The following is a 57,319-nucleotide window of genomic DNA, read 5'->3' as shown; positions in this document are numbered from 1 at the left end:
CTCGACCCCGGCGCGATGCAGCCCCCTAATTTCCAGCGTCGTCTCGTCGAGCTCGATCTCGGTTCCTGGATGAATCAGCCGCAGATAGGGAGCCACCTGCGTCTTGATCGGTCCCAGCCAATGTTCGCGCGCCTCGCGCTGGGCGGCGAGCAGCGTCGAATGCAGCAGCTTCGACGCCTCGGCCTCAACGTTGAGACGGCCCAGGCGTCGTTCGAGGACGGTGACCTCGCCCTCGATCCGGTCGATGTCCTCGCCAAGCGCCGTCAGCCCGTGGCCGCCGAGTTCACCTTCCAGCGCGGCCGCTTCCTCGCGCAGGGCCACGACCTGGCGGCGAATCTCGACCAGTGCCCGGCGCTTGGATTGAAGGGTCAAGGCGACAGTCTCGGGATCGACGCCCGCCAGTTCGCGCTGACGCTGATCGAGAACCACGGCCTTGGCGGTCCGCTCGACTTCCGCGGCGGCCAGGTCTTCGGCCAGCGCCGCCCGGCTCCGCTTCGCTTCGGCCTCCAGATGCTCGCGCCGCAGCCGCTCGGCCTCCGCATGGCGAAACCCCGCTTCGCCCTCAGCCGTCGCCAATTGGGCGGAAGATTCGGCCGCCCTGCGGCGCATACCGTCGAGTTCGGCATCCGCGGCCTCCAGCAGGGCCCTTGCGGTCCGGCGCGCGGCTCGACTGTCCGATGGGTCGGCCTTCGTCTCGTTTTCCTCGGTGGGCGCCCCCATCGTCGCGCTGCGCTCGGCGATCTCGCCTTCGCGAAGCTCGAGCGCGGCGGCAGCCTCGGACAGGCCTTCGGGCAGGATGGCACCGAGCCGTGCCTTCAAGGTGTCCGCCGCGATCCGCCTCTCCTCGGCGGCCTGAACGCGCCGGCGCGCCTCCTCCAGCGAGGCAACCCCGTGCCGGGAGAACAGCCCGGCGCATGCGGCCTCCGCCGTCGCGGCATCGCGGGCCACAGCCCCCGCGTCGGCGCCGGGCTCGATGACGATCCGGCCGAAGCCTTCCAGATCGAAAACGCTGCGGCCGGTGATATCGACTGATCCCTCCGTCGCCACCGCCTCGCCAGCCGCGTCCCGCACGGCCTGACCGGCCGACGGTTCAAACCGAAGCTTTGGCGCGGCGACAGAGAGTCTGATCGCAGCCTCGCGGCGCGATTGCTCCGCCGCCTCGATCGCCGCCAGCGCCTTTTGATCGAGGCCGGCCCCGCTCGCGGCGCGGCGCAACTCGGCCAACTCCTCCTCGATCCCGCGCGCGGCTTCGATGCGTTGGCGAGCCTTGGCCAGCTCGTCCTGCTTGCGGGACAGTTCGGCCCGAAGCTGAATCGCCTCGTCCGCCGCCTCCGCCTGATCGGCGGCGGCCTTGGCTTCGGCCCGCCGCGCTTCGAGCCGCGCGACCTCCGAGCGCTCCTCGACCGCCCGCGCGCGGAACGCATCGAGGGATGCGGCGATTGCCTCCGCCGCCTGCGTCGCGCGTCCTCTTGTCTCGATGAGTTTGTCGCGCTGGCGCAGGATTTCGGCGGCGCCGTCGCGCTTGGCAAGCGCGTGGCGAAGCTCCCGTTCGGCCTCGCCGCGTTCCCGGTCGAGACTCTCGGCGGCCCGGGACGCGGCCTCCGCCGCCTCGACCGCGGCTTCCGCCTTGGCGACCGCGTCGTCGCGCTCGTAGGACAGAAGCGTTTCGCGCCGGCGCCGCAGCCGGTCGAGCTTCTCGTCATAGTCGGCGCGAAGAGCCAGCTTCGCCTGGAGCTCCGTGCGCAGTGCCTCGCGCCGCTCTTCCGCCTGGCGGATCGGCGAGGCCGAGGCCACGCGCAACGTGTCGGTAAAGAAGCGATCCTGCAGCGCCTTTGTGGCGGCGACCAGCGACCGGCCGCGCTCACCGCCGAGGATCTGGCCGACCTCCCCCTCCAGCGAGGCGGTAACGGCGTCCTTGCCGACGCCGATATCGAGGCCGCCGGTCGAGCGCCCTTGCTCGACCCACAACAAGCCGAACGCACCCTGATGCTCGCTGAGCTTGGAATCGCCGCGGCCGGGATGGGAAAAACGGAACAGCTCGGCCAGCCGCTCTTCCACCGCGTCGCCGGACAGGCTTCCGCCCGGCCAGGACAGGTCGGCCGACGGACGCTGAACGAATGCCTTGCGGAGCGTATAGGCGGTGCCGTCGATATCGAATTCCACCGCGACTTCCGGCCGCGCCTGACGATTGTAGGGGGCCAGCATCTTCACGGCCTCACCGCCGGCGCGATGCTTCTGGAAGAAGGCCGCCCTGAGCGCGGTCAACAGCGTCGATTTGCCGGCTTCGTTGTCGCCGACCACGACGTTGAGCCCGGGCTCGAACCGCGGCAGATCGACCGAGCCGACACCGGCGAAATCCGTCAGTTGGAGCGATTTCAGGTACATCGGCTAATCGCTCCCCGAGAGGCGCCGATGTTCGACATAGGCCATCCGCAGCGCCAGCTGGGCCGCCGCGCGCTCGGGGTCTTGCGGATCGGCGGCCTTCGCCCGCAGCCGTTCGATCGCGACGCGCACGAATCCGCCAACGTCGATATGGTCGAGATCCTCCTCGTCCGGCTCGTCCAGAAGGCCTTCGTCCGACAAGCGCAGATCGAACAGGCGCGCCTGCCAGCCTGCGAGCGCTTCATCGAGCCGAACCCGCTCGCGCAGCGACAGGCTGCCGGACAGCGTCAGGTCGAGCAGCGTCTCGCCCGGACGCGTCAACGCCGCAAGCGCATCGTCGAGCGCGCCGATGCCGCCGTCCAGTCGCACATCCATCGACCGCCAATCGAAACGCGCGATGCGGACTCGCTCGATCCGCGGCGCGACGCCGGGCGCGTCGATCTCCACGATCGCGACGTGACCCGGCGCATTGGCGGGATAGCGGTCCGGCTCAGGGGTCCCGGAATAGACGGTGCGCGGCGCGATCTCGACGAAGCCATGCCAATCGCCGAGCGCGAGATAGTCGAGTTTCGCCCTGTCCGCGCGATCGTCGGCGATCGGATTGCCGGCTTCGGCCTTCTCCGGCAGCCGATTGAGCACCGCGCCATGGGCAAGGCCGGCGCGCACCGCAGACGAGGGCGTCGCGGCGTGATCGAACCATTCGGTGAGATCCGCCCCCTCGCGGCGGCGGGTCAGCGGCGCCGGGAAGATGACGAGCGCCCCGTCCTTCAGAACCACCGGTTCGGGGCGGTCCGCGACCACGATCGTCGCCCTGGTCGTTAGCCGGCGGAGGCGGGTCCAGACCGAAACGCTCAGCGCGGCGTCGTGATTGCCGGGCAGCATGATCCATGGGCCACCGAAACCGGCCATGGCGTCGAGCGTGCGGTTGAGGTCACGATCCGGCACGGTATTGTCGTCGAAGGCGTCGCCGGCTACGAGCACGGCGTCGCAACCGCGCTCCTCGGCCAGCGCGGCGATGCGGGCGACGGCGGCGAAACGCTCGGCGCGCAGTTCGCCCCGGCGGTCGGGCTCGAAATTGCCGAACGGCTTGCCGATCTGCCAGTCTGCGGTGTGAAGGATTCGGATCAAGGGCAGCGCCTTGGCTGATTCATCGATTGTCTCTGCTTAACCGCGCACCTGCCCTTGGCAAGAGGGGACGAAGCGCGCCTCGATTTTTCAGGCCCCCCGGGACGCCTGCCGGGCGGCGCGGGAATGCTCACGGCTCGCCGGAACGAGTCGGGCCTTCACGCCGTTCTGTCTCCCGTAGCGGCAGTCATCGTGTCCGGAGTTAAAAAAATGGCGCCACGTCCCATCTGGAAAGGGCAGATTCGCCTGTCGCTTGTCTCGATTCCCGTCGAAATGTTCTCGGCCACCCAGACCGGTGCGTCGATCAGCTTCCGCCAGATCCACCGGGAGAGCGGCAAGCGCATTCATTACGACAAGGTCGTCGAGGGGATCGGTCCGGTCGACAAGGACGAGATCGTCAAGGGCTACGAAATCAGCAAGGACGAATATGTTCTCCTGACCGACGAGGAGATCGAGGACGTCAAGCTGGAGACGAAAAAGACGCTGGAACTCGTCCAGTTCGTCGATACCTGCTCCATCCCGCCGCTGTATTTCGACAAACCCTATTACGTCGTGCCCCAGGACGAACTTGCCGAGGATGCGTTCCGGGTGGTGCGCGACGCGTTACGCCAGTCGCAGAAGACCGGCCTTGGCCAGCTCTCGCTACGTGGCAAGGAGTATCTCATTGCGCTGCGCCCGTGCGGCAACGGCCTCCTGCTCGAGACGCTGCACTATGAGGACGAGGTCCGCAAATCGGATTCGATCTTCTCCGACATCTCCGATGCGGAGACCGACGAAGACCTGCTCGACGTCGCCACCCAGCTCATCGCCAAGAAATCCGCGCCCTTCGACGCATCCGCTTTCAAGAACCACTACACCGACGCGCTGAAGAAACTGATCGCCGAGAAGCGCAAGAAGGGTGGCAAGGCGACGATCGCCATCGAGGAAGACGAACCGGCACCATCCGACCGAGGCAGCAACGTGGTCGACCTGATGGCGACGTTGAAGAAGAGCCTGGAAGGCGACGGCGGTTCCGCCGGGGTGAAGGCTGCGGCAGCGAGGGATCGGAAGCCACCCGCCAAAGCACGGGCGACAAAGTCGCCCGCCGCCGCCTCGGGCAAATCCGCGAAGTCCGCGAAACCGGCCACGAAGAGTCCGTCCAGCCGGCGCAAAAGCGCCTGAGGATCGGCGCGATGGCAGCAAAGGGCGACGAGCTCCTCGGCACCTACCGTGAGAAACGGGATTTCTCCAAGACCCGTGAACCCTCGGGATCGGCAAATCCGCCTCCCGGCGATGGCGCCTTGTTCTTCTGCGTCCAGAAGCACGCCGCGACCCGGCTTCATTACGACTTCCGCATCGAATGGGACGGCGTTCTGAAAAGCTGGGCGGTGACCAAGGGCCCCAGCCTCGATCCGGCCGCCAAGCGCCTGGCGGTCAGGACCGAGGACCACCCGATGGATTACGGGACCTTCGAGGGCACCATTCCGAAGGGCCAATATGGCGGCGGCACGGTCATGCTCTGGGACCGGGGTTCCTGGGAGCCGCTGGAAGACCCGGAAAAGGGTTTCGAGAAAGGCAGCCTGAAGATGCGCCTGTCCGGCGAGCGGATGCGGGGCAACTGGGCGCTGGTGCGCATGAAGCCACGCGAAAAGGAGACGCGCGAGAACTGGCTGCTGATCAAGGAAAAGGACGAGGCGGTGGACCGGCGTCGCAACCTCCTCAGCGCCGACACCAGCATCAAGACCGGCCGCACTATGGCGGCGATCGCCAAGGGCGACGAAAGCTGGGCCGAGACCCGGCGCCCCGGCGAGCCCGCAGCCAGGTCCAGCCGAACCGGCGCCAAGCAGGCGGCCGAGACGAAGACGGAAGCAAAGTCCTCCCCCTCCCTGCCGCTCCCGCGATTCCATGCGCCACAGCTGGCCACGCTGGTCGACGCCGCTCCCGACGGCGGCGACTGGCTGCACGAGATGAAATATGATGGCTACCGCGTCATCATCGCGGTCGGCAAAGGGCAGGTGCGGTGTTGGACCCGCAACGAAAAGGACTGGACCGACAAGTTCGGGCCGGTCGCCGAGGCCGCGAGGGAGCTCGATTGCGGCAATGCCCTGATCGACGGCGAGATCGTCGCCTTCGACGCCAAAGGCAAGACCGACTTCTCGACACTGCAGCGGCATCTCGGCGAGGGCGGCCCCCTCGCCTGTTTCTGCTTCGACGTGCTGCATCTGGACGGCAAGGATCTGACCAAACGGCCGCTGACCGAGCGCAAGATCGCGCTGAAGGCGCTCCTGGATCGCACGCCCTCCGATCTGCTTCTTTATAGCGAGCACATTTTGGGCAGCGGCCCGGCGGTGTTTGAGAAGATTTGCGGAGCGGGTCACGAGGGCATTATCGCCAAGCGCGCCGATGCACCCTACCGGTCCGGGCGTAGCAAGTCCTGGCTGAAGGTCAAATGCACAAGGCGACAGGAATTCGTCATTGGCGGCTGGTCACCGTCGGAAAAGAAGGGCCGCGCCTTCTCCTCGATCCTTGTTGGAGTCATGGAGGACGGACGCCTGCGCTATCGCGGCCGGGTCGGCTCCGGTTTCGATCAACAGACGCTGGAGGACCTCGCGGAGCGCTTCGACGACCTCTCCCGCCAGACCTCGCCCTTCGATGCGATTCCGAATGATGTCGAGCGCGGTGCCCATTTCGTCACCCTGAAGCTCGTTGCGGAGATCGATTTCGCCGAGTTCACCGCCGACGGCCATATCCGCCACGGCGTGTTCAAGGGGCTGCGCGAAGACAAGGCGGCCGAAGCCGTGACGGACGAGCGGCCGCAGCCGATGCAAGCCACGCGCCCAAAACGTGTGCCCGATGGCAACGCCTCCGCCTCGCGTCGCTCCGGCAGCGCGCCCACCACCGTCGCCGGTGTCAGGCTCACCAGCCCGGATCGCGTGGTTTACGACAGTCAGGGCGTCACCAAGCTCGATCTGGCGCATTACTATGAAGCAGTGGCCGCGCGCATGCTGGAGCATGCCGGCAACCGCCCGGTCTCACTGGTGCGCTGCCCGCAGGGGCGAAACAAGCACTGCTTCTTCCAGAAGCACGACACCGGTGGCTTCCCTGACGCCGTGAAGACGGTGGCCGTGCCGGAAAAAGACGGCGGCACCGCCGATTATCTGACCATGCCCGATTCTGCTGCCCTCGTCGGGGCGGTGCAGATGAGCACGCTGGAATTCCACATCTGGGGCGCACGCAACGATCGGTTGGAAAAGCCCGACCGGCTGGTCTTCGACCTCGATCCGGACGAAGGCCTGGGCTTTGCCGACGTGCAGACGGCGGCCGTCGATCTCCGCGACCGTCTCGCCGATCTCGGCCTCCAGAGCTTTGCCATGGTCACCGGCGGCAAGGGCGTGCATGTGGTCGTGCCGCTCGAACGGCGGCAGGGCTGGACGGAGTTGAAGGCCTTCGCCAAGGGCTTTGCCGCGAGGCAAGCCGACACCGAGCCGGAGCGTTTCGTCGCCACCATGTCCAAGGCCAAGCGGAAGGGCCGAATCTTCATCGACTGGCTGCGCAACGAGCGCGGCGCGACCGCCATCACTCCATACTCCACGCGCTCGCGCGCGAGCGCGTCCGTGGCAACGCCGGTCGGCTGGGACGAACTGGCGACGCTCGACGCAGCCAATGGCTTCGACATTGATGCGGTGCTGCAGCGGCTACAGGACGCCGACCCATGGGCGGATTACGGCTCCGTGCGTCAATCGATCACCAAGACGATGCTGTCGACCGTCGCCGGCTGACGGATCGTCAGAGCGCTTGATTCCGGCCCGCGCCTGACGCAATTTCGCCGCCGCAACCGAAGGAATTTGCTGATGCCCCTATATGCGCTCGACGGCGACCGACCCGAAACCTCGCCCCACAGCGAGGTCTTCGTCGCGCCCGGCGCCCATGTTATTGGGCGGGTGCGCCTCGGCAAGAACGCCAATATCTGGTTCGGCTCGGTGCTGCGCGGCGACAATGAATGGATGACGATCGGCGAGAACACCAACATCCAGGACAATTGCACCCTGCACAGCGACCCCGGTTTCCCGCTGACCATCGGCGCCGGCTGCACGATCGGCCACGGCGCCATCGTCCATGGCTGCACCATCGGCGAAAATTCGCTGATCGGCATGGGCGCGACGGTCCTCAACGGCGCCCGGATCGGCAAGAACTCGATCGTCGGCGCCAATGCACTGGTGACCGAGGGCAAGGAGTTTCCGGATAATTCGCTGATCGTCGGCGCACCGGCCAAGGTAGCGCGCACACTCGATGACGCGGCGGTCGCCGGGCTCAAGGCCGCGGCCGAGCACTATGTCGCCAACGCGCGACGCTTCGCCCAGGGGCTCGAGCGGATTGATCGGGAATGATACGGGGACGTCGTCGTCACGCCAGACGGATCGACAGGCGACCGCCGCGTTGAATCGAAATCACAGCGACTCCTCGTAGCCAATTGATTCCGCTTTGTGCGCTTAGCCCTTGATCCGGATCGCCATGACACTCTTCACCAGCCTCGCCCGGTCACTTCCCGCCACTATCCCCTTCGTCGGCCCGGAGGCGATCGAGCGCCGCACCGGGGTGCCGTTCAAGGCGCGGCTCGGCGCCAACGAAAGCGTCTTCGGCCCGTCGCCGAACGCCGTCGGGGCCATGGCCGAGGCGGCGCGCGGAAGCTGGGCCTATGGCGACCCGGAGAATTTCGAGCTGAAACAGGCGCTCGCCGACCATCTCGGCATCGGCTTCGACAATGTAACGGTCGGGGAAGGCATCGACGGGCTGCTCGGCTATCTGGTGCGGCTCACCTGCACGCCGGGCGACGTCGTGGTGACGTCACGCGGCGCCTATCCGACCTTCAACTATCACGCGGCCGGCTATGGGGCGTCCGTCGACTTCGTCCCCTACCGGTCGGACGATCATGAGGATATCGATGGTCTGATCGAGCGGGCCAGGGAACTGCGTCCGAAACTCGTCTATTTCGCCAACCCGGACAATCCGACCGGCTCCTGGCACGAGGCGAGGGCAGTCGAGCGCCTGATCGACGAAATTCCGGAGGAGGCGATTCTCGTTCTCGACGAGGCCTATAGCGATCTGGCGCCGGCGTCGGCGCTGCCGCCCATCACTCTGATGCGGCCCAATCTCCTGCGGTTTCGCACCTTCTCCAAAGCCTACGGCATGGCCGGCATGCGGATCGCCTATGCGATCGGAGAGGCCGACACCGTCGTTCAGTTCGACAAGGTGCGCAATCATTTCGGCGTGTCGCGCGTGGCGCAAGCCGGGGCATTGGCGGCGTTGAAGGATCAGGATTATCTGCGCGCGGCGGTGGCGAGGATCGTGGCGGCGAGGGATCGGCTGGCCGCTATCGCCCTGCGGGCCGGGCTGACGCCCCTGCCCTCGGCGGCGAATTTCGTCGCCATGGATTGCGGCGGCGATGGCGATTATGCCCGCGCGCTGCTCGAGGCGGTGATCCGCCGCGGCGTCTTCATTCGGATGCCGGGTGTGGCTCCGCTCGATCGGATGATCCGCGTCACGGTCGGACGGGACGAGGATCTCGCCCTGTTCGAGACCGCGCTTGCCGGCGCGATCGATGAAGTCGGCGCGCCCAAGGCCGGGTGACGTCGACGCTCAGTGAAGGGTCAGCCATTCGCGAGCGGCGCGTAGCGCCGCCGCGATCTCCGACTTCGACATCTGTCCGGCGATATCCTGGCGATGGAAGGCCGCATCCTCGGCGCCCTTGCGGTCGGCAAGATTGAAATACATGTGGGCGGCGATGAAATTCACCGCGCCATCGCGGCCCGAGGCCGCCCGCATACCAAGGTCGAGGAGGATGTCGGCGTCGACGAATGCGGCGCCGTTGACCGTCGGTTCGGAATAGTTCTGGAAGTCGATGCGAGCCATTGTCTTTGCGTCCCTGTCGCTATTGATCGGGCTGCTGTCCGATAGCGTCAGAATGACCGGCACGACTGAAAAGGCGATTAAAGTTCGAGCTTAATTAGACTTAAACATCGCCGACGGAAAAGCTTCCGTCATATTGCGTAACAGTATGAGACAAATAGGTTATTCCGAAAATCAACTCCAATCAGTCGGTTCTTGGCTTTACCGAACGCTAACCGCGTTTCCACAAGGGCCAGCGCCCGGCGCGGCGTTTCCGGCTCTTTGCCCCGCTCCGGGTCACTTGCGATTTTCCGCGATTCAATTACGCTTACGTCAAGGGAATATGGCGGACGGTAGCCTGTCGCCCGGTTGTTTCCGTGGGAGGAAGAAATGAGACGAGTATTCCTTGCGGCCGCGTGCTTCAGCCTTGCCATGGCCGGAGCGGCCCACGCCGATCCGATCGAGGGCAAATGGCGGATGCCGTCCGGCTATGACGCCAAGATCGCGCCCTGCGGCGGCGCCTTTTGCCTGACCTATACGAACGGCCCCTACAAGGGCAAAACCTTCGGCCAGATGCAGCCCAAGGGCGGCGGTCAATATGCCGGCTCGGTGACCGACTACACCAAGGGCGGCAAGCAATATTCCGGCAAGGGCAGCCTCTCCGGCAACACGCTGTCGATCTCGGGCTGTGTGCTCGGCGGCCTGTTCTGCCGATCGCAGAGCCTCAACCGTCTCTGACGGCGGCCGACTACTGGAAACTCTCACGATGCGCTCGGTCGCGTGATGCCGGCACTCCCGAGCCGGGCCACCGTGCTGCCCAAATCCGCCAATACTGTTCGCCTGGGGACGTCCCAGCGAACAGGAACAGAGCATGCGCCAGCTACTTCTCGCCGTCACGGCTATCGCGGCTATCACGTCGCCGACGCTGTCGGCCGAGCCGATCGTCGGCAAATGGCGCGCGCCGGAAGGCGGCATCGTCAGGGTGACGTCATGCGGCGACGCCTATTGCGCCAAGGTCATTACCGGCGAGCACAAGGGCAAGTCGGTCGGGCAGATGTCGGGGGCCGGCGTGGAATATATCGGCACCGTCACCGATCCGCGCGAGGACCGGACCTATAACGGCAGCGCGCGCGTGGAAGGTGGACAGCTGAAGCTGACCGGCTGCGCCTTGAAAATCTTCTGCAAGACGCAAATCTGGGTCCGCGTCTGAGACCGCCGGCGCGACTTTTCGTGAACCGACCCGCCGCAGTTTGCGGGCCGGCATCTCTGGCTGACCGCGACGAACGCGGCCCGCCTTTGTAGTCAGGCGCGGGCGCGCTGGCCGAACAGGACGCTCTGGGCGTTGCTGTCGGTGGCCAGGTTCATTTTCTCGCGCTCCTCTTTGCCGATGTCCAAACCCTTGGACACCGCCGGGCGCGATTTGACGACATCGAACCACCGCCGCAGATTCGGGAACTCCTCCAGATCCTGACCCTGGTTCTTGTACGGCACCACCCAACCGATCGCCGCCATGTCGGCGACAGAGTAGTCGGCGCCGCCGAGATAGTCGTTGTCCTTCAGGCGTCGGTTCATGACCCCGTAGAGCCGGTTCACCTCATTCGTATAACGGTCGATGCCATAGGCGATCTGCTCCGGCGCGTAATTGCGGAAGTGATGGGCTTGGCCCGCCATCGGGCCGAGGCCGCCGATCTGCCAGAACAGCCATTCTTCGACAGCGACCCGGGCCCGCTCCTCGGTCGGATAGAATTGGCCGAACTTGCGCCCGAGATATTGCAGGATTGCGCCTGACTCGAACACCGAGATCGGCGCGCCGCGCGGCCCCTCCGGATCGACGATCGCCGGCATCCGGTTGTTCGGGGAAATCGCCAGGAAGTCCGGTTTGAACTGGTCGCCCGCGCCGATATTGACGTATTCGATATCGTAAGGAACGCCGAGTTCCTCCAGCATGATGGAGATTTTCCAGCCGTTCGGCGTCGGCCAGTAATACAGCTTGATCGGATCGGTCTGCGTCGGCATCGCAAAAATTCCTGTCATCCCGGGTTGGCGTTACCCACCGACCTAGCGCCACGACGGCGAAGCGCAAAGCCGTATTTCGCCGGACGCTGCGTTCATCATCGGCATCCGGCCGGCGACACCGCTTCAGCTTCGGTTCAGGCAACCCGTGCAAACATGAGGAAAATCGTTTAGGACGACGCCATGATGACGCGATTGACAATCATCACCGCGCTGATCGCACTCTTTGGGGTGAGCTTCAGTTTTCTGGCCCAGAACTCCGTCAACCGCCCCGGCAGCGCCTTTGCCTCGGTTGCGGGAAGCGATTGCGGCTACCGGATCGGTATCGTCTGTCCGCTCGAACGCGATCCAACGACGACGCGGGCGAAATTTTAGGTCGCTCGTCTTCTCCGCGCCACGCCAGCCGGCTAAACCAAGGCATGACCAAGCCCTTTCCCTTGCCGGCCGATCCCAACTACCAGAGCCCCGAGCCAGCGCCGCCACGGCCCTTTAACGACGCGGAGGAGGCCGTGGCCGAACTCACCCGGCTTTACGACCGGTCGGTCGCCTTCCTGTCCGACACATTCGATGGCGTTCTGGAGAAGGGCCTCGGGGGCAAGCGCTACCGCGCCTACTACCCCGAGATCTCGCTGACGACGGCGACCCACGCCAAGGTCGATTCGCGCCTCGCCTTCGGGCACGTCGCGCGACCCGGCCGCTATGCCGCAACGATCACGCGACCCGACCTCTTCCACCACTATCTCATCGAGCAGATCGATCTCTTGATCCGCAATCACGGTCAGCCCGTCACGGTTAGCGATTCGACCACGCCGATCCCGCTGCATTTCGCCTTCGGGGAAGGATCCTACGTCGACGGAGGGTTGGCCGAGAAACTCGATCGCCCTTTGCGCGATATCTTCGACGTGCCCGACCTGGAGGCGACTGACGACCGGATCGTCAACGGCAATTTCGAGCCGCGCGACGGCGAAGCGCTGCCGCTCGCCCCATTTACTGCGCAACGGGTCGACTATTCGCTGCACCGGCTGTCGCATTACACCGCGACCCGACCGGAGCATTTTCAGAACTTCGTCCTGTTCACCAACTACCAGTTCTATGTCGACGAGTTCTGCATGCTGGCGCGCGAAATGATGGCGGAGGGCGGCGGCGGCTATACCGCCTTCGTCGAGCCTGGCAACGTCGTCACCCCGGCCGGCACGCGCGAGCCGGCCGAAGGCATGGCGCCGCTTCGGTTGCCGCAGATGCCCGCCTATCATCTGAAACGCGATGACGGCCACGGCATTACCATGGTCAATATCGGCGTCGGCCCCTCCAACGCCAAGACGATCACCGACCATATCGCGGTGCTGCGGCCGCATGCCTGGCTGATGCTCGGACACTGCGCGGGACTTCGCAACAGCCAGGAGCTCGGCGACTACGTACTTGCCCATGCCTATGTGCGTGAGGACCATGTTCTCGACGCCGACCTGCCGCTGTGGGTGCCGATCCCGGCGCTGGCCGAGGTGCAGGTGGCGCTGGAGCAAGCGGTTGAGGAAATCACCGGCCTGTCGGGCTACGAATTGAAGAAGATCATGCGGACCGGCACCGTCGCGACGATCGACAACCGCAATTGGGAATTGCGCGATCACAAGGAGCCGGTGGAACGCCTGTCGCAGTCTCGGGCCATCGCCCTCGACATGGAATCGGCGACGATCGCGGCGAACGGTTTTCGTTTCCGCGTTCCCTACGGCACCCTGCTCTGCGTCTCCGACAAGCCGCTGCATGGCGAGTTGAAATTGCCGGGGATGGCGACGGAATTCTACAAGCGGCAGGTCTCACAGCATTTGCGGATCGGCATGCGCGCCCTCGAGCTGATGTCGGAGGTGCCTTCCGAGCGGGTGCATTCGCGCAAGCTCCGCTCGTTCTTCGAGACCGCGTTCCAGTAGGCGCCTCATGTCGGCCGCTCGCCCCCGCCCCTCCGACCGGCGCCGCGTCAGCCGCGCCCTTGCCCAGGCGCTCGCGCTTGCCGCGGCTTTGGCGTTCGCCAGCGGCTATTTCGGCGACATCGTCCCGTTCTTCGATACGCTGGCCCATTTTCGCGCGCATCTCGCCGTGCTCTTGTTGCTCGCCGGGCTCGCGCTGCTTGTCATCCGACCTGTCACGGCGGGTCTGGCGGCGATCATTCTCGGCGCGTTCGGTCTTTTCTCGGTTTATCCGGCCATGCTGCCCGCCGCCTCATTGGCGTCGGCGCCCGGCGGCACGGCTCGCTACACGCTTTTGCAAATGAATCTGCGCTGGAGCGCCACCGATCGCACAGCGGCAATTCGGCTCATTGGGGAGCTTTCACCCGACGTCGTGACCCTGCAGGAGGCGCGGAAAGAGTGGCGGCCGCTGCTGCAATCCCTCTCCGCGCGATATCCCTACCGGTTCGATTGCACCGGCCCCCGCGCCTATTTCGACGTCGTCATCCTGTCGCGTCGGCCCTTCGCGAGCGACGATCCGGGGGATTGCGATCGTCCCGGGACATTCGCCAGCCGAACCGTCGATTTCAACGGACAAGCGCTCACCATTGCCACCCAACATTTGACCTGGCCCTGGCCGGGAAAGCAGTGGCGCCAGCTCGGGCAGCTTCAAGACCGTCTCCGGCGACTTCGCCGGCTCGGGACGCCCGTCCTCATTGCCGGCGACTTCAACGCCGCCCCCTGGAGCGCTGCGCTCAGGACCTACGCCGCCGCGAGCGGCACGGACATCGTGCCGAATGTCGGGCCAAGTTGGTTCTTCCAGCCCTTCACCAGACGGCTCGCGCCCTATGCGGGACTGCCGATCGACAATATTCTCGCTTCGCCCGGCATCGACATTCTCGACGTCGCGCGGCAACCGGCGACCGGCTCAGACCATCTCCCGCTGCTGGTGACCTTCGGTGTCGACAGCGCCCTGCCCGGCATTGTCGAACCGCAGCGATCGATAGTGGAACGACGCGCTCTGGATGATTGATCCGGCCTCGTCGACGTCGCATTTGCGCGGTATGCCCTCCCCTTTCATGCTAGCATTTTCCGCTTGCATTCCATCGCACCGAGCACGATATTGCTTGCATGAATAGCAAGCATCGCAGGACGCTGGTCGCCATCTTCGCGGAGCCCGTTTCCGGTTCCCTGGATTGGGCGTCCATCGAAGCGCTTCTCATGTCCGTCGGATGTGAGTTGGTTGAAGGTTCCGGGTCGCGCGTGCGGTTCAACTCCGACGGCGCCGTCGCAACATTTCATCGGCCGCACCCGCCAAGGAAGCCAAACGTTACCAGATACGAGCGGCCCGCGATTACCTCATCAAGATTGGAATCGAGCCATGAACACGATGTCCTACAAAGGCTACGCGGCCCGTGTCGAATACGACGATGCGGACGAGATTTTCTTCGGCCGCATCGCCGGGATCGATGACGGTGTGACGTTTCACGCCGACACCGTTCCAGAACTCAAGGCGGCTTTCCACGATGCCGTGGATGACTATGTCGAAACTTGCGCGAAAATCGGAAAGGCGCCGCAAAAGCCCTATTCGGGTCGCGTGATGTTCCGCATATCGCCGGAGATCCACGCCAAGGCGGCGCGTGCCGCGGAGCTTTCCGGCAAGAGCCTCAACCAGTGGGCGGAAGAGGTCTTGCGCAGAGCCTCGGAAATTGCCGCCTGATCGACCAGAAAAGTAGCCGCAGGATCGCGACCAGGTCAGGCTCGCCTCACATCACCTGATAGACCGGCCCCTCGCCGCCCTGGGGCGGAACCCAGTTGATGTTCTGGTTGGGATCCTTGATGTCGCAGGTCTTGCAGTGGACGCAGTTCTGGGCGTTGATCACGAACGTCTCGGCGCCGTTCTCCTCGACCCATTCATAGACGCCGGCCGGACAATAGCGCTGCGACGGGCCGGCATAGACCGCCCATTCGGACGAATGCTGCAGCGCCGGATCCTTCACCTGCAGGTGGACCGGCTGGTCCTCCTCGTGATTGGTGTTGGACAGATAGACCGACGAGACCTTGTCGAAGGTCAAGACGCCATCGGGTTTCGGGTATGCGATCTTTTCGTGCTTGTCCGCCGGCTCCAGGCAGGCGTAATCCGGCTTGCCGTGCTTTTGCGTGCCGAAGAAGGAAAATCCGAACAGCGAATTGGTCCACATATCGAGGCCGCCGAGCGCGATGCCGAGCATCGTGCCGTATTTCGACCAGAGCGGCTTGACGTTGCGGACCGGCTTCAGGTCGTCGCCGATCGGGGACGTGCGCCACTCGTCTTCATACGCAGCCAGCCGATCGTGCGAACGGCCGGCCTTGATCGCCTCGGCCGCCTTTTCCGCCGCCAGCATGCCGGATGTCATGGCGTTGTGGGCGCCCTTGATGCGCGGCACGTTGACGAAGCCGGCCGAGCAACCGATCAGCGCGCCACCTGGGAACACCAACTTCGGCACCGACTGCCACCCGCCCTCGGTAATCGCGCGGGCGCCATAGGCGATGCGCTTGCCGCCCTCGAGCAGCTTGGCCACGTCGGCGTGGGTCTTGAACCGCTGGAATTCGTCGAAAGGCGAGAGATACGGGTTCTTGTAGTTCAGGTGCATGACGAAGCCGACGTAAACCTGATTGTCGCCGAGATGGTAGAGGAACGATCCGCCGCCGGTGCCGCCGTCGAGCGGCCAGCCGAAGGAGTGCTGGACGAGGCCAGGCTTCGACTTCGACGGCTCGATCTCCCAGAGCTCTTTCAAGCCGATGCCGAACTTTTGCGGTTCGCGTCCCTCGTCGAGCCCATAGGCCTTGATCAGCTGCTTGGCGAGCGAGCCGCGGACGCCTTCGCCGATCATCACGTATTTGCCCATCAGCGCCATGCCGCGCTGGTAGCTTGGTCCGGGCTGACCCTCGCGTGTCACGCCCATGTCGCCGGTCGCGACGCCAATCACCGCGTTCGACTCGTCATAAAGAATCTCGGACGCGGCGAAGCCAGGATAGATCTCGACGCCGAGCGCCTCGGCCTTTTCCGCCATCCATTTGCAGACGAGGCCGAGCGAAACGACGAAATTGCCGTGATTGCCCATCAGCTTCGGCATCAGGAAGTTCGGCAGGCGGATCGAGCCTTGCGGGCCGTAGAAATAGAATCGGTCGTCGGTTACTTCGGTCTTGATCGGCGTCTCTTCCAGTCGCCATTCCGGCAACAGACGATCCAGCGCCGACGGGTCGAGAACGTTGCCGGACAGAATGTGAGCGCCAACTTCCGCGCCCTTTTCCAGGACCACCACCGTCAGTTCGGGATCGAGCTGCTTCAGGCGAATGGCAGCCGCCAATCCGGCCGGACCGGCTCCCACGATGACCACGTCGAAGTCCATCGATTCGCGTTCGGGCAGAGTTTCGGCTTCACTCATCGTCTCATCCCTTGTCCCGGTTCCCGCCGATCGCTGCGGCTGCATGGCCAGCGACCGCACCGATCGCCCTACACTAGCGCTCCCGCGTGTCCGGACGAGTTCTATCGTGATCGCCCTTGACGTCAATCCGGTGATGCGAAGCTCTATTGGGCTCCGTCCCGCTTGACCGCAGCGCGCGTGGCGGTGCTAGACAGCGGTGTCGATCGCGCGGGGGGCGGATTTGAATTTTCTCTATCTGAGTGTTGCGATCGTTTGCGAAATCATCGGAACGACCGCGCTGAAGTCTTCCTTTGGCTTCACCCGCCTCGTGCCGTCGCTGGTAACGGTCGGCGCCTATGTGCTGGCCTTCTATTTCCTGTCGCTGCCGCTTCGCACCCTGCCGGTTGGCATCGTCTATGCCATCTGGTCGGGCACCGGAATCGTGCTTCTGGCGCTCATCGACCTGTTCTGGTTCCGGCTGTCGATCGATTTCGCCGGCTTCGCCGGTGTGGCCCTGATCCTCGCGGGCGTCATCGTCATCAACGTGTTTTCGCAGACCGTCGGCCATTGAGAGCACGCGCGCAAGTTCCCGGGCAAGCCGTCGCGCCGCGTGCCCGAATGGGCTAGGAAGACGCCATGAGCGCCGAGATTCAATCGACCGACAACCACGCGGCCATCGCCCTGCTCGAATGGTATCGCGCGGCCGGGATCGACGTCGTTCTGGACGAGCGGCCGCGCGACCGTTTCGCCGAGACCCAAGTCGAGATCGAAGCGAGACGCGCGCGCAACGCAAGTCCACAGACCCGGCCCGAATCCGCCGGCCCCGCTCGCACGCCGGCGGCCATCGCGAAGCCCGTCGCGAGCCCGTCGGACAGCGCCGCGTTTCCAACCCCGCGGGTCGCCGTGCCGGACGATGTCGCCGTTGCCGACGCCCGGGAACGCGCGCGCTCGGCCGCCGACCTCGCCGAGCTGCAGGTCGCGCTCGAGGCCTTCGACGGCTGCAATCTGCGTATCACCGCGAAGTCGACCGTCTTCGGCGACGGCAGCGAGACCGCCGACGTGATGTTTGTCGGAGAGGCCCCCGGCCGGGAGGAGGACGCGGCGGGTGTCCCCTTCGTTGGCCGCTCGGGCCAGCTGCTCAATCGGATGCTGGCGGCGATCGGACTGGAGCGGGAAGCCGTCCGGGTGACCAATACCGTGCCTTGGCGCCCGCCCGGCAATCGGCCACCGACACCCGCCGAGACGCTGATCTGCCTGCCATTCGTGCAGCGCCATATCGAGTTGGTGCAACCGAAGATCCTCGTCTGCCTCGGTTCGCCCGCCTCCAAGGCGCTCCTTGGCTCGCAGGAGGGTATTCTGCGCATCCGTGGACAATGGACGCGCTATAGTTTCGGAGTCGAGGCCGACCAGGCCATCGACGCGACGGCGATGCTTCACCCCGCCTATCTGCTGCGCCAGCCCGCGCAAAAGCGACTGAGCTGGCGTGACTTGCTGACGCTGAAAACCCGGCTTGCGGAGGAACGCGGGGCGGGGTGAACGCCAGTTGGACAAATGTCGCAAATGGCACTCGCCAAATCACCTCCAGAAGCCTAGCTGTCCGGCCAAAGCGCGACGCCGTGCCGACACGCAAAGCCAAGGCCAATCCCATGCCCGTGCCCGTCCAGATCCTGCCGATCGTCTCGCTGCTTCTCTCGACCTTCTTTCTGATGGCGGGCGCGGGTTTGATGGGCATCCTCCTGCCGGTTCGCGGCTCGATCGAGGGCTGGTCGAGCTATCAAATCGGCGCTTTCGGCACCAGTTACGCCATCGCCTTCACGCTCGGCTGCTTCGTGATGCCGCTGATCGTGCGCCGGGCCGGGCATGTGCGGACCTTCTCGAGTCTCGCCGCGTTGCTGGCGATCTCGGTACTCTTATGCGCAATCTTCCTCGATCCAATCGCCTGGATCTTCTTTCGCGCCCTCGCCGGCTTTGCCTTGGCCGGCACCTACATGGTCGTCGAAAGCTGGCTTAACGAGCGCGTCACCAACGAGACCCGAGGGACGATCTTTTCGGTCTATATGATCGTCACCATGGCGGCGATGATGGGCGGTCAATACGTCATGCCATTGAGCCGACCCGAACTCGCCATTCCTTTCATGCTCTGCGCCATTTTGTTCGCACTGGCGGTGATCCCGACGGCCATGTCGCAGGCCCCCTCCCCGAAGCCACTGACCACCGTGAAAATCGATCTGCGTCTGATCTTCCGCAATTCGCCGGTGGCTTTCATCGGTGTGTTATTGGCTGGCGTTCTTTCCGGCGCATGGAACAATATGGCGCCGGTGTTCGGCCAGAAGGCCGGTCTTTCCACGACGGAGATCGCCACTCTCGTCGTCGCGGCGATGGCTGGCGGCATCGTGTTCCAGGTGCCGCTCGGACGTATCTCGGACATGGTCGACCGGCGTTATGTCATGTCCGCCGCCGGGCTGATCGGCGTCGCGGGTGCAACGGCGGGCGTGTACGTCGCAGACGCCGGGGCCATCGCGCTTTTCGTCGTCGCCTTCGTCCTCGGCGGCATCATCTACCCGACCTATTCGCTCGCCGTTGCCCACGCCAACGACTACGCCGCCGACGAGGACTTCGTGAAGATCTCCAGTGGCCTGCTCATCCTCTATGGGATCGGGACGATGATCGGACCGCTCTACGCCGCCTATCTCATGGAGACCTTCGGCCCGCGGGGCATCTTCCAGTCGATCGGAACGGCTGCGGCACTCTATGCCGCCTATGCGTTCTATCGCACTTTCCGGCGGGTCTCGCTGCCGGCCGACGAGCGGGCCGACTTCCAGACGACGCCGCTCGCCCGCACGCAGACTCCGACGAGCTTTGCGCTCGACCCGCGCGCCGAGGCGCCACAGGAATTCGACGAAGCCGAGCCCTTGCCCGTCAAATGAAAAGGGCGGCCCCTGCGAGCCGCCCCCATTCAACCTTGGCGAAATACGCGATTAGGCGATCTTGCCGCCGCCCTGCTTGGTGATAGCGATCAGCGACGGGCGCACCGGCATGTCGTCCTTGAAGTCGGGCCAGCGGGTCGAGGGATCCTCATAGTAGGACGGACGGCCAAAGCCCTCCCAGTCCTCGCCGCCATCCGCCGGATGCTGGACCGCAACGAAGGCGGTCTGCATGTCGGGCAACAGCAGCGGCCCGCACATTTCCGCGCCGATCGGCACCCGGAAGAACAGCTTCGACGTACCGCGCGCCTCGCCCTCGGTATCGACGGCGAACAAGCCGTCGGTGCGCCCGGTTTTCTTCGGCGACATGCCGTCGGTCGCGACCCACAACCGGCCCTCGCTGTCGATCGCGCAATTGTCCGGCATGCCGAACCAGCCGTTCTTGGTCGTCTCGGTGGAGAACGTCGCGCCAACCTCGGCGACGGACGGATCGCCGCATTTGAGAAGGATTTCCCATTTGCCCGTCGTCGCGGCGAAATCTCCCCCGTCCTCGGCGATCTCGATGATGTGGCCGAAGGCATTGTCGACCCGCGGATTGGCCGGATTCGGCTCCTCGCGCTTGGTGTTGTTGGTCAACATGACGTAGACGCGGCCATTGGAGCCATTGGGCTGGATGTCCTCCGGGCGATCCATCTTGGTCGCCTCGAGCAGATCGGCGGCCAAGCGGGTTTCGACGAGCACGTCCGCCTGGCTTTCGAAGCCGTTCTCGGCCGTGAGCGGTCCCTCGCCAAAGGTCAGCGGCAGCCAGGCCACCGTTCCGTCCTCGGCGAACTTTGCGACATAGAGCGTGCCCTCCGCCAGCAGATCCATGTTGGCAGCGCGATCGTCGGCGTTGTAGGTGCCCACGGTGACGAATTTGTAGACATAGTCGAAGCGCTCGTCGTCGCCGAGATAGAAGACGACGCGGCCGTCCCCGTTGACGATCGACTCCGCGCCCTCATGCTTGAACCGCCCCATCGCGGTCCGCTTCTTCGGCACCGAGTTCGGATCCTCCACGTCGACCTCGACGATCCAGCCGAAGCGGTTCGGCTCGTTCGGCTCCTTGGAAACGTCGAAGCGGTCGTGGAACTTGCCCCACGCATAGGTCGCGTCCGGCACGCCGTAGCGCTCGTAGTTCCTGGCCTCGCGGTGATCCGCGGCCAATTCGCCCATGAAATAACCGTGAAAGTTTTCCTCGGCCATCACGTAGGTGCCCCAGGGAGTGACACCGCCGGCGCAGTTGTTGAACGTGCCGAAAACCTTGCGGCCAGTCGGGTCGGCGTTGGTCTGCATGCGCGGATCGCCGGCCGCGGGGCCGGTGAGTTCCATCTCGGTTTCGGCGGTGACCCGGCGGTTGTTCGCGCCGTCCTTCACCACCTGCCACTTGCCGCCCTCCTTGCGGATTTCGACGACCGAGCCGCCATGCGCGGCCATTTCGACATTGACCTGGTTTTCGTCGGCTTCGGCTACGACGAGCTTGTCGCCGTCCACCGTAACGATCCCCGGGAACATGAGATGATCGTTGGTGTATTCGTGATTGACGACCAACAGGCCGTGCTCGGACGAGCCGTCGATCGGGACGTAGCCGACATAATCGTTGTTGTAGCCAAATTGCCGATTCTGGGCGTCCGGCGTCTGGGCCGTCGGATCGAACTCGGGCGAGTCAGGAAAGATCCCGTCGCCCCAGCGCAGCAGCACGTCGGCATCGTAGCCCTCGGCGACATGGTGGGTTTCGTCGACGCCAGCTTCGACTTCGGTGAAGTCGAAGCGCGATCCCGATGCGCTCTGCGCCTTCGCTTCGTCGGCGGCGACAAGCGCTAGGGGGCTCACCGTCGCGGCGATAGCCGTCGCGGCCAACGAGCCGCGCAGAAAGTCACGACGTGAGAAGCGCGCGGCAATGATCTCGCCCATCGTGCGATTGTCGGTCGGATTATGACCCTCGCCCGCCGCGTCCTCAAGCTGCGTGGTCCGGAAGACCGTGCCGTTTCCAACATGTTCGTTCATCGAATGACCCCTTTATTGAAAGGTTAAGAACAATCCATCTTGCAATGGTTCTGCTCTCACCTAAAGGGCCAATGTCACGATGCGATGACGGTGCGCTGTCGGCGCTCTCTCAACCGCTGGGCGGCGTCACCCGCCGGGCCTTCGAGCGCTCGATACCCAGTTGATGCTCCCGCCAGATGATGAAGATGCCGGCGGAAATGACGATGGCAGCGCCGGCGAGCGTCGTCGAACTCGCGGCCTCATCGAAGGCGAAATAGCCGATAGCGATGGCTAGCAGCATCGAAGTGTATTCGAACGGCGCGATGGTCGAGGTATCGGCGAAGCGGTAGGCCGAGGTCAGCAGCAACTGCCCCACGCCGCCGCACAGCCCCGCCAGGACCAACAGCACCGCCTGTTCCCATGTCGGCAGCACCCACCCGAAGAAGATCGAGAAAAGCGCGATGCCGGACGACGTCAGCGAGAAATAGACCACGATCGTCGCGGTCTTCTCCGTGCGGACGAGTCGGCGGATCTGGATCATCGCGACGGCCGCCACCGCAGCCGAAATCACGGCCGCGATAATGCCGATCGCCTCCGCACCGTCGACGGCGTCGCCGCCAAGGGTCAGCTTCGGCAACGTCACCACCACGATGCCGACCAGACCGATCAGTGCCGCGGTCCAGCGATAGAGGCGCACGACCTCCTTGAGGAAGACGGCGGCGAAGACGACCGTGAGCAGCGGCGCGCCATAGGTGATGGTGATCCACTCGGGATAGGGCAGTCGGGTCAGCGCGTAAAAACCGAGCCCCATCGAGGTGACGCCGATCAGCCCCCGGCCGATATGGGCGGGCAGATTGTCGGTCTTGAGCGCCGTCTTCAGATCGCCGAGCCAGGCGAGATAGAGCACCACCGGAACCAAGGCGAAGAACGAGCGGAAGAATACGATCTCGCCGGCCGGGATGCCATCGCCGCCCGCCTTGATCAAAGTCTGCATGGCGACGAACACCACGACCGACAGGCATTTCAGAAGAATGCCGCGCATCGGCGACTCGGCGGATGCCGGCCGACTGTCCATCCTCTCCCCTCTCCTGCCTCAATTTCGCTGTCGGCGCGGACGCACCCGGCCGGTCGTTGTGTCGCTTCCCTCTGCGGAGTCCTTAGCGAGCCGCCTGCAACGCCTCCCAAACCCGCAACGGCGTTGCCGGCATGTCGATATGGTCGACGCCGGCGGGCCGCAACGCATCGGCGACCGCGTTCATCACCGCGGGGGCGGCGCCGATAGTACCGGCCTCGCCTGCGCCCTTGATGCCGAGCGCGTTGGTCGTCGACGGGACGTTCCGGGTCTTGAAGGCAAAGAACGGCAGGTCCCAGGCACGCGGCATGGCATAGTCCATGAAACTTGCGGTGACGAGCTGACCGTCCTCGTCATAGACCGCGTTTTCGAGCAGGGCCTGGCCGATGCCTTGCGCGACACCGCCGTGGATCTGGCCGGCGAGCAGCATCGGATTCACCGTCACCCCGAAATCGTCGACGATCGTGTAGGCGAGGATTTCGATCGTCCCGGTCTCCGGATCGATTTCGACCTCGCAGATATGGGTGCCGTTCGGATAGGTCGCCTCGTCCTGCTTGAACTCCCCGACGGCCTTGCGGTCCTCGGCCGACGGGGCAGCCGCCGCGATGGCGGCGAAATCAATCGAACGGTCGGTGCCGACGATCCGGGCGGTTCCGCCGTCGAGCTCGATATCGCCGATCGATGCCTCCAATTCGTTCGCCGCCAGCTTCTTGATCTTGTCCGCCAGGGTCTGGCTCGCCCGCCGCACCGACACCGCGCCGAGCGGGATCGACCGCGAGCCGCCGGTTCCGCCGCCGGTCGGCGTGTCGTCGGTATCGCCCTGTTTCACGTCGATCAGATCGTAGTCGAGATTCAGCGCCTCGGCGACGAACTGGGCGTAGGCCGTGGCATGGCCCTGCCCGTTGGACTGCGTGCCGATCTTCAGTTCGATGCGCCCCGCCGGGGTCAATTCGGCATAGGCCGGCTCGGAGCCGGCGAAGGCGCAGGCTTCGACATAGGTGGCCATTCCGATGCCGCGAAGCTTGCCTTGTTCCTTGGCGCTCTCCCGGCGCGCTTCGAACTCCTGCCAGCCCGACTGCCGCATCGCCTCGGCGAGATGGCCCTGGAAGTCGCCGGTGTCGTACATGCGGCCGACCGCCGTCGTATAAGGAAGCTGGTCGGGGCGGATGAAGTTCTTCCGCCGGATTTCCTCACGGGCCAGCCCCATGTCGCGCGCGCATCGATCGACCAACCGTTCGATCAGATAGGACGCCTCCGGACGCCCGGCGCCGCGATAGGCATCGATGGGAACGGTGTTGGTGTAGACCAGGTGGCAATCGACATTGACCGCCTCGATATCATAGAGGCCTGGCGCCATCGACATGCCGAGATAGGGAATGAACGGCCCGTTCTGCGACAGATACGCCCCCATATTGGCGTAGAGGTCGATGTCGAGAGCGAGAAAGCGCCCGTCCTCGTCCATCGCCATGCGTGCCGTAACGACATTGTCGCGGCCATGCGCGTCGGAGACGAAATGCTCGCCGCGGTCACCGGTCCATTTGACCGGGCGGCCGAGGCGCTTGGCCGCCACCAGCACCAGAACGTGTTCGCGGTACAGAAACGCCTTGGTCCCGAAACCGCCGCCGACGTCCTTGGTCACGACCCGCACCTTCGACGGGTCGACCTTGAGCACTTTCTTGGCCAGCACCGACTGAATACCGTGAACGCCCTGGCTGCCGGTCGTCAAAATCCAGCGGTCCTCGTCCTGCGACCACTCTCCAAGGGCGGAGCGAAGTTCCATATAATTGCAGACGAGACGGTTTTGACGGAGCGTGATCTCAGTCACCCGGGGCGCGTTCGCGAACGCCTCCTCGGTCCGCTGCTTGTCCCCCATGTTGAGATGGCCGCCGATGTTCCCGTCACTGTCCGGCCATACCGGCGCCGCGCCGTTCGCCGTCGCCGTTTCGATATCGGCAACGACCGGCAGGGGCTCATAGTCGACGACGAGGAGCTCGACGGCGTCCGCCGCCTGGGTCGCCGATTCGGCGACTACGAAGGCCACCGCATCGCCGACATGCCGAACGACATCGCGGCAGAGCACCGGAATGTCGCGGGCCGAGACCTTGCTGCCGTCCGGCTGTTCCAGCAATGCCTGACAGGGCACATCGCCGAGTTCAGCGACGTCCGCATGGGTCAGCACCAGATGCACGCCCGGCGCGGAACGGACGGCTTCGACATCCGTGATCGTGAAATTCGCGTGAGCATGTGGCGAGCGCACCACCACGGCATGCAGGATGCCGGGCCGGGTTTCGTCGTCCGTGTAACATCCCCTCCCCCGGATGAAGGCGTCGTCCTCCTTCCGCAGGGCCGAAGCGCCAAGGCCGAATTTCGGGGTCATCACGTTCATGGGAACAAGCTCCTGGACGGGGATGCGCTGCCGTTGCGGTTCGGCGCGCGAGTAGGGACGAGGCCACAACCGGCGTTTCGAACGCCTCACTTATTGCGTCGAACCACTTCCGTCGAGGGTCGACACCATCCCGAATGCCGGCGCTCGGCCGACCGACGACGCCATCGGTCGGTTGGCAATTCGTCCGCTTGGGGTTACCTCCCGCTGCAATACGAAAGGAACCGCCCTATGCTTCGCACCGACGACGGTCAGACCATCAAGCTCGAAGACTACCGTGCAACGGACTTCGTCCTGCATTCGGTGGCGATGACGATACGGCTGTTCGAGCGTCGCGCCGATATCGACACGACGCTCGAGCTTGAACGGCGCGAGGGAGCCGACGCCGCCGCCCCGCTGGTCCTCGACGGCGACGAATTGACGCTGACGGGACTGGCACTGGATGGCACGCCGCTGGATGGCGACCGGTACGAGGCGTCTCCCGGGCGGCTGGAAATCACCGGTCTGCCGTCTGGCGGACGCTTTACGCTCGACGTCGCGACGTCGCTTGTGCCGGAAAACAATACGAAACTGATGGGGCTTTACCGGTCCAACGGCATCTGGTGCACCCAATGCGAGGCCGAGGGCTTCCGCCGCATCACCTACTTCCTCGATCGCCCGGACGTGCTGGCGCCTTACACGGTCAGAATCGAGGCGGACCGGGTGGTCGCTCCCATTTTGCTGTCGAACGGCAACCCGGCGGAGACGGGCACCCTTCCCGACAATCGGCATTTCGCCGTCTGGGACGATCCTTTCAACAAGCCGTCCTATCTTTTCGCCATAGTCGCCGGCGATCTCGACTCGATCCACGAGCGATTTACCACCGCGAGCGGCAAACCCGTCAGCCTCGGCATCTACACGGAAAAGGGCCGCGCCGCGCAGGCTGGCTACGCCATGGATGCGCTACGGCGGTCCATGATCTGGGACGAACGGCGCTTCGGCCGCGAATACGATTTGGACGTCTTCAACATCGTGGCGATCGCCGATTTCAACATGGGCGCGATGGAGAACAAGGGTCTCAACGTCTTCAATCACAAATATGTCCTGCTCGACCCCGAGACGGCGACGGACACCGATTATGCCGGCGTGGAAACGGTCATAGCGCACGAATATTTCCACAACTGGACCGGCAATCGGATCACCTGCCGCGACTGGTTCCAGCTCTGCCTGAAGGAAGGGCTGACAGTCTATCGGGACCAGGAATTCAGTGCCGACGAACGATCGGCCACGGTTCAGCGCATCAGCTCCGTGCGGCGGCTGAAGGCGCATCAGTTTCCCGAGGACCAGGGACCGCTGCAACATCCCGTCCGGCCGACGGAATATCGCGAGATCAACAACTTCTACACGGCGACGGTCTACGACAAGGGCGCCGAACTGGTCCGGATGATCGCGACGATCCTTGGCCGCGACGGTTTTCGAACGGGCATGGACCTTTACTTCGACCGCCACGACGGCGACGCCGCGACGATCGAGGACTTCATCGCCTGTTTCGAGGCCGCGACCGGCGAGGACCTGTCCCACCTTGCGCGATGGTATGGCCAGGCGGGAACGCCCACCCTCACCGTCACGGAGGATTACGACGCGGCGACCGAGCGTCTGACGGTCGGTTTCAAGCAGACGCTCCAGCAAGGCACCGCAGCCACCGGAACCGCGCCGGTGCATATTCCGATTCGCTTCGGCCTCGTCGGCTCCAACGGACAGGACAAGGATGCCGCACCGGTGTCCGGCGCGGCTTTGCGAGGCGATGTCATTCATCTGACCGAGGCTGAAGACAGCGTCGTCTTCGAAGATCTGAGCGAGCGCCCGTATCTGTCCGTGCTCCGGGACTTTTCGGCACCGGTGACGCTCGATCACGCCCAGAGCGAGGCCGACCGCCTTGCCCTCGCCCGTCTCGACCCGAACCTGTTCAACCGCTGGCGCATCCTCAACGATCTCGTCGGCGCGGCGCTGACCAAGGCGAGCCGGGGTCCATCCCAGGCGGCCCAGGCCCCGCTGGCACCCGAGATCATCGATGCCATCCTCGGCTCGGCCGGTGACGAAAGCCTGGAAGCGGCATTCCGCGCCCAGGCGCTTGCCCTGCCCGGCGAGGCCGAAATCGCCCGCATGCTTGCGGAGAATGTCGATCCCGACGCCGTTCACGCCGTCGTCGAGGTGGCCCGACGCGACGTGGGCAAGCGCGGCGCTTCGCTGTTCGCCCGTCTCCATGGCGACCGGCAAACCGGCACGGCTTTCTCCCCTGATGCCGTGAGCGTGGGAAGGCGGGCTCTCGCCAATGCCGCGCTCGGCTATCTCGCCACCGCGACCGGGGATTGCGGCCCGGCGGAAGACCAGTATGCGGCGGCCGGAAACATGACCGACCGCCTCGCCGCCCTGACAGTCCTGGTACATCGCTTTCCCGACACGCCGGCCTCCACGTCTGCGCTGAGCGATTTCTACGCCCGCTTCGAGCAGGATGGTCTCGTCATCGACAAATGGTTTGCGATCCAGGCGACGATCCCGAGCCCGAGGGCGGTCGAGATTGTCGCCGACCTCGCCTCGCATCCAGTGTTTTCCCTGAAGAACCCGAACCGCGTCCGGGCGCTTGTCGGTACGTTCGCGGCAGCGAACCAGCTGGCGTTCCACCGTCCCGATGGCGCCGGATACCGCTGGGTTGCCGGGCAACTGGTGGAGATCGACCGCCTGAACCCGCAGGTCGCGGCCCGGATCGCGACCACTTTCCGCTCCTGGCGAAGCCTGGAGCCCGCTCGCCGCGACAAGGCGAGTGCGACATTGCGGCAACTGCTTGAACTTAAAGACATCTCGACCGACCTGCGAGATATCTTGGGACGATCTTTGCGATAGGCGATCTGTTCATTGACTCCATAATCTTGTCGCAATTCAGCTCTGGACAAGGTGATTCGCCTCTGATCAATTGGCGGTGATTCGGATGTGCGGCATACTGAATCGTTGAGATGCGGTTACGAGGGGTTAAGCATGAGAGCGGACGCGTCAAACGCGCCGGCCGGGGGACTATTGTCCCGATTCGAGGCTTTGCTGACCGCCAAGACGGAGATCGCCGGGCACGCCAAGATGCTGGCGGGTCCGACCTACGAGAAACTCCTGCGCTCCGAAAAGGCGCTCCGCCGGGCCATTCCCATCCTGATCATTCTGTTTCTGGCGATCGCCGCGATCGCGCGCTTTGCGTCGCTCGTCGAAGAGCGTTTCGCATTGGAGGAAGCCGCACTGCGCGATCTCCAGATCGCCACGACGCTGATGCGGGCGGAAAGCCTGGTCGCCTATGCGTCGGATCCGAAGATGGCGGACGCGGACGCGCTGTTGACCAGTGCGGTTCCGGCCGCACTGATCCAGCAGGGACGCTTTGCCGTCGTCAGTAATGCCAGTGGGCTGATCACCGCGGTCATGCCGGGCTACGAACACCTCCTCGGCGATGATCTGATGCTCTTGCTGGACGAGTCGCAGGCGCTACTGATGTTCGGGCAGCGCGCGGGCGTGCAGCATACGCGGTTCCAGGGCGAGGCCGCCTTTGTCGCCAGCGCGACCCTGGCCGGCGGTCATGGCACCGTCACCTTCATCCAGCCCGACGTCGACCTGCTTGCCGATTGGCGCAGCGCGGTCTCGTTGAACGTCACGCTGTTCGCCTTCACCAGCATCATCATGCTGGTCATTCTCTACGCTTATTTCCGCCAGGCGACGCGCGCCCAGGACGCCGACGCTCTGTATCTGGAGACCCATCAGAAGGTCGACACCGCCTTGTCGCGCGGCCAGTGCGGCCTTTGGGACTGGGACATCGCCCGCGGGCGAATGTACTGGTCACGCTCGATGTACGAAATGCTCGGCCTGCAACCGACGGACAGTGTCCTTGCCTTCGGTGATGTCGCGCCACTGCTCCATCCCGACGACGGCAACCTGCTCGATGTCGCCCGGTGCGTCGCCGCCGGAAAGATCACCAGCCTCGATCACAACTTCCGCATGCGCCGCAGCGATGGCGCTTATGTCTGGCTCCGTGCGCGTGCCCAGGTGACGCGCACCGGCGAGAACGAGGTCCATCTGATCGGCATCGCGCTTGACGTCAGCGAGCAACAGGAACTCGCCCGCCTCACCGACGAAGCCAACAAGCAGCTTAACAGCGCGATCGAGAACATCTCGGAAACCTTTGTCCTGTGCGACAACCGCAACCGTCTTGTCCTCTGCAATTCCAAATACCGCCAGACCTTCGGCCTCACCGAGGCGGACGTCGCGCGCGGGACGCCGCTCGACGCGGTCATTGCCAAGGCCCGCAAGCCGATCAATAGCCACACGGTCACCAGCCCGGCATTCGCCGAGGGCGAGCGTGCCTCGGAGGCGCTGCTTGCCGACGGCCGCTGGCTGCTTCTGTCGGAGCGACGCACCGCTGATGGCGGATTCGTCTCAATCGGCACCGACGTGACGCAGCTCAAACTGCACCAGGCGCGCCTGTCGGACTCCGAGCGACGCCTGATGGCGGTCATCGACGATTTGTCGATTGCGCGGCGGGACGCGGAGAAGAAGGCCGTCCAGCTGACCCATCTGAATCGAAATTACGCCGTCGAAAAAGAGCGCGCTGAGGGCGCCTCGCGCGCCAAGACGACCTTCCTCGCCAATATGTCGCATGAGCTGCGAACGCCGCTCAACGCCATTCTCGGATTCTCCGAGATCATGCGCCAGGGGACCTTCGGCCCGATCGGCTGCGAAAAATACGGCGAATATACCGAAGACATCCATCAGAGCGGCCACTATTTGTTGCGGCTCATCGACGACATCCTCGACATGGCCAAGATCGAGGCAGGGCGCCTCGTCCTCTCTCCCGAGGAAATCGACATCGCGGAAATCGTCGCGGAGGCCACCAAGATCATCGAGGTCCAGGCCGAACAGAAGACGATCCGCTTCGAGGGGAGCGCCCCGGACCAGTTGTCGTTCCAGTCCGACCGCCGGGCAACCAAGCAGATCCTTCTCAATCTCTTGTCCAACGCGGTCAAATTCACCGACCCGGGCGGTACGGTCCGGCTGAGAGTGCGGGCCGTGAACGACGCTGCGCTGATCACCATCTCCGACACCGGCATGGGCATTCCCCAAGCCGCGCTAGCCAGCCTCTGTCGACCGTTCGAGCAGATCGAGAACGAATTGACCCGTAGCAACAAGGGGACCGGGCTCGGCCTCGCCATCGCCCGGTCTCTCGTCGAGCTTCAAGGTGGCCGTATGCGGATCAGTTCATGCGTCGACGTGGGAACTGTCGTGGCGATCCGCCTTCCGATCGCCCCGCCAAACGCAGCCCATGCGGCGGTAACGCAAATCGAGGCGGCCGAAACATTGGACGCCTGACCGCCAAGTCGCCCTGCTTCCGCGCTCAAGCCCGGCGAAACCCCGGGCCGGCCGCCTCTACTTGCGGCTCTTTGGAATCCGCAACGGGCAACAGCGCATCGAAAACCGCTCGGACGGCGGTCGCCGTCTCCGCCAGAAGCGGCTCCAGCCCATCCGTCCCGTCAGTCTCGAGCGCCCGAACCAAGCGGTCGGCAAGCCCCGGCGGCAGATCCTCCACTCCCTGGACGCCGCCTGGCCCGAGCCGCAGGATCTGGATGACGCAGGTGTAGCGGCGCATGGCGGCCGCCAGATCGCACCTTGCCTCAACACCGGCGGCCAGATCGGCCGCATCGAGGACGTCCGCCGTCGGCGCACCGACAAGGTCGAGATCGGCGCGACCGCTCAGCAATGCCCACTGCGCCAGAAATTCCAGATCGATGAGGCCGCCCGGTCGCAGCTTAAGGTCGAGCGCCCCCTTCGCCGGCTTGTCGCGTTCGATGCGCCGGCGCATGTCGCCGACGTCACGGGTCGTCGTCGCCTCGTCACGGGGTTGGCAAAGGATATCGCGAATGGTTCGGGTCACCTCCGCGCAAAGCTCCGGATCACCGGCGATCGGCCGGGAGCGCGTCAGCGCCATCCGTTCCCAGGTCCATGCCTCGTCCAGCTGGTAGCGGCGAAACGAGTCGATGCGGGTTGCCAGCGGCCCCATATTGCCTGAAGGGCGCAGCCGGAAATCGACCTCGTAAAGCACACCCTCACGCATCGGGATCGTCAGCGCCGCAATCAAGCGTTGCGTGAGACGGGCAAAATAAAGACCTGACGTTAAAGGCTTTTCGCCGTCGGATTCTTCGGCCTCTTCATCGTGGTCATAAAGCAGGATCAGGTCGACATCCGAGCCCGCCGTCAACTCGCGACTGCCGAGCCGGCCCATACCGAGCAGGGCGATTTTCGCACCAGCGACATGACCATGACGCACGGCAAAGGCTTCCGTGACCGCGTCCAACGTCGCCTCCAGCACCACGTCGGCGATGTTCGAGAAGGCTAGTCCTGCCCCACCGACATCGACCACGCCGCTGAGCAACCGCGCCCCGACCAGGAACCGCTGTTCCGACGCGAAAATCCGCAGTCGGGCAAGCACGTCCTCGTAGCCGTCGGCCTCGGTCAGGAACATCGCCAGACGTTCGGACATCAGGTCGCGGTCCGGTACCTCGTCGAAAAAGGCCGGATCGAGCAGCGCATCGAAGACGTGCGGACGCGCGGCGATCGTGTCGCGCAGCGCCGGCGCCGACGTGATGATGAGGGCGAGAAGGTCGAGGACGCGCGGATTGGAGGCGATCAGCGAAAAGAACTGAATCCCCGACGGCAGTCCCGCCAGGAACGTGTCGAAGGCGGCGATGGCGCCATCGGGGTCTTTCGCACCCGAAAACGCCTTCAACAGCATCGGCAGAACCTTGGTCAGGCGTTCCCGCGCGGTCTCCGAACGGGTTGCGCGATAGCGTCCGTAGCCCCAGGAACGTACAATTCTCGCGACGTCCTCGGGACGGGAAAAACCGAGTTCTCGCAATCGGGCGAGTGCTTCTGGATCGTCCTCGCTGGCCAGCAGTGCCTTGAATCCCGCTTCCTCGATCGCACTGGTTTCGCGGTCGCGTCCGTCGCTGAACAGCCGCGTGTAGCGCCGGTCGACTCGGCTGAGCCGTTCCAGCAGCGCCTTCGAGAACGCCGCGCGATCCTCAAATCCGGCGAGACGGGCGATGCGTTCGACCCCCTCCTCATCCTCCGGCAAGGTATGGCTCTGCTCGTCGGCCACCATCTGGATGCAGTGCTCGATGCGGCGAAGAAACCAGTAGTCCGAGACCAGTTCGGCCTCCGTCTCCTCCACGATCCAGCTCCCGGCGGCGAGCTCGGCGAGCGCCTTGTCGGTGCGGCGCTGGCGCAGCCTGGGTGCGCGGCCACCGGCGATCAGTTGCTGGGCCTGAACGAAGAACTCGACCTCCCGGATGCCACCGCGCCCAAGCTTCACATTGTGCCCAGCAACGCCGATGTCGTCGAAGCCGCGATGTCGATCGATGCGCGTCTTCATCGCCTGGATGTCGGCGATCGCCGCGAAGTCGAGATATTTCCGCCAGACGAAGGGCGTCAGTTCCTGAAGGAACGCCTCTCCCGCCGCGCGGTCGCCCGCCACCGGCCGCGCCTTGACCATCGCGGCGCGCTCCCAATTGCGCCCGCTGCCCTCGTAATAGGTGAGCGCCGTGTCGACCGAGATCGCCAGCGGCATCGCCCCCGGATCGGGCCGCAGCCGCAGGTCGGTGCGAAACACATAGCCGTCGGCCGTGCTCTCGCCGACGATCCGCACCAACCGACGCACCAATTTGGACAGCGTGTCGACCGCTTCCGTGGGGTCGGCGCAGATGCCGGCCGATTCCTCGAAGAAGACGATGAGGTCCACGTCGCTCGAATAATTGAGCTCGCCCCCGCCGAGTTTGCCCATGCCGAGCACGAACAACCCGCACCCCGTCTCCGGGTCCTCCGGATGCGGCAGCACGAGCTTGCCGGCGCGGTGCGCGTCGGCAAGACAGAAACGCAAGGCCGCGCCGATCGCGGCCTCGGCGAGATCGGACAAATCGGCGGTGGTCTCGGCGGGCGTCGCGGCACCGAACAGATCCCGCAAGGCGATCAGCAGCGAGACCTCGCGCTTGATCAGCCGAAGCTCCCTCATTAGCGCGCTTTCGCCCTGATCCGTCGCGGGCAGTTTTCGCAACGGGGCGATCCGCTCGGCGATGCGCTGCTTCGCGTCCTGGTCGAACAACGCCTCCAGCCACTCGGGATGCTGCTGCATCTGGGTGTTCAGATAGGATGAGAGGTCGAGCACGGCCCCAAGACGTTCGGCCTCCGGGCCACCTTCTGTCAGGAACGCCACGAGCCTTGGGCACTCCCCCGCCGCGGCCGCCGCTTTCAGATCGGCGAGCCACGCCGCCGCCTTGTCCGGGTCTAGCGGCGCCAATCGGTGGCCGCCGCCGATCCCGAGACCTCTTGCCTCATCCTTCGCCATCCAGAAGCGTCTTTCCGTCGAGAGGGAACTCCAGGATCACTGTAAGGCCCGGAGCGGCATCCTCAAGCGTCAACGTTCCGCCATGCACACGGGCGATGGCCTGAACCAGCGACAGACCGAGCCCGGAGCCCGGCAGCGAGCGGCTCTGGTCGAGACGATAGAAGCGCTCCAGCACCCGTTGGCGCTGCTCGGCGGGGATGCCGGGACCATTGTCCGAAACCACCAACCGGCACAGCCCCCCGTTCTCCGCGAGCCGGATCGCGATCACCGTGCCGCCGTCGCCGGTTGCGTATTTCAGTGCGTTGTCGAGAAGATTGGACAGCGCCTGGGCGATCAGCTCCCTGCTGACCGAGGCGATCACTGGTGCGGCCGCGTCAATGACGAGGCGGGCGCCGGCCTCTTCGGCCAGTGGCTCGTAGAGTTCACCGACATCGGCGACGATCGTGGCGATATCGACCCGATCCTTGAGAACCGGATGCGAGCCGGCCTCGACCCGCGAGATCATCAAGAGCGCGTCGAAAGTGCGGATCATCTGGTCCGCCTCGGCGATCGTGCCTTCCAGCGCCTCGCGCGGATCGCCCTCACCGGACGCCGTCGTCAATGCCGCCTCGGCGCGGTTGCGCAACCGCGTCAGCGGCGTCTTGAGATCATGCGCGATATTGTCGGAGACCTGCCGGAGCCCTTCCTGCAACAGGGCAACCCGCGCCAGCAGCGTATTGAGGTTTTCCGATAATCGATCGAACTCGTCGCCCGCGCCGGTCACCGGCAGCCGCTCGGTCAGATCGCCGGCCAGGATGCGGGCGCTCGACGCCGACATGCGGTCCAGCCGCTGCAAGGCGCGGCGACCGACCAGGAGCCAGGCGAACAGCGCGCCGGCACCCATCAGCGCCAGCGCCAGGATCAACGCGCTGCGGACGATCTGGCGAAAGCGTTCCTGTTCGGTCTGGTCGCGTCCGACAAGCACGCGCATGCCGTTCGGCAGGCTGACGACCTCGGCGAGAGCGAGATGATAGCGATCGTCGGCATTCTCGGCGAAACGCTCATACGCGAAGACCTTTTCGGTGAAGCCTGCTTCGTCGAGGACGCCGGCCTGAAGGTTCTCGACATTGCCGGCGATGATCCGGCCGGTCGCGTCGGTGACCAGATAGAGCGAAGCCCCCGGTTGGCGGGCCCGCCGGTCAACGGTCCGCACGAGGCCGATGATACCGGTGGTACGGTAGACCTGCGCAAGGTCGCTGAGTTCCTCGGAAATCGCCACGCGGCTCTGGCTCTCCAGAATTCCTGACGCCGTGGCTGTGACATAGAAGACGAGAACGACAGCGAAGACGGCGAAAAGCAGCAGGTAGACAGCCGACATGCGAACGGCCGTCATGCGCATCAGCGCCTTCAGTCGCTCCATGCCCCGAAACCTCTTACCTATTCTATTCGCCGGTCCGCATGATGTAGCCGGAACCACGAACGGTATGCAGCAGCGGGGAATCGAAGTCCCGCTCGATCTTCGAGCGCAGCCGCGAGATATGGACGTCGATGACGTTGGTCTGCGGGTCGAAATGATAGTCCCAGACGTTTTCCAGAAGCATGGTGCGGGTAACGACCTGGTTGGCGTGTTTCATCAGATATTCGAGCAGACGAAACTCGCGCGGCTGGAGCACCACCACCTTGCCGGCGCGCCGGACTTCGTGGGAAAGGCGGTCGAGTTCGAGATCGCCGACGCGGTAGCTGGTCTCGACGTCCTTACCGCCGCGGCGCCGGCCGAGCACCTCGACCCGGGCCAGCAGTTCGGAAAAGGCGAAGGGCTTGGCCAGATAATCGTCGCCCCCGGCCCTCAGCCCGGTAACCCGGTCGTCGACTTGGCCCAGCGCCGAGAGGATCAGCGCCGGCGTCCCGTCGCCCTTTTCGCGCAGCCCGGATATCACCGAGAGGCCATCACGCTCCGGCAACATGCGATCGACGATCAACACGTCGTAGGTGCGGGTGTCGGCCATATGGAAGCCGGTCTCGCCATCGCCGGCATGGTCGGCCACATGACCGGCCTCGCGCAGCGCCTTGACCAGATACGCCGCCGCCTCGCGGTCGTCTTCGATGATCAGGATGCGCATGGATTCGGTCGATGTTCCAAGGGCCGTGGAAGAGGACATGATCGGCTCCCTTATCTGATCCATTTTGCGCAAAAGAAAAGCGGCGAAGGTGCAAAGGCAACTCATTGCGAGCTGCCCGCCCCTTCGCCACCCATCGGGAACCGGCCGGCGACCGGGGAAGGTTACCGACCCGGAGCAGGGATCAGCCCTTGTCGATCGGCAACGCCACGAAGCGGTTCTGGTCGCCGTTCTTCAGCTGGAAGAGCGCAGCCTTGCGGCCGTTCTTCGAGGCATCCGCAAGCGCGGCCTGCACCTCCTTCTGGCTCGCAACGCTCTTGCCGTTCACCGCGATGATGACATCGCCCGCTTCGACGCCCTTGTCGGCCGCCGATGAGTCCGGATCGACATCGGTCACGACCACGCCCTTGCCGTCCTCGGACGGCGTCAGCGTCAACCCGTAACCGGACAAGGAGGACGGATCGACCGGAGCCTTGCGACTGCTGGATTCTTCAGCCGACGACGCCTCGTCCAGGCTTGCGAGATTACCGAGCGTGACCGAAATGTCCTGCGCCTTGCCGGCACGCCAGACGGTGATGCCGACCTTGGTGTCCGGCTTGTAGTTGCCGATCTTGCGAGCCAGCTCACGCGGGCCATCCACCGTCTCGCCATCGACCGCGGTGATCACGTCGCCGGTCGCGACCCCGGCCTTCGACGCCGGCGTTTCCGTCTCCGGCAAGGTAACGATCGCGCCCTTTTCGTCGGCGAGCCCAACTGCTTCGGCGATATCGTCCGTCACCGAGGCGATCTGGACGCCCAGCCAACCGCGTTCGACATTGCCGCCGTCGCGCAGAGAAGCGACGACGTCCTTGGCGACCGAGGCTGGAATCGCGAAGGCGATGCCGACATTGCCGCCGGACGGCGAGAAGATCGCCGTGTTGACGCCGATGACCTTGCCGTCGAGGCCGAAGGCCGGACCGCCGGAATTACCCCGGTTTACCGCCGCGTCGATCTGCAGGAAGTCGTCATAGGGGCCGGCGCCGATGTCGCGGCCGCGCGCCGAGACGATGCCGGCCGTAACCGAGCCGCCGAGGCCGAACGGATTGCCGACGGCCACGACCCAGTCGCCGATGCGAACCGCCTCGTCATCGCCGAACTCGACATAGGTGAACTTCTTGTCGTCCCGGTCCACCTTGAGCAGCGCGAGATCGGTGCGCTTGTCGGTGCCGATCAGCCGGGCGTCGTATTCGGTGCCGTTGTCCATGACGATCGTGTATTTGCTACCGTCGCCGACAACATGGTTGTTGGTGACCAGGTAGCCGTCATCGGAGATGAAGAAGCCGGAACCCTGGCCCATCGACTGACGCGGCTGGCGGCGCGGGCGCATGCCCTCCGGCATGCCGTTCTGGCCGGGGATGTCGAAAAAGCGGCGGAGCGGGTGATCCTCCGGCAGATTGTCGAACGGGCTGGCCATGTCCTGACCGTCGGCAACCGCGGGTGAGATGTTCTGCGTGACCCGCACCGAAACCACCGCCGGAGAAACCTTTTCGACCACGTCGGCGAAGCCGAAATTCTGGGTCGGCGCCTCGACCTGCACCGGCTGGGCAAAAACCGGAACAACGTTTGTTACAACGCCTCCGGAGAATGCCAGGCCGGCGACGCCGGCGGCCAGCGCACCGGCGATCAGACCGCCACGCTTGGTCTTGCTCTTCGTCTCGTTCCGCATCGAAAACCCTTTCGCTAGGTTGTTCAAATCCCAGGCGAACCGGCGTTCACGCCGATCTCGCCATCGATGCGACCAGAGATAGGGTGCCCGAGGTTACAGGAGCTTTTCGGCTGCGTGAAATCTTCGTAAGGTTGCGAAGAGACGAGGAACGCAGGTGAGCACGGTCGCCCTGTTCGCCGTCCTGAGCCTACCGCCGCGCCTTGACGACGTCGGCGATGGCGGCTTCCTCTTCGGCCGAAAGCTTCGGCGGCGTGCCGCTTTCACTCCGACGGGCGCGCAGGGCCATCAGAGCGAATCCGATGCCGCCGAGCAGCAGGATGATCGGCGCGCCCCAGAGCGCCAGCGTCGCCCAATCGAAGCGCGGCTTGAGCAGAACGAATTCACCGTAACGCGACACCAGATAATCGAGGACTTCGTCGTTGGTATCACCGGCGACAAGGCGCTCGCGGACCAGAAGACGCAGGTCTTTGGCAAGATCGGCATCGGAATCGTCGATCGACTGGTTCTGGCAGACCAGGCAGCGCAAACCGGAGGAAAGTTCCCGCGCCCGGGCTTCGAGCACCGGATCGCTCAAGACCTCGTCGGGATTGACGGCGAAGGCGGGCCCGACCGTCAACCCGCCCGGCAGCAGAATGGCGAGCAAGGCGAAGACCGAAAGCAGATATCGAAAGCGCCTAATCATGGCTCAGACCTTCGCCATCACGGCCGTTCGCTTCCGGCTGCGCGCCGGCGCGCCAACCCGCAGCCGCCGATCTGCCAGCGAGATCACCCCACCCAGAGCCATCAGGACCGAGCCGATCCAGATCAGCGTGATAAACGGCTTGTACCAGATGCGCACGACGGTCGAACTGCCGTCGTCGGCCGGGTCGCCCAGCGCGATGTAGAGCTGAGAGAACCAGCGGGTGCGGATGCCGGCTTCGGTCGTAGGCGCCTGCCGTGCCGGATAGAAGCGCTTGCCGCTTTCCAGCGTGCCGGCGTCGCGACCGTCGCGGCTCAGCGCGAACGTGCCGACCTGTTCCTCGAAATTCGGCCCCTGACGCGGCGCGATGCCCTCGTATCGCAGCGTGTAGCCACCGACATCCACGCTGTCGCCGGGAGCCATCGAAAGCACGTCCTCGGTCTCGAAGGACGAGACCGTGACGACGCCGAGCACCAGAACGCCGACGCCGAAATGAGCGAGAACCGTGCCGAACGCCGAGCGCGGCAGACCCCTCAGGCGTGACAGTCCCTTGCGCCAGCCCACCTTGGCGAAGTTGGCCCGGCCGTAGAGATCCGTCAGGCTGCCGACCAGCAGCCAAACCGCGAGGCCGAATCCGAGTGCCGCCAGAATCTTCGTTCCGGAGGTCACCGCGACGGCCACGATTACCGTGAACATCACCGCGCCGATGGCGAAATAAAGCCGCTGCGCGGCGGCGAGGAGATCGCCCCGCTTCCAAGCCAGCAATGGCCCGAACGGAAGCGCAAACAAAAGCGGCACCATCAGCGGCCCGAAGGTCAGATCGAAGAACGGCGCCCCGACCGAGATTTTCTCGCCGGTGATAACCTCGAGCACCAGCGGATAGAGCGTGCCGATCAACACGGTCGCCGCCGCTGTGGTGAGAAACAAATTGTTGAAGACCAGCGCGCCCTCGCGGCTGATCGGCGCGAATAACCCACCCGACTCCAGTGTTGAGGCCCGTATCGCGAACAGCGCCAGCGACCCGCCGATAAACAGACAGAGGATCATCAGGATGAAGATGCCGCGCTCCGGGTCCGTGGCGAAGGCATGCACCGACGTCAGCACACCCGAGCGCACCAGGAACGTCCCCAGCAGCGACAGCGAGAAGGTCAGGATCGCCAGGAGGATTGTCCAGATCTTCAGCGCCGAGCGCTTCTCCATGACCACGGCGGAATGCAGCAGCGCCGTGCCCGACAGCCAGGGCATGAAGGAGGCGTTCTCGACCGGGTCCCAGAACCACCAACCGCCCCAGCCCAGCTCATAATAGGCCCAGTAAGAGCCCATCGCGATGCCGGCGGTGAGAAAGATCCAGGCAACCAGCGTCCAGGGCCGCACCCAGCGTGCCCAGGCAGCGTCGATCCGCCCGTCGATCAGCGCAGCGACGGCGAAGGAGAAGGCGATCGAGAAGCCGACGTAACCGAGATACAAAAGCGGCGGATGGATCGCGAGGCCGATATCCTGAAGGATCGGGTTGAGATCCCGCCCCTCCATCGGAGCCGGCGCGAGGCGAGCGAAGGGGTTGGAGGTAAACAGGATGAACAGGAGGAAAGCGCTGGTGATCCACGCCTGCACGGAGAGGACGTTCGCCTTGAGGGTAGCCGGCAGATCCCGTCCGAACAGGGCGACAAGCGCTCCAAAAAACGCCAGGATCATCACCCAGAGCAGCATCGAGCCCTCGTGATTGCCCCACACGCCGGTGACCTTGTAGAGCATCGGCTTCAGCGAATGGGAATTCTCGAAGACGTTGGCGACCGAGAAGTCCGAGGTCACATAGGCGGTCGTCAGGGCCGAAAACGATATGGCGAGGAGCACGAACCCGCCGGTGGCGGTGATGGTCCCCGTCTCCATCAGCCGGGCATCGCCCGTCCGCGCGCCGATGACTGGCAAGAGCGACTGGACGAGCGACAGCGACAGCGACAGGATCAGCGCGTAGAGGCCGATTTCGACGATCATGAGCTCGCTCCGGTTGCCGTCGGTGTCTGTGCCGGCTCCGTATCGGACTTGACGACGCCCGTGCCCTCTTCCCACAAGCCACGCGCCTTCAGGTCGTCGACGACTTCCTTCGGCATGTAGTTCTCGTCGTGCTTGGCCAGGACCGTATCCGCAACGAAGACGTTGTCCGGTCCGAGCGTGCCTTCGGTGACGACGCCCTGCCCCTCACGGAAAAGGTCTGGCAGAAGCCCGGTATAGGTCACCGGCACGCTCTCGATCGTGTCGGTGACCCGAAATGTCACTTTCTGCGAACCGCCGCGCACGACCGACCCCTCTTCGACGAGGCCACCCAGCCGGATACGCTGCGAAGGCGCCGGTGCACTGGCGACGATGTCGGTGGGTGAATTGAAGAACGCCACCGAATCCGACAGCGCGGTCAGGACGAGGCCGGCCGCCGCGCCGATAACGAGGAGGATGGCCGCGATGGAAGTGAGCCGTTTCGCTTTCCGTGTCATTGGGTCTGTGTCGCCTCCGCTTCCGCCAGGCCGAGTTCCTGTCCGAGAGCGGCGATTTCCCGGCCCGCGGCAGTGTCCGCCTCAAAATGTTGAAACGCCGTCCGCAGCGCATCGCTCGCCTTGTCCGTCTCGCCCAAGACCTTATAGGAGCGAATCAACCGCTTCCACCCTTCCACGTCCCGCGGGTTGGATTCCAGCCGGCTTGCCAGTTGCGAGACCATTCCCTGGATCATCGCCTGCCGGTCGTCCGCAGACATTTCGGAGGCGGCGGCCACATCCGCCTCGCTCGGCCGAGGTGGTGCGGATCGCGCCGTTTCCGCCGGCGTCAGCCCCAATTCCTCGCCAAGCGCGGTGATCTCCCTGCCAGCCGCGGATTCGGGCGCGAAGGCATCGGAGGCGGTCGTCAAAGCCTGAGCCGCTTTCTCGCTGTCTCCCAGAACCGTGTAGGACCGGATCAAGCGTTTCCATCCTTCGAGATCGTCCGGGTTTGATTCCAGCCGGGCTGCCAGCTGCGAGACCATACCCTTGATCATAGCCTGACGGTCATCGACCGACATTTCGGAGGCGGCGACCATGTCGGCTTCGCTCGGCCCCGGCGCTTTCGGATCGGAGTTCTTCACGACGGCGGTTGACGGCGCATCGGTGCCGGTCTTTTGGCGCGCGTCGGCAAGCGCTGCGTCGGCGATCTGCATCCAGGGCGCGTCTTTGGGGCTGATGTCGATGAGCTTCGCCCAAGCCGCCTCGGCCTTGGCGTAATCACCCTCCTGGGAGAGATCGAGCGCCAGGAAGAAATGCGCCGGCAAATAATCGCCATTGATGGTGAGCGCCTGCGCGAACGCCGCCTTCGCATCGTCCGTCACTTCGCCGTCGGCAGCCCGCGTCAACGCCTCGCCGAGGCCGCTCAGGCGGGACGCCGTCGGCTCGAGCAGACGAATGGCGTTCCGGAACGCGATGGCGGCGGCATCCGGACGGTCCAACCGCAGATAGATCGGCGCAAGCACATCCCAGCCGCGACCATCGTTTGGATTGGAACGAAGCTGCGCCTCGGCGGTGGCGACGAGGCCCTCGATATCCGTGCCGGGCACCGGTAACGGTGCTTGCCGCGTGGCGAGCGGCATATCCCGCAGGCCAGGCACCCCAAATTTCATGTAAAGAGCCGCCGAGCCAAGCGGTACAGCGATCACGACAACGCCGATCGCGGCAACGACGCCCGGACGCACCCAGCCTGCTGCGCCGCCATCGCCGCTGCCCTTCACGCCGCCGGCCGCCTTCAGCAATCGGCGGCCGATCTCCGCCCGCGCAGTTTCCGCCTCACCGGCGGCGATAGAGCCCCGCTCGACATCGGCGTCCAGTTCACGAAGCTGCGCGGCATAAACTTCGACGTCGTGGTCGGCACGCGTGGCCGCCTCATCCGGGGAGGCGCGAAACAAGGGCCAGAGTGCCGCCAAAGTCGCGGCAATGGTCATGCCAGCTGCGATAATCCAGAACGCCATGACACCCTTACACCGAACGCCGGGGATCGAAGCAAATTGCCCCAAATGGCCGGCCGTCTCAAAACCAGATTCCGTCCGACGAGCCCTCTAGCAGACCTGGGCCGATTTGCCCATTCACTTCGTCAGGAATGGGGCGAGTGGATCAGGCGACCGGCTTCCAGAGACCCTTGTCGTTCTTGCAAGCAGTCCCGACGGCTTTGACCGGCTGTGCCTGGCCCGTGAACGTGTGGGAGTAGCCCCGGCAATCCTGCGATCCGACTCGGTAGAGCTGTGTCGGCACGACCTCGCCACTATAGCCATCGACGGACCACTGCACCGCCTGCCCCGCCGAACCGTATTGCAAAGCCTGGAATTCAGCCTCCAGCGCCTTGGCGCGAGCCGCACTGGAAAAGGATTTCGCCGCGTCGCTCTGGCCGACCAAGCCGCCGTCGAGCGCCTGGACGCCGGCTGAGGCCGGAGTAAGCGAGGCGCCCCCCAACCCGGCACTGAGACAGCCCGCGAAAGGAAGGATCAGGAGGGGAAAGAGCAGCTTCAACACGATGCGCATGACGATTTCATCCGAGTGCGGCAGTCCGATGGGACTGAAACGACAGGGTGCGGGGTCCGGAGCAATCCGCGTGCCGCAGTTCGTCGGTTCGGTCTATGATGTCAAGCCGCACCGCCGCCCAAAGCGCGTGGCAGCACGATCGTCACCCGCAGGCCGCCGAGATCCGAGCGGCTGAATTCCAGTGCCCCGCGATACTCGGCCACCATGTCGGAAACGATCGACAGGCCGAGTCCGCTGCCGGGCGTTGCTTCGTCGAGGCGGCGGCCGCGCTTTTGCGCCTCGATGATCTGCGCCTCGGTCAACCCCGGACCATCATCTTCGATGACGGTCGCGAAGCGGTCCTCGGAAACGGGCTTGCCGGTCACGACGATCCGCCCCGCTGCCCACTTGCCGGCGTTCTCGAGCAGATTGCCGATGATCTCCTCGAAATCCTGACGCTCGCCGGCAAAGACCAGGCCCTCGGCCGAGGCCGGATCGAATTTGAGGTTGAGGGCTGGATTGAGCTTGGCGATCACCCGCACCAGCCGTTCGAGAGCCGGTCCGACCGGCGCGCGGAAAACGGTCGCGTCGGTCAGGGCAGCGACCCGCGCCCGGTCGAGATAATGCTGCACCTGCTGGCGCATGCGCTCCGCCTGATCGGCTATCAACTCGCCCTGCGGTCCCCCCAGCGAGGCGGCCTCGTTAACGAGAACCGCTATGGGAGTCTTCAACGAATGCGCCAGATTGCCGACCTGCGTTCGCGACCGCTCGACGATGCGCCGGTTGTTGTCGATCAGCGCGTTCACCTCAAGGGCCAGCGGTTCGATTTCGGCGGGAAACCGGCCTTCCAGCCGTTCCGCCTTTCCAGCGCGCACATTGGTGAGCGAGCGGCGGACGGCACCGAGGGGACTGAGTCCCGCCAGGATAGCCAGGACATTGACAAGGATCGTCCCGACTCCCACGGCACCAAGATAATAGACGAGCGTACGATTGAAGTCGGCGACGTCGGCGGCGACAACACCGGCATTGCCCATCACACGAAACCGCGCCGCGTGATTCTGAGCGTCGAGCACGACTTCCGTCTCGACGACTTTCAACAATTCACCATCAAGGCCGCTCGCGTCGTAACTCCGACGATAAAGGGGATCGAAGGGAACTTGCGACGTCGGTTCGGACGCGATGTCGAGAATTCCGAGGGAACTGGAGATCAGCCGTCCCCTGGTGTTGTCACTCGCCGGAATGACCTCCCAATACCACCCGGACAGCGGCTGGGAATAACGCAGATCGCCGAGATCGGGGGAGCCGGACAGATAGCCGGTCTCGCTGACCGTCACGCTGTTGACGAGATTGTAGAGCTGTGCGGCGAGCAGGTCCTCGAAGCCGCGCGTCGCCGTCCGCTCGTAGAGCGTGGAGATCAGCCCCCCGACGACGACAAGGGCCAAAAGGGCCCAGACGCTGGATAGAACGATGACCCGGACGGTGAGAGAGTTAGCGGCCCGAATGGCCATCGCTCATCCTGTAGCCTTGTCCTCTGACGGTCTCGATCACATCGACACCGAGCTTCTTGCGCAACCGTCCAACAAACACTTCGATCGTATTGGAATCGCGATCGAAATCCTGATCATACAGGTGCTCGATGAGCTCCGTTCGGGAGACGATCTGATCCTGATGATGCATCAGATAATCGAGTAGCCGATATTCGTGCGAGGTTAGCTTCAGCGGGGTCCCGTCGAGCGACACACGCGACGCCCGCGTGTCGAGGCGGACCGGACCGCAATGGATCTCCGACGAGGCATGGCCGGCGGCGCGGCGGATCAGCGCGCGCATGCGGGCCAGCACTTCCTCGACGTGAAAGGGTTTCGTGACGTAATCGTCGGCGCCCGCGTCGATGCCGGCGACCTTGTCGCTCCAACGGTCGCGGGCGGTCAGGATCAGCACGGGCATGGTCCGGCCGTCGCGACGCCATCGCTCCAGAACGCTGATGCCGTCCATGACCGGCAGACCGACATCGAGAATGACCGCGTCATAGGGTTCGGTGTCGCCGAGAAAGTGTCCCTCCTCGCCGTCGAAGGCGCGGTCGACGACATACTCGGCGCCGGTCAGCGCCTCGGTCAGTTGCCGATTGAGGGTTTGATCGTCCTCGACCACTAGGATGCGCATGCCCGGCCTCGTCTTCTCGCTCTCGTCTTATCCTGTCGAATCGCCGCGACCGCGGCTGAAGTCAACGCCTCTCGCCGCTCTGACAATACGGCGATCAGGGCCGTATCGTCACCGTCGTCTTGCGCCTGGGGCCACCGTCCTTGCCTGGCACGAGAAGGGTCACGACACAAACCGTCTCACCGCCCTGCTCGCGACTGGAGACCGAGAGAACCTGGCCGCCGGTCTGGGCGGCCGCTTGCTCTGCGGCTCCCGAGCAGCTTGCGGCGGCGGTTTCGAAAGCGCCCTCGCCATTTCGACGTGGGCCCCGCTCTAACCTCAATCCCGGTCCCGGAGAGACATCCAGACCGAATCCCGAACCAATGCCGCGACCCGAAAAAGGGCTATCCAGGAGTTGAGCGGCAGCTGGCGCGGCCGCCGCGAGGGGAGCGGACCCGACGATCAGGATCGTGACTAGGCTGGCGAGGAGAGTGCGAAATCTTGTCATTTCGGGTCCGGCTGGAGGATGGCAGCGCCGCCGAGAAGGATCGGCGATTGCTCCCGTCCTAGTACATCGTCGCTGAACGACGAATGAATGGCGGACGACCGAGCCGGGTCGTCCGCTGATTTTCATGCCGCAACTAGCGGAGGGTTTTCTGCGCCGCTAGCCGCCCCAGGATCGCGACAACCGCGCCGACTGCCGCCGCGCCGTTGGTCAGCGACACGGCCAGCATATCGTGCGTCGCGGAATCGACTTCCAGGCCGAACAGTCCAGCCATCGCCGCCCCGAAAGCGACAAGCCCGCCCCATACGGTTCGCGATTGATACCACGGCTTTGCCTCGTTCATTTTCCGTTCCTTTCCTTGCTGTTGCGCCGGCGGTCACGCCGGTCGGGAAAAAATCGTCTGCCGAGCAGTCCCCACGCCCCAGACCGGGCTGACCTGGGCGATGGTGGCGACAAGCTCGGCGGGCAGCGCGCCGAACACGGCGGTCTGCTCTTCAGCCGTGAGCACCAATGCCGGCGTTGCGGGCTCGCGCACCAAAACGGCCCCCGATCCGTCGCCGACCTCGATGCGGTAGAGTTCCTGTTCTTCGCCGAGCGGCACGTCGGGGCCATCCCAATTGTCGCCGCCGACGCGGGTTCGGCGAATCCACGACAAGGCCACCGCGCCCGCCGCGTCGAAGGCGGCTTTCGCATGCACCGGCGACAGCGGTTTGACCGCGCGCCGACCAAGCGTGGCGGTGATCGTCACCGTTGCGGGATCGTCAAGCGCCCGGCCGAGCGGAGCCACGCGGACTTCCATCTCGCGGCCGACGTCCGACGTCGTCAGTCCAAGCGGCTCGCAGGCCGCGTCGAGCAAGACGAACGCCGCCCCAGTTGGTGCTCCCACGACCATCGCGTCTTCGGTGCCGCCCTGGGCGCGCAGCAGATCCCGCAACTCGAAGACGCCGGGCGCGATCTCCGCCGCCCTCTCGAATTGCAGCACTTCCCAAGCCCCCGTCGAGCTCCACACCGCGCAGAGATTGCCGCCATCCAGCAGTTCGCCCCTAGAAATTGCGTAGAGCGCGCCCCTGTCGAGCCGCAGCGTAATCGTGTTCCCGCGATCCAGACGTCCTTCCGGCCCCGCACCCAGCGCCGCGATCAACCAGCCAGTGGTTGCCGGGCGTGTCGCCGTCGCTCGCTCCAGGAAAGCGCCGCCCTGCCGGGATGTGGCGATGGAATAGCCCGGCCAGGGCTTGGCCTGCACCGCGAACCGCGCACCATCAATGCCCTGCCCTCCCTCGGGAAGCGGCAGGTCGAGGAGATGCACCAGTGGCCGCGAGGCGATCGCGAGAGCCGGCGGCCGCGGCGGGGTTGGAGGCTCCCCCTGGTCGGCAAGCGAGCCCCTACGCGCCGGCAGACGCCGCGCTTCGATACGGCGGGAGGCACCCGATTCGATCCGGTTCACCAACCAGGCGCCGGGACGCTCCGCGAGGCCGACAACATCGCCTGACTCCAGCGACAAGAGCGACGGTGCAACGCCGAACCGAGCGGTCTCGGCCACGCCGCTCGCCTCCCGCAGCATCGCCGCGGCCAATTCCTTCGCTTGCGCCTCGTCGAGCACCACCGGAAGCTGGATGATGTCCTTGCGGGGATGAGCGGCGCTGGCCCGCACCGCTTCGGCCGAACCGGGCTGATAGGCCCGCGCCGGATCGAGAAACCCGAGCGCGATCTCCTCCGGCCGCTCGCTTGCCTCGCCACGCCGCAGTTCGACATAAGGGCCGTCCTCGTCGGCGAATATCCCGATCTCTCGGCTCGATCGCAGCGAGGCAAGCGAGCGGAAAATCAGTCGCCCGGCCGCAACATGCACGACGGTGCCGGTCAGCCGCAGAAGATCCTCGAGCGTCTCGCGCGCCGTGCCGGGACCGGCGGCGACGTAACCGGTCACGCAGGAATCGACGGCCGAGACGTCGTAATCCGCGATGCCGTGGTCCTCCAAGATGGCGGCGATCAAGGCGTCGGCCGGCGCGTTGGCCAGGCGGCCGCTCAGCCAGTGGCCCCGACGCCAATTGCCGCCGTCGCTCCACAGGTCGCCGCGCGTCGGGAAGGCGGGATAGGGTCGCGCGTCCCAGGTCCAAACATGCGCCCTTATGTAGCAGATGCACCAACATCCCTATAGCCCGGAACACCCTCGCCGGGCGATAATCAGGGGATGGAACGCAAGCACCGGGCAACCCGAACAGACAGCTACAAGCTCACCATTGCGGGGCTTCTGACCAAACGTGCCGAGATGGCTGGCGAGCGGGTGAAGGCGACCGAACGCCTTGCTGCAATAGACCGGGATCTAGGCCACATGGACGCCGTGCTGGCGATGTTCGGCGTGACGGACGGGCACAAGGTGAAGCCGCTACAGCGGGCCACCACACCCCGTGCAAAGCGGTCGCAGGTGTTGGAGCGTCATCGGGTCATGTTCGCCGCCCTGCGCTCTACAGGAGCGGCAACGACCACTCAGATTGCCGAAGCCGTCACACCATTGTTCAAGACGCACGACGAACACGAACCGGAACCCGCTGTGGTCCTATCGGCCGTGCGGAAGATGCTTCACCGATTGGAGCGGCAAGGCGGGGTGGTGCGGGACGGTTGGGAAGGCGATGCGAGGGTCTGGCGGATCGCTTGAGCGATGGAATCTGCTGTGGTCACTGAGAGAGGGACGGCTGTGGATAGAAAGGTGTGAATAGCGGGGATTCCGGGCAGCGTTTAAAAGTGCTAGACTCCGAACTGCCCGCCATATGCAATGGGTGAATCGAACGCGCGACGCGGTGATATTCTGCCGGCCGTAGCACTATCCGCCAGGATGGGAGCGTTTTATGGGGTTCAGGGCAGGCCCCATCGCGTTCAATCAGACGGGCGATCATCCCCGATCGCCCGTCACTTTATGACCGTTCCTCTCAGAACCGGCCCTCGCTTTAGAATGCCCTGTAATTGGCGGTCGGCACAGCGGTGAAACGTGCTGATATAAGTCTCAAACCCTTCGGCCGTCGCCTTTACGGCAGCCTTATATTGGTTGCCGTTTTCGGGATGCCGATAGACACAAGCCGCCGCGCTTATCTTGTCGGCAACCCATAGGCCATCTTGGATCATTAGCGGCAAGCAGAGCATATCGATCAAGCTTATATCTGGGTGCAGATCGATAATGTGGCGCACGGATTCACCGGAGAGATAGGCAATCTGTAGCGGGGCTCCCAAATGCTGGGCTACCTTGATTGGAAGATGGCCAATAGCAATCGTCCCTGTGCCTCGGATGTACAAGGCCTCCATCTGTTGCAACTCAAGATACATGCGGCCTTGCGGGTCAGATTGAAACCGCCAGCCTACGGCTAGTTGTCACCGCTGCCAATATCCGCACCATGACCGGCTGACCGGCGACAGAAGCGAGTTGCCGACCAGCGCGAAGGCGTTCCCGCCATTGTCGCGGCGACGGTGATCTTCGCACCATGCGGCGTTCGCGGCATAGGCGGCTAGGTACTTCGGCGACACGCCGTGATGCTGACCGCGCACCATGCGGCGCAGGCGGGAGAAGAAGCTTTCCGCCCAGTTCGTATGTTTGCCGTGGCCTTCGCTGTAGGCTTCCGAGTGATTGATGCGCTCGGTGGGGAAGAACGCTTCCAGCACATCCCAGTGCGTCGCCTCGTCGGCGTAGACGGTCGAGCCGGTCTCAACGAGGTCGCGGGCAATCTGGACGCCTTCATGCTCGAAATTGCGGACATAGGTCATGGTGCGGCCCATTCGCTCGCGAAGGGCGATGACGACGCGGCGGGTGCCGGTCTGGTGTTCCTTGAGGCGACGATCGACGCGATCCTCTTTGCGGTTCGCCGGCTTCACATGACCGCCGAAATAGGCGCCGTCGATCTCAACTTCATCGTCCAGAGTGAAGCCCGCCGTTTCGTTGGACATGGCTTCGCGGAGCTTGTGGCACATCACGAAGGCCGTCTTGTACTGGACGTCGATATCGCGGGCCATCTGCAAAGCCGAGACGCCCTTGACCGCGTTGACGAACAGGGCGACGGCGGCGAGCAAATCGGCAAAGGCCAGCTTGCGGCTGTGAAAGATCGTGCCGCTCGTCACCGAGAACTGGTGATAGCAGGCAACGCACTTGAAGCGGCGGCGGCTGGTGATCGAATAGGTATCGAGGCAGCCGCAACGCGGGCAAACTGGCTCGCCACCCGTGNAAGATCGTGCCGCTCGTCACCGAGAACTGGTGATAGCAGGCAACGCACTTGAAGCGGCGGCGGCTGGTGATCGAATAGGTATCGAGGCAGCCGCAACGCGGGCAAACTGGCTCGCCACCCGTGGACGCCCAGCGGATCGCCTTGAACTGATCATACGCCTTGTCCTCGCCGGCCTTGTAGATGGCCTTGAGGGAAAGGGTGCGGGCTTGAGCCGAAAGGAGGAAGTGCTGTGCCATTGTCATCGTATCCGGTGATGTTCTTCATCGGATATAGCGATAGACATAGCCATATACAAGGGTATATATCATCAAAATCGATGATATATATGGAGCCCAGATATGGTGAAGGCGTCGGATCAGGACGAATGGACGATCAAGGCGAAAAACCTCCTGAAAGGTGAGTTGAAGCGGAAGGGTGTGACCTATGCGCAGCTAGCTGAGAAGCTGGCCGCTATGGACATTCACGAGAACGAACGTAACCTGAATAACAAGATCAGCCGAGGGGGGTTCAGTGCGGCTTTCTTGCTCCAATGTCTGACAGTTGTCGGCGCGACAGAGGTGCGCTTGTAGCGCTGGGGTTAATTCTCGCCGCAGTCGTCCTTGCCGCTTGGATAACCGCGTTCCAGAATAGACCAGGCCGCTACGAAAGCGGCGACGGCAATCCCCAGCCACAAGAGCACAGCGCCGAGGATGCCATTGGCCGTATACCCAGCGCTGATAGCTTTGACCCGTGGCGCGACAGCTATGCCCAGTGGGGAATGTTTGGGTTCTCCGCCATCGCCACGGGAATAAGCATTGTGGCCGTTGTCTGGGTGAGACGCGCTTGGCGAGAAGCCAAGCGAAGCGCGGACGCTGCGATTGCAAACGTGGATGTAACGAAGGAAATCGCGCGGCGTCAATTGAGGGCTTATTTGGCTACGGACAGCATGGGCCTCGGGCAGCGTGTGGATGGAAAAAATATCGACTACGTTCTCAAACTGAAGAATTTTGGCCAGACTCCGGCAAACCAAGTTAAGCTGAAAGTGAGAACGGGCCTTTGCAACGGAGACGATGGAATCGTTCACTGGGGTGAATTTGTGGAGCGCCCATCCGTTGATGTCCCTCCCTCTCAGTTTCTGGGTGTTCAAATTGAAGTTTTCGGAATAAATGAAACCAACATTTCCGAGAAAATAGAAAGCATCATAGCACGGCGCGCTAAGCTCCATGCCCACGCTGTTTATTCTTACATCGACATCTACAGTATGAAGCGAACGACTGGATTCTATGCGAGCACTTGGGGCGATACATTCCGCCTTGGCGAAATTGGAATCGACGTATACGAGACCGAGAAGGATGACGGCGTTCAGCCGTAGCCCGCGCATCAACTGCGCTCCGGGCTTGGTGCGTTTGCTACATAAGGGCGCAAACATGGATCGCGGCCGGATCGACCATCCGACCGCCATAGACCGGCGAAATCGGATTGGCGGCGGTCGAAAAGTCCGGCGACGCAGGGTCCCAATACGCCAACTGCGCTTCGAGGAACCGCCGCTGCGCGAGGTCGTCGCGACCTCCGGCGGAAAAATATGGCACGAGGCTTTCCGACGATTTCGGGTCGACGAAGACATTCGGCTGGTTCGCGCCCTTGTCGATCGCCGGGCAGCCAAGTTCGGTGAACCACACCGGTTTCGACATCGGCACCCATGCGGAGGTTCCGGCGGTCTCGACCCCGGCGCGGCGCTCGACATGCGGGTTCGACCACCAGTTCGCCACATCCTTGGCGCGGTAGACCCACGGCTTGCCCGCCGCACCGTCGGTGATCGGCGTGCGGATGCGTGCCGCCCGATCGGCATCGGTGGCATAGTACCAGTCGTAATATTCGCCACCGCCGATCCCGGCTCGCAGCCCGTCCCGATCGTATTGCGAGGACGGTCCCGCCGGGTCCGCATCGAGGTCGCCGTCCCGCCAGTCGGCCAGCGGCAGGTAATTGTCGATGCCGACGACGTCGATCGACGGCGAGGCCCAGAGCGGATCGAGATTGTAGAAGACATTGCCCGAGCCGTCCGTCGGCTGGTAGCCAAAATATTCGCTCCAATCGGCCGCGTAGGTGACGACGGCCGTCGGCATCATGGCCTTGACCTCGGCGGCGATGGCGATCAGCCCCTCGACGAAGGGAAAGCGGCCATCCTGATCGCGAATTCGCGTCAACCCGCGCATCTCCGAACCGATGACGAACGCATCGACCCCGGCCGCCGCCGCGAGCTTCGCCTGATGCAGGATCATGCGCCGATAGGACCATTCGTCCGGCCCGGTATATTCGACGCCGGTTGTCGTCAGCGTGAAGTGCTGCGGCGCGACTGTTCCGAGAAACGCCGCGATATCGGCTCGCGCCGCCGCCGTGCCGTCGGCCGAGCCGGCGCGACCGGTGGCGATGTCGAGCGTCATCCGCCCGCGCCAGGGAAACGCCGCCTGCTCCACGCCGCCATAGGGGTCGGCAAGTCCGTTTCCGGGCGGCACATCCATCAGGATGAAGGGGTAATAGGTCACTTTCAGCCCGCGCGCCTTGAGATCGGCGATAACCCTCAGCACGCCTTGGTCGCTGGGCGTGCCGCCGAAGGCCGGCCCGCCGTCGATGGAACTGACCAGCCGCGCACCGACCCGATCGACGGAGCCGGCGCGCCAGACCTCGGTTTCATCGCGTTGGACGATCTCCACACCCGGCCGAAGGTCGCAACGTCCGGCGCGCAGATCGTCGCCGAACCAGGAAACGACGAGGGCGGCCCGCTCGAGCGACGGGCAGAGCGCGCCGAGCTCGTCGAGCGCGGCCGTCCAGTCGCTGGAGCCGTGGAGGATGTTGCGGTTGACGACCCGGTCCTCGCCCGCGCCGAGCCGTTCGCGCACCGGCATAGGGTCGAGACCGTGCTCACTGGCACCCGGGATGATGGTGATCGCCCGCAAGTCGGTTTCCAGCCGACCCACCGGGCGCAGGATCTCGCAGGAAATCTGCGGCAGGCGGTTGCCCCAGCGTTCCAGCGGCAACCGCTCGAACACGATATAGGCGAGCCCGCGATAGGCGGGCGCGTTGCCGGCCCCTTGCCGGGCCTCGATCAGCGGATCGGCCTCTTGCGTTTCGTCGCCGCGATAGACACGGTGGACCGTCTCGGTAAGATCGAGTTCCTCGCCGTCCGCCCACACCCGCCTGACGCCAGCGATCGGCCCTTCGCAAAGCCCGACCGCGACATTGCCGTAATAGCTGTAGGTCGTCGTTTCGATGCGCGGGCCGCCGCCCTTGCCGCCCCGCCGTTCGGTGGTCGCGACCTCCTCGAAGCGCGTCGTCCAGATCACCTGACCTGCGACCCGCGCCGTGCCGTAGACCTTGGCGATACCGGCGCCCTCGTCCGCTTCCATGATGCGGCTGTTGCCTAGCCTCGGCCCCTCGCTGCGGCGCGTGCCGCCGAACAGCGAGGCGTCGAGCGATGCCCCGGCTAGCGCGCCGGCCGCGCGGCCGAGAACAGCGCCGAGCGGACCGCCGAGCACGCCGCCTACAAGGCCGCCGGCCGCCTGCAGAAGAATCGTGGCCATGACCTACTCCGGAAAACGAAAGACGCCGGCGATGCGGCGGGTCCAGGCCTGCGGCATCGGCGAAGAAACCACGGTCGCGCCTTCATAGGCGTGGATCAGCCGGCCGCTTTCGTCGAGAATGCCGCAATGCGCCGCCGGCGCGCCGATGCGCCATCGAAACAGCACGACGTCGCCAGGCTGGGCATCGGCGATATCGACCGCGATGAGATGCCGCCGCGCTGCCTCCAGCAGCCGGTCCGGGCCGCCCCGGATCGACCAGTCGACGCCGTAGGGACCGGGATCTTCCGGTTCTTGCCCATAGAGCGCGCGCCAGACACCGCGCAACAGGCCGAGACAGTCGCAGCCGACGCCCTGCCGGCTGCCCTGATGACGATAGGGCGTACCAAGAAACGCGCGGGCTGCGGCGAGCGCGCGAGACGGCGCAAGCTCGCTCATGGCACCACCGGCGAGCCGTCATGGATGCCGTCCGCCTTGGCCACCGCCAGCGCCGCGTCGCTGCCCGGCATATGCGGGAAGCCACGAAAATTCGTGGAATTGGCGAAACGGTCGCGGCAAGTGGAAAAGCGCTTGTCGCAGCCCTGGTTCAGCCGCAACCGGTCGCCGGCAACGAAGCCCGCGTCGATCGACTCGGAGAGCGAAAGGCGAACCGTGCCGAGCCCGGTTTCGCTCGCCGCAACGATATCGGCGGCAAGCCCCACCGCAGCGCCATCGAGAAACTCCAGCCGGCCGTGATCGAAGCCGCCCGGCGCACCGCCCAGATCACCGTCGATCAGGATCGTTACACCCTCTCCGCCATTGACGACGGCTTCGATGGAATAGGGCGGGTCGGACGCCGGAAACCGGCAGCGGGCATCGCCAAAGACCGCGTCGCAGCGACGCCGATAGATGCGTCCGCGCACCCGGTCGAGCTGGGCCGCGACGCCGCGCAATTCGGCCGCGAACCCGGTCTCGCCATGCTTGACCTCTCCGAGTTCCGCGACATCCATTAGCACGAAGTCAGCGGGATTCTGCCAGTCGACCACGAAGGTCTCGACCCGCGCCGCGTCGAAGCGGCCGGCGCGAATGTCGGCCTCGCCGATCGCCGCCGAGGACAGCGCGCCCTCGACCTCGCGCGTCGGCGCGGCCAGCCCCAGCGCTTCTTCGGCCTCGCCGCCGGTCAGTCCGGTTGCCGCCTCGAAACGGGTTCCGTCGAAGGTCAGCGCCTCGTCGTGATCGGTGAAGCCGAGAACCACGCCGTCGCGCCGGGTCAGGCGCCAGCAATGGGCCAGCGTCGTCGCCGGGCTTTCCAGACGCTCCGCCAGCCCGGAAGGGATCTGCCTCATGGCCGCACCTCGATCAACGGAATGGATGGGATGTCGCCGGCCTCGAACGCCGCGACATTGACGGCGAGCTGGTCCATGTCGAAGCGCACCGGCACGTCGAATTCGAAGCCGGCGGTGATCGAGAGGCCAACGGCCGGCGCCACCGACAGGGTCACTCCGCCGCTGGCCGTATCGACGTTGAAATCCGTGCCGGCGGCGAGTTCGGTCCCGTCGACGGCGATCCGGACGGTCCCCGGCACCGGTTTTTCGATCGGCCGGCTATAGGCCGCGTCCCCGTCACCATAGATTTTCAGCAACGGAAAGACCGCCGTCGCGCCATCGCCAATACCGATCATCTGGTCGAAGGCCGTGACCGCCTGCCCGTAATTCGACGAGCGCCAGTCGAGCGGATCGCGAAAGCGGAACCCGGTGAGCTTGCCGCGCCGCGCCTCGAAGAAGTCGAGCACCGCGGCAAGGTCGGCGAGGCTCCTGACCCCCGAGCCGGCATCGTAGCGTCGGGCCGAATGGCGATGACGCTGGTTGCGGTGCTCGTAGCCGGTCGACAGGCGCACGATCTCGGTCCGACGCTCCGGCCCGCCGCTGGTGCCGAATGAGACGCGCAGCGGAAACCGTTCTTCGCTGAAGGCTTCGATGGCCATTTCCTACAACCCCCGCCGGCCACGGCTCGCGGCGCGCGCAAGCATCGCCTGGATCTGCGCCTCCGAGCGCTTGAAGCTGGTCGCGTCCGGGGTCGTCACATTGAAGACGATCGACGGTCCTGCGCCCGCCGCCGGTGTTGCGACGCCGAGGGTCCCGTCGGCGCCGCGCTTCAGCGGCAGGATCGCCTCCGCCCCCGCCTCGCCCATCAGGCCGAGCTTGCCACCGGTCGGAAAATAGCTTGGCGCCGCGACGACGCCGCCCTTGGCAAAGGGCAGAATGCCCGTCGGGGTTGAAGCCGTCAGGGCACCGGTCAATCCGCCAACCGCCTTGCCGATGAAGCTCGACGCGATGTTGGTCAGCGGCCGCAGCGCTGCGTCGAGTGCGATGGTGGAAATGCGCTGCCCGAGCTGGCGCAGCACGCTGTCGAAGGATCGGCCGCCGGCAACGGCACCCTTCAGCGCGGAGGTGATCGCCGAGCCGAAGGCGTTCGCCCTTTGAGTCAGATCGCCCATCGCCCGCTCGAAGCCGCTTGTGTCCGCCACGATCGCGACGTTCAACGTCTCGTCCGGTTCCATCCGTTCACCTCTGTGCTTGTGATGTGCCCCAGTCGGGGAAGCGCCGCATCAGCGCGGCCAGATCGGCCCGTTGCGGCGGTATCGCGCCGCCGGTCGCGGTCAGGGGCGCCAGCGCGGCGGCCAGCTCGCGCGGCGTCATCACCCAGAAGGATTGGGGCGAAAGCCGCAGCAGCCCGAGCCCTGCCTCCATCGCTTCCTGCCAAGGGAAAGCCGTGCCGGAGGCCCCTTGCGCTACCGGCACGGCGCTCAAGGGTTTGCGGGTGCCTCGCTCGCCTCCTCCGGCTGTCCGAAAGCGGCCGAAAGCAGCGCCGCCGCCACGGTCGCCGCCCCGGCGACCCCGCCATCGACTTGCATCGCGGCGACGTCGGCTTCGCTGGCATCCGTCCCGGCCCCGCGCAATCCGGCGGCGAGAATGCGCATCAGGTCGCGCGCCGAGAGCCGCCCGCCGCCGAAGCGTTCGGCGAGCGCCGCCAGATTGTCCGAGGCAAAGGCGTCTTCGAGTTCGGCGAGCGCGCCGAGGGTCAGACAGAGCGTGCGCTCACGCCCATCGATGATTGCGGAAACTTCGCCGCGCCGCCGATTGACCGCCATCCTCACAGCACCGCGAAGGTCAGCGCGCCGGCCGATTCCAGCGTTGCCTCGAAGGTGACCTCGCCATTGTGCTCGCCGGCATATTCGAGCGCCGTCACCTGGAACGGCCCGGTGATCGTGCCGAAATCCGGAATGACCGCCTGAAACGGCGCGACGCGGCCGTCGAAGAAGATCTGCCTGAGCGCGGCGTCCGAGGCGGCATCCTTGAAGATGCCCGCCCCGGACAGCGCTGCGCGCTGCACCCCGGCTCCGCCGAGCAGCTCGCGCCATCGCCCGGCGCTTTCGGTGTCGGTGATGTCGACGCTTTCGGCGTTGAACGCGATCCGCCGCGTTCGAAGCCCCGCTACCGTCGTGAAGCTGCCGTCGCCATTGTCGTCGACCTTGAGAAGCAGGTCCTTGCCTTTCTGGGCGGCCATGTCGCGTTGTCCTTTCCCGCGCGGCCGGCGAGCCGGCCAACAAAAAAGGCGGCCCCGAAGGACCGCCCATGATTTGATTTCATCGATGTCGACGCGGCGCTCGCCGCTATCTCGGATAGGCCCCCGCGATCAGGCCAGCGGTTCGGTCACAGCCCGGAACCGCAGGATGCCGTGGTAAGTCGGCGCGTCCGGCTCCTGCCGCGCCTCGGCGAACTGGAGCTGGAGGTTGACCAGATGGTGCCCTTCCAGCGGCAGGGTCGCGTCGTTCAGCTTGCTGGCAACCTTGTCCATGATTTCATAAGTCTCGCGCTTGCCGCCGCCCTTCGCCCACACGTGCAGGGTCAGGATATGCTCCGCCCCATCCTCGGTCCCTGTGGACCAATCGACGACCGCCGTTCGGCCGAACGTCAGATAGGGAAAACTCGCTCGTTCCGGACGGCGGTCGAACACTTTCGGCCCGCCGAGCAGGGTCGTCAGGGCCTGGTCTGAGGTCAGTGTCTGGAAGATCGTCGTCTGTAATTCAGCGCTGGGATGTGCCATGGCCAGAAATCCTCGCTCACGTTTTCTGACAGGTTGATATATGGAGTGTAGCACCTTCCTGTCAGGGGCGCTCGTGACCGTTTGGTTTAAATTTTCGTAACCTCGTCGTGAGTCGTTAACGGGGCTTCTGCGTCGCCGTTCCCGCCTTGTAGCGTTCTGCCGGACACTTCGGCGTGTAGCATCGACCATGCCTCGGGAATGTTAAGGATTCGCGATGTTGAAGGCTTGCCTATCCGGTTGATTCCCACACCCACTAGATCTAGTGTTGGGCATGGATGTCCTGGCCCGTGAAGACCTGCCGTTCCCGCAGTCTC

48 protein-coding genes and 2 pseudogenes (1 of these 50 cut by a window edge) are annotated in these 57,319 nt (G+C 64.8%); 17 read left to right on the top strand and 33 right to left on the bottom strand.

Annotated features, from left to right (window positions below; translation table 11 throughout):
• Both VQ044_RS08675 and VQ044_RS08670 read right to left on the bottom strand, forming a co-directional pair.
• Nucleotides 1–2,385, bottom strand: partial view of an AAA family ATPase gene (locus VQ044_RS08675; RefSeq protein WP_331827661.1) — the 5' portion only. The gene continues 258 nt to the left of window position 1, outside the view; only the first 2,385 of its 2,643 coding nucleotides appear in the window; the start codon lies at nt 2,383–2,385; its stop codon lies off the left edge, out of view.
• Between the two features lie 3 nt (nt 2,386–2,388).
• A complete protein-coding gene (locus tag VQ044_RS08670; RefSeq protein WP_331827660.1) occupies nt 2,389–3,510 on the bottom strand; it encodes a metallophosphoesterase family protein in 1,122 nt (373 codons plus the stop codon).
• A gap of 207 nt (nt 3,511–3,717) precedes the next feature.
• Here VQ044_RS08670 and ku point away from each other — a divergent pair, with 207 nt between their 5' ends.
• The 4 genes from ku (at nt 3,718) to VQ044_RS08650 (ending at nt 9,114) form a co-directional block, all read left to right on the top strand.
• The gene (gene ku, locus VQ044_RS08665; protein WP_327625068.1) at nt 3,718–4,668 is read left to right on the top strand and encodes a non-homologous end joining protein Ku; all 951 of its coding nucleotides are present in this window, start codon (nt 3,718–3,720) and stop codon (nt 4,666–4,668) included.
• A gap of 11 nt (nt 4,669–4,679) precedes the next feature.
• The gene (gene ligD / locus VQ044_RS08660) at nt 4,680–7,265 is read left to right on the top strand and encodes a DNA ligase D (RefSeq protein ID WP_327646550.1); all 2,586 of its coding nucleotides are present in this window, start codon (nt 4,680–4,682) and stop codon (nt 7,263–7,265) included.
• A 72-nt stretch (nt 7,266–7,337) separates the two neighbouring features.
• Nucleotides 7,338–7,874, top strand: coding sequence for a gamma carbonic anhydrase family protein (locus VQ044_RS08655; protein WP_327625066.1), 537 nt, complete (start codon nt 7,338–7,340; stop codon nt 7,872–7,874).
• A 124-nt stretch (nt 7,875–7,998) separates the two neighbouring features.
• Nucleotides 7,999–9,114, top strand: coding sequence for a pyridoxal phosphate-dependent aminotransferase (locus tag VQ044_RS08650; RefSeq protein ID WP_327625065.1), 1,116 nt, complete (start codon nt 7,999–8,001; stop codon nt 9,112–9,114).
• 9 nt (nt 9,115–9,123) lie between these two features.
• On the opposite strand, the gene VQ044_RS08645 is transcribed toward VQ044_RS08650, so the two are convergent.
• Nucleotides 9,124–9,396, bottom strand: coding sequence for a sel1 repeat family protein (locus VQ044_RS08645; RefSeq protein ID WP_327625064.1), 273 nt, complete (start codon nt 9,394–9,396; stop codon nt 9,124–9,126).
• Nucleotides 9,397–9,762: 366 nt separating this feature from the next.
• Here VQ044_RS08645 and VQ044_RS08640 point away from each other — a divergent pair, with 366 nt between their 5' ends.
• Together VQ044_RS08640 and VQ044_RS08635 are read left to right on the top strand one after the other, a co-directional pair.
• A complete protein-coding gene (locus VQ044_RS08640) occupies nt 9,763–10,110 on the top strand; it encodes a DUF2147 domain-containing protein (RefSeq protein ID WP_327625063.1) in 348 nt (115 codons plus the stop codon).
• Between the two features lie 133 nt (nt 10,111–10,243).
• A complete protein-coding gene (locus VQ044_RS08635; RefSeq protein ID WP_327625062.1) occupies nt 10,244–10,582 on the top strand; it encodes a DUF2147 domain-containing protein in 339 nt (112 codons plus the stop codon).
• A gap of 92 nt (nt 10,583–10,674) precedes the next feature.
• On the opposite strand, the gene VQ044_RS08630 is transcribed toward VQ044_RS08635, so the two are convergent.
• Complete coding sequence (locus VQ044_RS08630; RefSeq protein ID WP_327625061.1) at nt 10,675–11,388, bottom strand: glutathione S-transferase N-terminal domain-containing protein; 714 nt, start codon at nt 11,386–11,388, stop codon at nt 10,675–10,677.
• Between the two features lie 183 nt (nt 11,389–11,571).
• Between VQ044_RS08630 and VQ044_RS08625 the strand changes: the two genes are divergently transcribed.
• From VQ044_RS08625 to VQ044_RS08610, 4 genes are all read left to right on the top strand, one after another.
• Nucleotides 11,572–11,760 (top strand): hypothetical protein, encoded by a 189-nt coding sequence (locus tag VQ044_RS08625; protein ID WP_327625060.1) that lies wholly within the window; start codon nt 11,572–11,574, stop codon nt 11,758–11,760.
• 44 nt (nt 11,761–11,804) lie between these two features.
• On the top strand, nt 11,805–13,307 hold the full coding sequence (locus VQ044_RS08620) for an AMP nucleosidase (protein ID WP_327625059.1): 1,503 nt from the start codon (nt 11,805–11,807) through the stop codon (nt 13,305–13,307).
• A 7-nt stretch (nt 13,308–13,314) separates the two neighbouring features.
• Entirely contained in the window at nt 13,315–14,355 is a 1,041-nt protein-coding gene (locus VQ044_RS08615; RefSeq protein WP_327646547.1) for an endonuclease/exonuclease/phosphatase family protein, read from the top strand.
• 348 nt (nt 14,356–14,703) lie between these two features.
• Complete coding sequence (locus tag VQ044_RS08610; RefSeq protein ID WP_327625055.1) at nt 14,704–15,042, top strand: type II toxin-antitoxin system HicB family antitoxin; 339 nt, start codon at nt 14,704–14,706, stop codon at nt 15,040–15,042.
• 46 nt (nt 15,043–15,088) lie between these two features.
• On the opposite strand, the gene VQ044_RS08605 is transcribed toward VQ044_RS08610, so the two are convergent.
• Entirely contained in the window at nt 15,089–16,750 is a 1,662-nt protein-coding gene (locus VQ044_RS08605; RefSeq protein ID WP_327625053.1) for an electron transfer flavoprotein-ubiquinone oxidoreductase, read from the bottom strand.
• Between the two features lie 220 nt (nt 16,751–16,970).
• Between VQ044_RS08605 and VQ044_RS08600 the strand changes: the two genes are divergently transcribed.
• From VQ044_RS08600 to VQ044_RS08590, 3 genes are all read left to right on the top strand, one after another.
• Nucleotides 16,971–17,300, top strand: coding sequence for a DMT family transporter (locus VQ044_RS08600; protein ID WP_327625052.1), 330 nt, complete (start codon nt 16,971–16,973; stop codon nt 17,298–17,300).
• A gap of 65 nt (nt 17,301–17,365) precedes the next feature.
• Nucleotides 17,366–18,265, top strand: coding sequence for a uracil-DNA glycosylase (locus tag VQ044_RS08595; protein ID WP_327625051.1), 900 nt, complete (start codon nt 17,366–17,368; stop codon nt 18,263–18,265).
• A gap of 80 nt (nt 18,266–18,345) precedes the next feature.
• Nucleotides 18,346–19,656, top strand: a complete 1,311-nt coding sequence (locus VQ044_RS08590) for an MFS transporter (RefSeq protein WP_327625050.1) — start codon at nt 18,346–18,348, stop codon at nt 19,654–19,656.
• A gap of 51 nt (nt 19,657–19,707) precedes the next feature.
• Here the strand turns inward: VQ044_RS08590 and VQ044_RS08585 are convergent, their stop codons facing one another.
• The 3 genes from VQ044_RS08585 to VQ044_RS08575 all read right to left on the bottom strand — a co-directional run bounded on the left by VQ044_RS08585 (nt 19,708) and on the right by VQ044_RS08575 (nt 25,133).
• On the bottom strand, nt 19,708–21,696 hold the full coding sequence (locus VQ044_RS08585; protein WP_327625110.1) for a PhoX family protein: 1,989 nt from the start codon (nt 21,694–21,696) through the stop codon (nt 19,708–19,710).
• A 109-nt stretch (nt 21,697–21,805) separates the two neighbouring features.
• Nucleotides 21,806–22,750 (bottom strand): DMT family transporter, encoded by a 945-nt coding sequence (locus VQ044_RS08580; RefSeq protein WP_327625111.1) that lies wholly within the window; start codon nt 22,748–22,750, stop codon nt 21,806–21,808.
• A gap of 82 nt (nt 22,751–22,832) precedes the next feature.
• On the bottom strand, nt 22,833–25,133 hold the full coding sequence (locus VQ044_RS08575; RefSeq protein ID WP_327625112.1) for a xanthine dehydrogenase family protein molybdopterin-binding subunit: 2,301 nt from the start codon (nt 25,131–25,133) through the stop codon (nt 22,833–22,835).
• A 228-nt stretch (nt 25,134–25,361) separates the two neighbouring features.
• Between VQ044_RS08575 and pepN the strand changes: the two genes are divergently transcribed.
• The gene (pepN, locus tag VQ044_RS08570; protein WP_327625113.1) at nt 25,362–28,010 is read left to right on the top strand and encodes an aminopeptidase N; all 2,649 of its coding nucleotides are present in this window, start codon (nt 25,362–25,364) and stop codon (nt 28,008–28,010) included.
• A gap of 132 nt (nt 28,011–28,142) precedes the next feature.
• On the top strand, nt 28,143–30,506 hold the full coding sequence (locus VQ044_RS08565) for a PAS domain-containing sensor histidine kinase (RefSeq protein WP_327646545.1): 2,364 nt from the start codon (nt 28,143–28,145) through the stop codon (nt 30,504–30,506).
• A 25-nt stretch (nt 30,507–30,531) separates the two neighbouring features.
• Here VQ044_RS08565 and VQ044_RS08560 read toward each other — a convergent pair whose 3' ends face one another.
• The 13 genes from VQ044_RS08560 to VQ044_RS08500 form a co-directional block, all read right to left on the bottom strand.
• On the bottom strand, nt 30,532–33,534 hold the full coding sequence (locus VQ044_RS08560) for a bifunctional [glutamine synthetase] adenylyltransferase/[glutamine synthetase]-adenylyl-L-tyrosine phosphorylase (protein WP_327646543.1): 3,003 nt from the start codon (nt 33,532–33,534) through the stop codon (nt 30,532–30,534).
• Nucleotides 33,521–34,933 carry a sensor histidine kinase gene (locus VQ044_RS08555; RefSeq protein ID WP_327625116.1) on the bottom strand — a complete coding sequence of 471 codons (1,413 nt, stop codon included), beginning with the start codon at nt 34,931–34,933 and terminating at the stop codon, nt 33,521–33,523. Before VQ044_RS08555 ends, VQ044_RS08560 begins: the two co-directional genes overlap by 14 nt.
• A gap of 22 nt (nt 34,934–34,955) precedes the next feature.
• Nucleotides 34,956–35,672: a response regulator transcription factor gene (locus tag VQ044_RS08550; protein WP_327625117.1), complete on the bottom strand. Its 717-nt coding sequence runs from the start codon at nt 35,670–35,672 to the stop codon at nt 34,956–34,958.
• A gap of 142 nt (nt 35,673–35,814) precedes the next feature.
• Complete coding sequence (locus VQ044_RS08545) at nt 35,815–37,335, bottom strand: Do family serine endopeptidase (protein WP_327646541.1); 1,521 nt, start codon at nt 37,333–37,335, stop codon at nt 35,815–35,817.
• Nucleotides 37,336–37,522: 187 nt separating this feature from the next.
• Entirely contained in the window at nt 37,523–38,017 is a 495-nt protein-coding gene (locus tag VQ044_RS08540) for a cytochrome c-type biogenesis protein (RefSeq protein WP_327646539.1), read from the bottom strand.
• Between the two features lie 3 nt (nt 38,018–38,020).
• Nucleotides 38,021–40,006, bottom strand: a complete 1,986-nt coding sequence (locus VQ044_RS08535; RefSeq protein ID WP_327646538.1) for a heme lyase CcmF/NrfE family subunit — start codon at nt 40,004–40,006, stop codon at nt 38,021–38,023.
• Complete coding sequence (gene ccmE, locus VQ044_RS08530) at nt 40,003–40,500, bottom strand: cytochrome c maturation protein CcmE (protein ID WP_327625121.1); 498 nt, start codon at nt 40,498–40,500, stop codon at nt 40,003–40,005. The genes VQ044_RS08535 and ccmE overlap by 4 nt, the downstream gene beginning before the upstream one ends.
• A complete protein-coding gene (ccmI, locus tag VQ044_RS08525; RefSeq protein WP_327646537.1) occupies nt 40,497–41,993 on the bottom strand; it encodes a c-type cytochrome biogenesis protein CcmI in 1,497 nt (498 codons plus the stop codon). Before ccmI ends, ccmE begins: the two co-directional genes overlap by 4 nt.
• A gap of 142 nt (nt 41,994–42,135) precedes the next feature.
• Nucleotides 42,136–42,540, bottom strand: coding sequence for a hypothetical protein (locus VQ044_RS08520; protein ID WP_327625123.1), 405 nt, complete (start codon nt 42,538–42,540; stop codon nt 42,136–42,138).
• 101 nt (nt 42,541–42,641) lie between these two features.
• Nucleotides 42,642–44,027, bottom strand: a complete 1,386-nt coding sequence (locus VQ044_RS08515; RefSeq protein ID WP_327646536.1) for an ATP-binding protein — start codon at nt 44,025–44,027, stop codon at nt 42,642–42,644.
• The gene (locus tag VQ044_RS08510) at nt 44,008–44,679 is read right to left on the bottom strand and encodes a response regulator transcription factor (RefSeq protein WP_253963704.1); all 672 of its coding nucleotides are present in this window, start codon (nt 44,677–44,679) and stop codon (nt 44,008–44,010) included. Before VQ044_RS08510 ends, VQ044_RS08515 begins: the two co-directional genes overlap by 20 nt.
• Nucleotides 44,680–45,296: 617 nt before the next feature.
• Nucleotides 45,297–45,503, bottom strand: coding sequence for a hypothetical protein (locus VQ044_RS08505; RefSeq protein ID WP_327625125.1), 207 nt, complete (start codon nt 45,501–45,503; stop codon nt 45,297–45,299).
• 33 nt (nt 45,504–45,536) lie between these two features.
• On the bottom strand, nt 45,537–47,150 hold the full coding sequence (locus tag VQ044_RS08500) for a phage tail protein (protein ID WP_327646534.1): 1,614 nt from the start codon (nt 47,148–47,150) through the stop codon (nt 45,537–45,539).
• A 198-nt stretch (nt 47,151–47,348) separates the two neighbouring features.
• Between VQ044_RS08500 and VQ044_RS08495 the strand changes: the two genes are divergently transcribed.
• Nucleotides 47,349–47,813: a hypothetical protein gene (locus tag VQ044_RS08495; RefSeq protein WP_327646532.1), complete on the top strand. Its 465-nt coding sequence runs from the start codon at nt 47,349–47,351 to the stop codon at nt 47,811–47,813.
• Nucleotides 47,814–48,064: 251 nt separating this feature from the next.
• On the opposite strand, the gene VQ044_RS08490 is transcribed toward VQ044_RS08495, so the two are convergent.
• Together VQ044_RS08490 and VQ044_RS08485 are read right to left on the bottom strand one after the other, a co-directional pair.
• Nucleotides 48,065–48,475 (bottom strand): hypothetical protein, encoded by a 411-nt coding sequence (locus VQ044_RS08490; protein WP_327646530.1) that lies wholly within the window; start codon nt 48,473–48,475, stop codon nt 48,065–48,067.
• A gap of 45 nt (nt 48,476–48,520) precedes the next feature.
• Nucleotides 48,521–49,601: pseudogene (locus VQ044_RS08485) on the bottom strand (IS1595 family transposase).
• A gap of 102 nt (nt 49,602–49,703) precedes the next feature.
• Here VQ044_RS08485 and VQ044_RS08475 point away from each other — a divergent pair.
• Nucleotides 49,704–49,934, top strand: coding sequence for a DUF6471 domain-containing protein (locus VQ044_RS08475; protein WP_327646527.1), 231 nt, complete (start codon nt 49,704–49,706; stop codon nt 49,932–49,934).
• Between the two features lie 8 nt (nt 49,935–49,942).
• Here VQ044_RS08475 and VQ044_RS08470 read toward each other — a convergent pair whose 3' ends face one another.
• From VQ044_RS08470 to VQ044_RS08425, 10 genes and pseudogenes are all read right to left on the bottom strand, one after another.
• Nucleotides 49,943–50,725 (bottom strand): hypothetical protein, encoded by a 783-nt coding sequence (locus VQ044_RS08470; RefSeq protein ID WP_327646526.1) that lies wholly within the window; start codon nt 50,723–50,725, stop codon nt 49,943–49,945.
• 43 nt (nt 50,726–50,768) lie between these two features.
• Nucleotides 50,769–52,922: pseudogene (locus tag VQ044_RS08465) on the bottom strand (baseplate multidomain protein megatron); the annotation flags it as partial.
• Nucleotides 52,923–52,925: 3 nt separating this feature from the next.
• A complete protein-coding gene (locus VQ044_RS08460) occupies nt 52,926–53,357 on the bottom strand; it encodes an NlpC/P60 family protein (protein ID WP_327646523.1) in 432 nt (143 codons plus the stop codon).
• Nucleotides 53,354–54,244: a DUF2163 domain-containing protein gene (locus VQ044_RS08455; protein ID WP_327646522.1), complete on the bottom strand. Its 891-nt coding sequence runs from the start codon at nt 54,242–54,244 to the stop codon at nt 53,354–53,356. The genes VQ044_RS08460 and VQ044_RS08455 overlap by 4 nt, the downstream gene beginning before the upstream one ends.
• Nucleotides 54,241–54,882 carry a DUF2460 domain-containing protein gene (locus VQ044_RS08450; RefSeq protein WP_327625129.1) on the bottom strand — a complete coding sequence of 214 codons (642 nt, stop codon included), beginning with the start codon at nt 54,880–54,882 and terminating at the stop codon, nt 54,241–54,243. The genes VQ044_RS08455 and VQ044_RS08450 overlap by 4 nt, the downstream gene beginning before the upstream one ends.
• 3 nt (nt 54,883–54,885) lie before the next feature.
• Nucleotides 54,886–55,458 carry a phage tail tape measure protein gene (locus VQ044_RS08445; RefSeq protein WP_442872886.1) on the bottom strand — a complete coding sequence of 191 codons (573 nt, stop codon included), beginning with the start codon at nt 55,456–55,458 and terminating at the stop codon, nt 54,886–54,888.
• 4 nt (nt 55,459–55,462) lie between these two features.
• Complete coding sequence (locus tag VQ044_RS08440) at nt 55,463–55,699, bottom strand: rcc01693 family protein (protein WP_327625130.1); 237 nt, start codon at nt 55,697–55,699, stop codon at nt 55,463–55,465.
• 5 nt (nt 55,700–55,704) lie between these two features.
• Nucleotides 55,705–56,049, bottom strand: coding sequence for a gene transfer agent family protein (locus VQ044_RS08435; RefSeq protein WP_327625131.1), 345 nt, complete (start codon nt 56,047–56,049; stop codon nt 55,705–55,707).
• A 2-nt stretch (nt 56,050–56,051) separates the two neighbouring features.
• The gene (locus VQ044_RS08430) at nt 56,052–56,465 is read right to left on the bottom strand and encodes a phage major tail protein, TP901-1 family (RefSeq protein ID WP_327625132.1); all 414 of its coding nucleotides are present in this window, start codon (nt 56,463–56,465) and stop codon (nt 56,052–56,054) included.
• Nucleotides 56,466–56,594: 129 nt separating this feature from the next.
• Nucleotides 56,595–57,005 (bottom strand): DUF3168 domain-containing protein, encoded by a 411-nt coding sequence (locus tag VQ044_RS08425; RefSeq protein WP_327625133.1) that lies wholly within the window; start codon nt 57,003–57,005, stop codon nt 56,595–56,597.
• Nucleotides 57,006–57,319 lie beyond the last annotated feature (314 nt).

The sequence above is a fragment of the Aurantimonas sp. C2-5-R2 genome, from assembly GCF_036549495.1.
GTDB classification, from domain to species: Bacteria; Pseudomonadota; Alphaproteobacteria; order Rhizobiales; family Rhizobiaceae; genus Aurantimonas; species Aurantimonas coralicida_A.
This window is presented reverse-complemented; position numbering and strand designations above follow the sequence as displayed.

Coding starts and splice junctions, on each gene's coding strand:
- ku (WP_327625068.1), top strand. CDS start 3,718: ATGGCGCCACGTCCCATCTGGAAAGGGCAGATTCGCCTGTCGCTTGTC.
- ligD (WP_327646550.1), top strand. CDS start 4,680: ATGGCAGCAAAGGGCGACGAGCTCCTCGGCACCTACCGTGAGAAACGG.
- VQ044_RS08655 (WP_327625066.1), top strand. CDS start 7,338: ATGCCCCTATATGCGCTCGACGGCGACCGACCCGAAACCTCGCCCCAC.
- VQ044_RS08650 (WP_327625065.1), top strand. CDS start 7,999: ATGACACTCTTCACCAGCCTCGCCCGGTCACTTCCCGCCACTATCCCC.
- VQ044_RS08645 (WP_327625064.1), bottom strand. CDS start 9,396: ATGGCTCGCATCGACTTCCAGAACTATTCCGAACCGACGGTCAACGGC.
- VQ044_RS08640 (WP_327625063.1), top strand. CDS start 9,763: ATGAGACGAGTATTCCTTGCGGCCGCGTGCTTCAGCCTTGCCATGGCC.
- VQ044_RS08635 (WP_327625062.1), top strand. CDS start 10,244: ATGCGCCAGCTACTTCTCGCCGTCACGGCTATCGCGGCTATCACGTCG.
- VQ044_RS08630 (WP_327625061.1), bottom strand. CDS start 11,388: ATGCCGACGCAGACCGATCCGATCAAGCTGTATTACTGGCCGACGCCG.
- VQ044_RS08625 (WP_327625060.1), top strand. CDS start 11,572: ATGACGCGATTGACAATCATCACCGCGCTGATCGCACTCTTTGGGGTG.
- VQ044_RS08620 (WP_327625059.1), top strand. CDS start 11,805: ATGACCAAGCCCTTTCCCTTGCCGGCCGATCCCAACTACCAGAGCCCC.
- VQ044_RS08615 (WP_327646547.1), top strand. CDS start 13,315: ATGTCGGCCGCTCGCCCCCGCCCCTCCGACCGGCGCCGCGTCAGCCGC.
- VQ044_RS08610 (WP_327625055.1), top strand. CDS start 14,704: ATGAACACGATGTCCTACAAAGGCTACGCGGCCCGTGTCGAATACGAC.
- VQ044_RS08605 (WP_327625053.1), bottom strand. CDS start 16,750: ATGAGTGAAGCCGAAACTCTGCCCGAACGCGAATCGATGGACTTCGAC.
- VQ044_RS08595 (WP_327625051.1), top strand. CDS start 17,366: ATGAGCGCCGAGATTCAATCGACCGACAACCACGCGGCCATCGCCCTG.
- VQ044_RS08585 (WP_327625110.1), bottom strand. CDS start 21,696: ATGAACGAACATGTTGGAAACGGCACGGTCTTCCGGACCACGCAGCTT.
- VQ044_RS08580 (WP_327625111.1), bottom strand. CDS start 22,750: ATGGACAGTCGGCCGGCATCCGCCGAGTCGCCGATGCGCGGCATTCTT.
- VQ044_RS08575 (WP_327625112.1), bottom strand. CDS start 25,133: ATGAACGTGATGACCCCGAAATTCGGCCTTGGCGCTTCGGCCCTGCGG.
- pepN (WP_327625113.1), top strand. CDS start 25,362: ATGCTTCGCACCGACGACGGTCAGACCATCAAGCTCGAAGACTACCGT.
- VQ044_RS08565 (WP_327646545.1), top strand. CDS start 28,143: ATGAGAGCGGACGCGTCAAACGCGCCGGCCGGGGGACTATTGTCCCGA.
- VQ044_RS08560 (WP_327646543.1), bottom strand. CDS start 33,534: ATGGCGAAGGATGAGGCAAGAGGTCTCGGGATCGGCGGCGGCCACCGA.
- VQ044_RS08555 (WP_327625116.1), bottom strand. CDS start 34,933: ATGGAGCGACTGAAGGCGCTGATGCGCATGACGGCCGTTCGCATGTCG.
- VQ044_RS08550 (WP_327625117.1), bottom strand. CDS start 35,672: ATGTCCTCTTCCACGGCCCTTGGAACATCGACCGAATCCATGCGCATC.
- VQ044_RS08545 (WP_327646541.1), bottom strand. CDS start 37,335: ATGCGGAACGAGACGAAGAGCAAGACCAAGCGTGGCGGTCTGATCGCC.
- VQ044_RS08540 (WP_327646539.1), bottom strand. CDS start 38,017: ATGATTAGGCGCTTTCGATATCTGCTTTCGGTCTTCGCCTTGCTCGCC.
- VQ044_RS08535 (WP_327646538.1), bottom strand. CDS start 40,006: ATGATCGTCGAAATCGGCCTCTACGCGCTGATCCTGTCGCTGTCGCTG.
- ccmE (WP_327625121.1), bottom strand. CDS start 40,500: ATGACACGGAAAGCGAAACGGCTCACTTCCATCGCGGCCATCCTCCTC.
- ccmI (WP_327646537.1), bottom strand. CDS start 41,993: ATGGCGTTCTGGATTATCGCAGCTGGCATGACCATTGCCGCGACTTTG.
- VQ044_RS08520 (WP_327625123.1), bottom strand. CDS start 42,540: ATGCGCATCGTGTTGAAGCTGCTCTTTCCCCTCCTGATCCTTCCTTTC.
- VQ044_RS08515 (WP_327646536.1), bottom strand. CDS start 44,027: ATGGCCATTCGGGCCGCTAACTCTCTCACCGTCCGGGTCATCGTTCTA.
- VQ044_RS08510 (WP_253963704.1), bottom strand. CDS start 44,679: ATGCGCATCCTAGTGGTCGAGGACGATCAAACCCTCAATCGGCAACTG.
- VQ044_RS08505 (WP_327625125.1), bottom strand. CDS start 45,503: ATGAACGAGGCAAAGCCGTGGTATCAATCGCGAACCGTATGGGGCGGG.
- VQ044_RS08495 (WP_327646532.1), top strand. CDS start 47,349: ATGGAACGCAAGCACCGGGCAACCCGAACAGACAGCTACAAGCTCACC.
- VQ044_RS08490 (WP_327646530.1), bottom strand. CDS start 48,475: ATGTATCTTGAGTTGCAACAGATGGAGGCCTTGTACATCCGAGGCACA.
- VQ044_RS08475 (WP_327646527.1), top strand. CDS start 49,704: ATGGTGAAGGCGTCGGATCAGGACGAATGGACGATCAAGGCGAAAAAC.
- VQ044_RS08470 (WP_327646526.1), bottom strand. CDS start 50,725: ATGCGCGGGCTACGGCTGAACGCCGTCATCCTTCTCGGTCTCGTATAC.
- VQ044_RS08460 (WP_327646523.1), bottom strand. CDS start 53,357: ATGAGCGAGCTTGCGCCGTCTCGCGCGCTCGCCGCAGCCCGCGCGTTT.
- VQ044_RS08455 (WP_327646522.1), bottom strand. CDS start 54,244: ATGAGGCAGATCCCTTCCGGGCTGGCGGAGCGTCTGGAAAGCCCGGCG.
- VQ044_RS08450 (WP_327625129.1), bottom strand. CDS start 54,882: ATGGCCATCGAAGCCTTCAGCGAAGAACGGTTTCCGCTGCGCGTCTCA.
- VQ044_RS08445 (WP_442872886.1), bottom strand. CDS start 55,458: ATGGAACCGGACGAGACGTTGAACGTCGCGATCGTGGCGGACACAAGC.
- VQ044_RS08435 (WP_327625131.1), bottom strand. CDS start 56,049: ATGGCGGTCAATCGGCGGCGCGGCGAAGTTTCCGCAATCATCGATGGG.
- VQ044_RS08430 (WP_327625132.1), bottom strand. CDS start 56,465: ATGGCCGCCCAGAAAGGCAAGGACCTGCTTCTCAAGGTCGACGACAAT.
- VQ044_RS08425 (WP_327625133.1), bottom strand. CDS start 57,005: ATGGCACATCCCAGCGCTGAATTACAGACGACGATCTTCCAGACACTG.